The sequence below is a fragment of the Mitsuaria sp. BK041 genome (assembly GCF_014193085.1).
GTDB lineage: Bacteria > Pseudomonadota > Gammaproteobacteria > Burkholderiales > Burkholderiaceae_C > Roseateles.
The window spans coordinates 2,416,020-2,473,690 of sequence record NZ_JACHYT010000001.1; the positions used below are offsets into that span (position 1 = coordinate 2,416,020).

Here is a 57,671-nt window from a genome sequence, read left to right on the forward strand (position 1 = left end):
CGTCCTGGGCTATGCCCAGCTGCTGAGCATGGAAGGCGGGCTGAGCGCCCGGCAGGCGCGCGGCCTGGAGACGATCCAGCAGAGCGGGCTGCACCTGCTGGCGCTGATCAACGACATCCTGGACCTCGCCCGCATCGAGGCCGGTCGCACCGAGCTGGACCTGGCGCCGGTCAACCTGCCCGAGCTGCTGCGATCGGTCGTCAACCTGATGCGCATCAAGGCGGAGGAGAAGCAGCTGGCCTTCGTGTTCGACACCGCGAGCGCCCTGCCGGCGACGGTGCTGACCGACGGCCGCCGGCTGCGCCAGGTGCTGCTGAACCTGCTGGGCAACGCCATCAAGTTCACCGACGCCGGCACGATCACGCTGCGCGCGGGCGCCGAGCCGCTCGCGGCGGACCAGGTGCGGCTGCGCCTGGACATCGAGGACACCGGCATCGGCATGCGCCCCGAGGACCTGGACCGCATCTTCGAGCCCTTCGTGCAGGTCGGCGCCGCGCAGCGCCGCGCCGGCGGCACCGGGCTGGGCCTGGCGATCACCCGGGCCCTGGTGAACGACATGGGCGGCCAGGTGCGGGTGAGCAGCGAGTTCGGCGTCGGCACCCGGTTCCAGCTGGAGCTGCCGCTGTCGCCCACCGAGGCGGAGGCCGACGCCACGCCGAAGATCGCGCCCGGCGTGCCGCGTTACCTCGGCGCGCCCCGGCGCGTGCTGGTGGTCGACGACGTCGCGGCCAACCGCGCGCTGCTGTGCGACTTCCTGTCGGACGCCGGCTTCCAGGTGGCCCAGGCCAGCGACGGCGCTGAGCTGGCCGCGGCGGTGAGACGCTTCCGTCCGGACCTGATCCTGATGGACAGCATGATGCCGACGACCGACGGCGTGGAGGCCACGCGCCAGCTGCGCCGCCATCCCGACACGGCCACGGTGCCGGTGATCGCGATCTCGGCCACGGCCACGGCCGAGCACCGCGCCGCCTGCCTGCGGGCCGGCGTCAACGTGTTCCTGACCAAGCCGGTCTCGCTGGGGACCCTCCAGACGCACATCGGCGAGCAGCTCGGCCTGCAATGGCTCGAGCCGCCGGCCGCGTCGCGCTGAGGACCGCCCCGGGGCGACGGATCACCGACGGCCGCCGACCGTGATGGCGGCGTCGTCTTCGCCCGCGAAGGCCTGCGCGACCGGCTCCGCCGCGACCACGGCGACTTCTGGCGGCGCCGCTGTCGCCGTTCCCACCGGTTCCGCCGGCTGGGCCGGCGACGCCTCGTGGAAGGCCACCTGGTTGCGCCCGCCGCGCTTGGCCCGATAGAGCGCGCGATCCGCGGCTTCCAGCAACTGCTCGCCGTCGCCGGTGTCGACGCCCAGCATGGCCGCGCCGAACGAGCTGGTCACCACGCCGATCACGGTGGGCGCGCGGCTGACGTCGACCTGCATGCGGCGCAGGCGCTGTCTATCCTCCGGCTGCGAAAGGTCCAGCCCCGGCAGCACGAGGCAGAACTCCTCGCCGCCCAGCCGTCCCACCGCGTCGTAGGGCCGCACCGTCGCGGCGAGGCGGCCGGCGAAGTCCTTCAGCACCGCATCCCCGGCCGGATGGCCGTGGGTGTCGTTGACCCGCTTGAAGTGGTCGATGTCGACGATCGCGAGCGTCAGCGGCGTGCGCTCGCGGCGGGCCCGCACGACCTCGCGCTGGAGGATCTCCGTCAAGGCGCGCCGATTCCAGAGCCCGGTCAGCGCGTCGCGGCTGGCCAGTTCCTCGAGCTGCGCGCGGGAGGCCTCCAGCTCGCGCGTGCGCTCGCCCACCAACTGTTCGAGCCGAACCTGCTGGCTCCGCCATTGACGGCGCCGCCACAGGTGCCAGCCCTGCGACAGCCCCAGCAGCGCGACCAGCCCCAGCGCCGTCGCCCACGCCCGTCGCCACCAGGGCGGCTGCAGTGTGAAGCCGAAGCTCGTCGTCGCGGAATACCTACCGGTCTCCGGATCCGCGAGCCGCACCTCGACCTGGATCGCCCCGGGCTCGAGGCCCGCCAGGTCGATGTCGGGCGTCGCGGTCGCGGTCCAGCCCTCGTCGCGTCCGACCTGGCGGTACTCGACGCGCACCCGGGGGGCGCTGAACTGCAGGGGCGCGACCCGCAGATGGATCCGGTCCCGCGACCAGGCCAGCGTCTCGCGGTCATACATCGGCACTTGGCCGGCGCCGCGCGTCGCCGACATCAGCACCGGGCGAGGCAAGGTCGTCGCGAAGACCTGGGAGGGATCGATCAGGCGCGACAAGCCGCGGCTGGTGCCGATCCACATCGACCGGTCGCCGTCCTCGTACAGCGCGTGGCCCGAGGTGTCGTTCCAGGCCAGCCCCTGCGAGCGATCCAGCAGCTTCCAGTGCGTCCCGTCGTGCACCACCAGCCCGGCGTCGGTGCCGAGCCAGAGCCAGCCTCGGCTGTCGATCAGCAGGGACACGATCATCCGGCCCTTGAGGACGGGGGCGTCCAGGCTTTCCAGCGACGGCTTCGCCGCCCCTGGCGTCCGCACCCGCCAGGCCTGGCCGGCCTCGCTGGCCGCGACGACGGTGCCGTCCTGGCCACAGGCGACGTAGGTCGCCCCGTCCTCGATCGCGAGGGGCGGGAGCCATGCACCCGGCCGGCGTCGGGACAGCCCATGATCCCCGGCGAGCCACAACGTGCCGTCGGGCGTCTCGCAGGCGTCGTAGAAGTGCTCCTGCGCGTTGCCTGGAGGGCCGGGCACCGCCTGCGCCGGGCCTCGGCCCGCCTCGGGCCAGCGATGCAGCTTGCCGGCGGTGATGACCCAGAGCGCGCCGTCCTTCGAGGCCAGCGCCCAGAGGAAGCCGTCCTCGGTCCCGCCGGGCGTCGTGATCGGGCCCGGCAGCCCTCGTCCGTCGCGCACGTGGTGAAAGGTCGCTACATCGGTGGCGGCCCACAGGCCGCCCTGGCCATCGGGGACCAGCCCGAAGAGGTCGCCCGCGTGCGGCAGCGGCACCTGGCGGAACACGCCCTGCGCCGCGTCGAACGCCGCCAGGCCCCGTCCCGTGCCGACATGCAGCGCGCCACGCCCCTCCCCGTCGCGCTGCATCGTCCAGACCACGCTGCTGGGCAGGCCGTCCGCATCGGTCCAGCTCTCCCAGCGGCCGTAGCCGCGCCACTGCAGCAACCCCGTGCCGCGCAGCCCAAGCCAGAGCCCGCCTTCGCGATCGCTCAGCAGCGCGTGGACGCGACCGTCGCCGGGCAGGCCTTGCCGCTTGCCGAAGGACTGCCACTGCTGGCCCTGCCAGCGCAGCACGCCCAGCTGCGACGCGGTCAGGATGCGGTGCGCGGCATCCTCGACCAGCGGATAGCGATGCATCGGGTCGCCGCGGTCGCTGGGCGCGGTCCGGTCGACGAAGGACTCGGCGCCCGCGGGTAGCTGAAGCGTCGCCTGCGTGGAGCGCGCCCAGACGCTGCCGTCGCTGGCCTCGAGCAGCGCATGCCATTGCTGGGGCGCAACGCCGTTGCGCGCATCCCATCGCCTGAGCTCGCCGCGATGCCAGCGGCAGATGGCGTCGCCGCAACCCGCCCACAGCGCGCCGTCGCGCGCCAGCATGACGCTGGCCAGGCGGCCCATCTCCGGATGACGCGCCAGTTGCTCGGCCGTCATCACCGGGCTCGAGGACCAGCTGTCGGTCTGCCGGTCGACGACCACGTGCTGCAGCCCGCCCAAGGTGACGAACCAGGCCTCGTCGCCGCGCGCGGCGATCGCCATCGGCACGTCCTGCGGCAGCTTCGCCGTCCGGGGGAGCACGCGCTCCAGCCGGCCGTCGTGCCACCACCAGGTGCCGGTGTCGGAGAGGATCCACAGGTGTCCGCCGCCGCTGGCCAGCGCGGCCACCCGCCGCAGTTCCTGCGTGGCGACGCGCTCGATGCGCTGCCCGTCGTGGCGATACAGGCCGTTCTCGGTGCCGACCCACAGGAAACCCTGCGCATCCTGTTGCAGCGCGTTGAGCGCCAGGTTGCCCAGGCCGTCCGGCTGGCCGAACTCGCGCAGGTTCATCTGCTCGCAGAAGCCGGCCGACGATCCGAGGATCGACGCCAGCAGCCATGCGCCGCGCACCATCGCGCGGCTCCATGCGTTCCTCATGTCGTCTCCGGCTGTCGTCTTCGCTGGCGAGCTTACCGAGCCGACGTCCGAGCGCACGCCGGCGACATCACCGAGCCGCGCGGCCGAGTGAAGAAATGCCTCGAAGCGCGCAGCGCGCACGGGCCGGACGCGCGTCCTGCACTGCCCGCAGCCCCCGGTGGGACGCCAGTGACGGGTCAGTGAAGGCATGCCGGGGAGGGCTCGGGACAATCCGACCAACGCATCTTTTTCCTCGTCGCGCGACCCGATCGACGTCCGAGGCCCACGGACATGACCGCGCACCTTCACCCTCCGGATTCGACGACAGGAACGAGCGATGACCCGACCCGCGATCCGCGTCGTTGACCTGACGGCGCGCCTGGGCGACCGGGCCCTGGCGCAATGCGCCGGTACCTCGACCTCGCCGGGCAGCGACGGGCGCCGGATCGTCCGCCCCGGCGCCTCGCCGTCGGGGCCGGCCCTCGAGTGGGTCAAGCCGCCCCGGCACCTGGACGAGCTCTCGCCCGGCGCCGGACCGGACGCCCTCTTCCTGCTGGTGGGGCCGGGCTCGGTCCGGGCCGCCACCGAGGTCTTCCAGCGCGCCGTCGATGCCGGCGTGCCCCGCATCCATGCGCTGCTGGCGCCCAACGCCCTCGTCGAGGAATCGGCGCTGCGATCGATGGTGCCGCGAAGCGACGACGCCCGGCGTCTCTACCGCCTGCCCGACAGCAGCGCGGAAACCCTGTGGTTCGTCCTCATCGACGAACTCGACCGTTGGCCGACCCCGCAGGGCCCGGCCGCCTTCCCTCCCCCTGACCTCACGAAAGTACCCATGAGCAACAACCTGCAGCAGTCGATGTCGGCTGCGATGACGATCGACGGCGCGATGTCGGCCGCACTGGTGGACTACCGCAGCGGCATGTGCCTGGCCCAGGCGGGCTCCGGCCTCAACCTCGAACTGGCCGCGGCCGGCAACACGCAGGTGGTGCGCGCCAAGCTGCAGACCATGGAAGCGCTGGGCCTGCGCAAGGGCGGCATCGAGGACATCCTGATCACGCTCGCGGACCAGTACCACCTGATCCGGCTGGTGCCCAACAACGCCGGCCTGTTCCTCTACCTGGTGCTGGACCGGGCCAAGGGCAACCTGGCCCTGGCGCGCTACAAGCTGACCGAGATCGAGCGCGGCCTCAAGGTCTGAGCGACCCGGCGCCACCGGGCGGCATGGCGGTTCATCGGAAGAGCCGCTGCGAGAACTGGTACAGGTTGTCGCTCCAGCTCTCGCGGTCGTGCCCGCTGGCGTCGACGTTCCACTGGTGGGGCACGCCTTGCCGGAGCAGGTCCCGGTGCACCCGCTGCGAGACGCTGATCAGGCCATCCCGGTTGCCGCACGAGAGGTACAGCAGCGCCAGTTGCCGGCGCAGCGCGCCGGGATCGGGGATCAGCTCCGCCGTAGCCCGCGTGTTGGGCGCGGAGGAAAAACCGCCGATCCAGGCGAAGGTCTCGGGATGGCCCAGGCCGATGTTGAGCGCCTGCCCGCCGCCCATCGACAGCCCCGCGAGCGCGCGATGCCGCGCGTCCGCCCGGACCGGGTAGGCGGCCTCGACCGCGGGAATGAGGAAGTCCAGCAGGTCGCGCTCGAACTTCGCGAAGCCGGCCGCGTTGGCCTCGGTGAAGACGCGATCCGGCGGCGGCACGCTGTCGTCCGGCAACGCGCGGCCGTTGGGCATCACCACGATCATCGGCACCGCCTTGCCGTCGGCGATCAGGTTGTCCAGCACGGCGTTGGCCCGCACGTAGCCGGTCCATTCGTGCTGGTTGCCGCCGATGCCATGCAGCAGGTAGAGCACCGGATAACTGCGCTCGCGCGTGTAGCCGGCCGGCAGATAGACCAGCGCCTGGCGCCGGCCGCCGGTGACGCCCGACGCGTAGCTGAACGTCTCCACGCGACCCGGCGCCACGCCGGGCCGCGTTTCGTCGAAGCCTCGCGGCGGCGGTGGCGTCGAGCGGACATCGTCGGCCGCCAGCACGATCGGTCGGGCAAAGTTTGCGCGGGCCGCGTCCGGTGTCACCGGGCCGGCGTCCTGCGCTTGCGCGGTGGGCGCGAGGGCCAGCAGAAGCGCGCTCAGCAGCGCGCCCGACAACGCGCCAGGCAGGGGATCGAAGGAGCGGAAGGTCATGGGCTGCATCCCGGATGTGGACTGACCAGTATCGCAACATCTTCATTCGGTCTTACCGGCATAAACACGGAATCCTCGCCCCGCCCGCCCTACCCGGCCCCGCCCGCCGCGGGAAGGCGGATCGCCGCTCGACACACACTCCATCCGGTCGGACCAATTTGAAACGATACGAATCAAGGGTAGTTCCCGGGTGGGGATGACAACCCTGTCTGGCATAAACTGGTCAGACCTCTTGGCCGGATTTCGACCGTGAACCTGCCCCTTCCGCCCTCTTCCGCCGCTGGCGCCCTCGCTGGCAAGACCGTGCTGATCACCGCAGCCGCCCAAGGGATCGGCCGCGCGAGCGCACTGGCCTGCCTCGCGGCGGGCGCCGAGGTGATTGCCACCGACCTCGCGGCCCCTGGCCTGGACAGCCTGCGCGAAGACGCCGGAGATTCGTCCCGCTTGCGGACCGCGCCGCTCGACGTGCGCGACGACGCCGCCATCCAGTCCCTGGCGCGCGAGCTGCCGCCGCTGCACGGCCTCTTCAACTGCGCCGGCTTCGTCCATCACGGCTCGGTCCTGGACTGCGACGAGTCGGCCTGGGATTTCAGCATGGACCTCAACGTCAAGAGCATGTGGCGCATGCTGCGCGCCTTCCTGCCCGGCATGCTGGCCGAGGCGGCGCGCCCCGGTGGCAGCGCCTCGGTGCTGAACATGGCGTCGATGGCGTCCTCGGTGAAGGGCTTTCCCAACCGCTGCGTCTATGGCGTCAGCAAGGCGGCGGTGATCGGCCTGACCAAGTCGGTCGCGGCCGACTTCGTCAAGCAGGGCCTGCGCTGCAATGCGCTGTGCCCCGGCACGGTGGACACGCCCTCGCTGCGCGGACGCATCGCCGCGGCCGCCGATCCGGTGCAGGCCGAGCGCGACTTCATCGCGCGCCAGCCGATGGGACGCCTGGCCACGGTGGACGACATCGCGCCGCTGGTGGTGTTCCTGCTCAGCGACGCGTCCCGCTTCATCACCGGCCAGGCGGTCAGCGTCGACGGCGGCGTCACGATCTGAACCCCGTGGCCGTCGCCGTTTCCCGGTCGCCGGGCCGACAGGCCTTCGGGCCGTTCTGGCCTTCAAGCCGCCCCTCCGATTTCCTCTCGCCCCTCTCGCCCCTCTCGCCCCTCTCGCCTCTCTCGCCTCTCTCGCAAGGACTGCCATGAAACTGCTCCGCTACGGCCCGCCCGGCCAGGAACGCCCCGGCCTGCTGGACGCCGACGGCCAGGTGCGCGACCTCTCCGAACACATCGACGACCTCGCCGGCGAGGTGCTGACCCCCGCCGGCCTGTCGCTGCTGCGCCAGCTCGATCCCACCACCCTGCCCCGGGTCCCGGGCACGCCGCAGCGGGATCTGCGACTCGGTCCCTGCGTCGGCCAGGTCGGCAAGTTCATCTGCATCGGCCTGAACTACGCCGACCACGCCGCGGAGTCCGGCCTGCCGGTGCCGCAGGAGCCGGTGGTCTTCGCCAAATGGACCAGCGCGATCAGCGGTCCCGACGACCCGGTGCGCATCCCGCGGGGCTCGGTCAAAACGGACTGGGAGGTCGAGTTGGGCGTCGTCATCGGCGAGGGCGGCGCCTACATCGACGAGGCCGACGCGATGAAACACGTCGCCGGCTACTGCGTCGTCAACGACGTGTCCGAGCGCGAATGGCAGCTCGAGCGCGGCACGCAATGGGACAAGGGCAAGGGCTGCGACACCTTCGGGCCGCTCGGCCCCTGGCTGGTCACCGCGGACGAGATCCCGGACCCGCAGCAGCTGGACCTCTGGCTGGAGGTCGACGGGCACCGCTACCAGACCGGCAACACCCGCACGATGGTGTTCGGCGTGGCGCAGATCGTCAGCTACCTGAGCCGCTTCATGAGCCTGCAGCCGGGAGACGTCATCTCCACCGGCACGCCGCCCGGCGTCGGGCTGGGGCAGAAGCCGCCGGTCTACCTGCGGCCCGACCAGACGATGCGCCTGGGCATCGCCGGACTGGGCACGCAGACCCAGCGCACCGTCGCCGCCTGAAGCCCGCCGCACCTCACCCCGACCCCATGACCCGCATCACCAGTCTGCGCACCGTCGACGTGCGCTTCCCCACGTCGGCCCACCTGGACGGCTCCGACGCGATGAATCCCGATCCGGATTACTCGGCCGCTTACGTCATCCTCGAGACGGACCAGCCGGGCCTGGCGGGCCACGGCCTGACCTTCACCATCGGGCGCGGCAACGACCTGTGCTGCCGCGCCATCGAGGCAATGCGGCATCTCGTCGTCGGCCTGGATCTGGACTGGATCGCCGCCGACATGGGGCGCTTCTGGCGGCACGTGACCTCGGACAGCCAGCTGCGCTGGATCGGACCCGACAAGGGCGCGATCCACCTGGCCACCGGCGCCGTCGTCAACGCGGTCTGGGACCTGTGGGCCAAGGCCAAGGGCAAGCCGCTGTGGCGCCTGGTCGCCGACATGAGCCCCGAGGAGCTGGTGCGCTGCATCGACTTCCGCTACCTCACCGACTGCATCACGCCGGACGAGGCGCTCGCGCTGCTGACCCGCGCCGCCGAGGGCAAGGCCGAGCGCCTGGCCCAGCTCGAGCGCGAGGGCTATCCCTGCTACACGACCTCGGCCGGCTGGCTCGGCTACCCGGACGACAAGCTCCGGCGCCTGTGCCAGGAGGCGGTGGACGCCGGCTTCGGCCATGTGAAGCTCAAGGTCGGCCGCGACCGCGAGGACGACATCCGCCGCCTGCGCATCGCCCGCGAGGTGCTGGGGCCCGACCGCCGCCTGATGATCGACGCCAACCAGGTGTGGGACGTGCCGGTGGCCATCGACTGGCTGAAGGACCTGGCCTTCGCGCGGCCCTGGTTCATCGAAGAGCCCACCAGCCCCGACGACGTCGAGGGCCATCGCGCGATCCGCGAGGCCATCGCGCCGATGCGGGTCGCCACCGGCGAGATGTGCCAGAACCGCATCCTGTTCAAGCAGTTCATCATGCGCGGCGCGATCGACGTGGTGCAGATCGACAGCTGCCGCCTGGGCGGCGTCAACGAGATCCTGGCGGTGCTGCTGATGGCCGCCAAGCATGGCCTGCCGGTGTGCCCGCACGCGGGCGGCGTGGGCCTGTGCGAGTACGTGCAGCACCTGTCCGTCATCGACTTCCTGTGCGTCTCCGCCAGCCGCGAGGACCGGGTGATCGAGTATGTCGACCACCTGCATGAGCACTTCGTCGATCCCTGCGTCGTGCGTGGCGCCGCCTACCTGCTGCCGACCGCTCCGGGCTTCTCCATCACGATGAAACCCGAGTCGCTGGAGCGGTATCGCTTCCGCGGCTGAGCCGTCGGCTCGGTGTTTTCACCGGTAAGACCGAAAGTAGATTCTGAGAAACTGGTAAGACCACATCAACGGCCGTCAGAGCCTCGAAGGACCGCCGCCTTTCCGGCGCCGCGGTCCTCGTCATGGAGACAAGATGTTCAAGACGATGACGCGCCCTGCGTCACTGGTTCATGGGCTGTTGATCGCCTGCCTGGCGATCGCGGCGCTGCTGCCCGCTACCGCGCGCGCCGAGGAGCCGCGCGAGCGCCTGTCGCTGGACGCCGGCTGGCTGTTCCACCGCGGCGAAGTGCCGCCGCCGCCGGTCAAGGGACACGGCGCGAGCTACCACCAGGCCAAGACGGGCGGCGTCGTCGGCGCCGGTGGGGCGGAGTTCGACGACTCCGGCTGGCGCCGGCTGGACCTGCCGCACGACTGGGCGATCGAGAACGCCTTCGACCGTCAAGAGAACGCGTCGCAGGGCTACCGCGCCCGAGGCATCGGCTGGTACCGGCGTTATCTGCAGCTGCCGGAATCCGACCGGAGCCGCCACATCGAGCTGCAGTTCGACGGCATCGCGACGCACAGCACGGTGTGGGTCAACGGCATCGTGGTGAATCGCAACTGGTCCGGCTACAACGGCCGCGCCATCGACATCACGCCCTACCTGCGCTACGGCGACGAGGTGAACAGCATCGCGGTGCGCGTCGACGCGGACGCCCAGGAAGGCTGGTGGTACGAAGGCGCCGGCATCTACCGCCATGTCTGGCTGGTCAAGCGCGACCCGCTGCACATCGCCACCGACGGCCTCTACGCCAATCCGGTGCAGCGCGACGGCCACTGGACGCTGCCGGTCGAGGTGCAGGTCGACAACACCGGCGAGGCCGCGCGGGCCGCGGTCGTGTCGCTTGAGGTGACCGGCCCCGACGGCGCCGTGGTGGCCCGGAAGGAGACCCGCGTCAGCGTCGCCGCGCTGGACTCGGCCACCGCGCGCCTGACGCTGGACATCCGGCAACCCGCGCTCTGGTCGCCGCGATCGCCGCGGCTGTATCGCGTGCGGGCGGTGCTGCGCCAACCCGGCGCCGGGCCGCTGCGCGAGATCGACGCCACCGAGCTGCACACCGGTTTCCGCACGCTGCGCTTCGATGCCGAGCGGGGCTTCTTCCTCAACGGCGAAGCGCTCAAGCTGCAGGGCGTGTGCATCCACCAGGACCATGCCGGCGTCGGCGTCGCGGTGCCGACGGCGATCTGGGAATTCCGCCTGCGCCGCCTCCGGGAAATGGGCGTGAACGCGGTGCGCTTCGCCCACAACGCGGTGGCGCCGGAGGTCATGGACCTGGCGGACCGCCTGGGCCTGCTGGTGATGGACGAGAACCGCAACTTCAGTGCGAGCCCGGACGCGATGGCCCAGCTGACCTGGCTGGTGCGGCGCGACCGCAACCGGCCCAGCGTGATCCTCTGGTCCCTGTTCAACGAAGAGCCGCTGCAAGGCACCTGGCAAGGCCGCGAGATGGCGCGCCGCATGGCCGCCGAGATCAAGCGGCTGGACCCGAGCCGGCCGGTCACCGCGGGCATGCACGACGGCCTCTTCGCCGATCGCAACGCCTCGGAGGTGCTGGACGTGGTCGGCGTCAACTACCAGGTCCATGCCTACGACCGCTACCACCGCGAGCATCCGGGCCGGCCGATGGTCAGTTCCGAGGACACCTCCGCCTACATGACGCGCGGCGCCTGGCGCAGCGACCGGCAGGCGCAGGTGCTGGGCAGCCACGACGACGAGCCCTCGTCCTGGGGCCAGACCCATCGCGAGGCCTGGCGGCACATCGCGCAGCGGCCGTTCATGGCGGGCGGCTTCGTCTGGAGCGGCTTCGACTACCACGGCGAGCCCACGCCCTTCGAATGGCCGAGCGCCTCGACCTTCTTCGGCGCCCTGGACCTGTGCGGTTTCCCCAAGGCGGCCTTCTACATCCGGCAGGCGCAATGGGTGAAGGACCGCACCGTGGTCAAAATCCTGCCGCACTGGAACTGGGCCGGCAGCGAGGGCCAGCCGGTGAAGGTGATGGTCGCCACCAACGCGCCGCGCGTGCGCCTGCTGCTGAACGGCCAGACGGTCGCGGAGCAGGCGGCGGACCGCGACGGCATCGTCAGCGTCGACCTGCCCTACTCGCCGGGCCGGCTGGAGGCCGTCGCGCTGGAGGGCCCGCGTGAACTGGCCCGCGACCTGGTGGAGACCAGCGGCGCCCCGGCCCGCCTGGTGCTTGCCGCCGACCGCGCCACGCTGGCCGGCGACGGCCGCGATGCGGTGGCGGTGACCGTCAGCGCGGTCGATGCGCAGGGTCGCCCGGTACCGACCGCCAACCTGATGGTGCGCTTCGAGACCACCGGCGCCGGCCGCCTGATCGGCGTCGGCAATGGCGATCCCAATTCGCATGAAGCGTCCAAGGCGCCGGAGCGCTCGCTCTTCAACGGCCTGGCGCAGGCGATCCTCCAGACCGACCGTGACGGCCAGGGACCGCTGCGGCTGCGCGCGACGGCGGACGGGCTGGCGGCCGCCGAGCTGGTGCTGGACGTGCGCCCGGCGCGGGTCCCGTCGGCGCCGGCCGCGGAGGCGATCAGCCGCGTCGGCGGCTGGCGCATCTCGCCGCCCCAGGCCACGCGTCCCGATCCCAACCAGGTGCTGGCGGAGAACGACATGAACAGCTGGGGCTGGGGCGAACCGCCGCTCCGGCAGCCGGCCGAGGCCGCGCCGTGGCGGGCCTACCGCACCTCGCTGCGCCTGCGCGCCGACCGCAACGATGGCCAGGGACAGCTGCTGTTCCAGGAGATCGCAGGGCAGGCCGAAGTCTGGGTCGACGGCGTCAAGATCGGCGAGAAGACCTCGCCAGCGCCCGGCCCCTTGCGCCTGTCGCTGGCCCAGGGACCGGGCTGGCGCACCATGACCGTGCTGGTGCGCGCGCAGCCGGGCCAGCCCTCGGGCCTCATCGGGCGGGTTTCGCTCGAACGCGGCCAGGCGAAGGCCGCGCCATGAGATACGCCGCCCGGCCGCATGCGATGGGAGGCTTGCGCCGATGAACGCGCTGCCCGACACGTCCACCCTCCCCGCCCTCCCCGCGCTGCTGGGCATGCGCGGCGTGTGCAAGCGTTTCGACAACGTCGTCGCGCTCGCCGATGTCGCGCTGGAGGTTCATCGCGGCGAGGTCCATGCGATCTGCGGCGAGAACGGCGCCGGCAAATCCACGCTGATGAAGGTGCTCAGCGGCGTGCATGCGCCCGACGACGGCGAGCTGCGCATCGATGGCGAGCCGGTGCGCCTGGAGGGCCTCGCGCATGCGCAGCGCCTGGGCATCGTGATGATCCACCAGGAGCTGAACCTGGTGCCGCAGCTCACGGTGGCCGAGAACATCTGGCTGGGCCGCGAGCCGCGGCGCGGCTGGTTCGTCGACCGGCAGCGCCAGCGGGACGGCGCGCGCGCCTGCCTGGCCCGGCTGGGCGCCGACATCGATCCGGACGCCCTGGTCGCGACGCTGCCGATCGCGCAGCGGCAGCTGGTCGAGATCGCCAAGGCGCTGTCGCTCCAGGCGCGGCTGCTGATCATGGACGAGCCGACGTCCTCGCTGGGCGAGGCCGACGCGGCGCGGCTGCTGCAGGTCGTGCGCGAGCTGCGGCGCGAAGGCGTGGGGATCCTCTACATCTCGCACCGGCTCGATGAACTCGAGCGCATCGCCGACCGCGTCACCGTGCTGCGCGACGGCCGGTACATCGCCACCCGCCACTGGCACGAAACCTCGATCGACGAGATCGTCAGCCTGATGGTGGGCCGCGAGCTGCACCAGCAGTTCCCGCCGGCCACGCGGCAGCCGGTCGACGAGGTGCTGCTGCGCGTGCGCGGCCTGCGGCGCCACGGCGTCTTCGGGCCGCTGGACTTCGAGCTGCGGCGCGGCGAGATCCTGGGTTTCGCGGGCCTGGTCGGCGCTGGTCGCACCGAGACCGCCCGCGCGCTCTTCGGGGCCGACCCGCTGGACGGCGGCGAGATCGAGTTCGGCGGACAAGCGCTGGACATCCGCTGCCCGCGCGACGCGATCGAGGCCGGCATCGCCTATGTCTCCGAGGATCGCAAGGCCCACGGACTGGCGGTGGCCATGAGCGTCGCCCACAACATCACGATGGCCAACCTGGGCGCGCTGACCCGCGGGCCCGGCCTCATCGACGCGGCGCGCGAGCGGGAGACCGCCGAGCGCTTCATCCGGCAGCTGCAGATCCGCACGCCCTCGCCGGACCAGATCGCGCGGCTGCTCTCCGGCGGCAACCAGCAGAAGGTGGTCATCGCCAAGTGGCTGTTCCGCCAGGCGCGGGTGATCGTCTTCGACGAGCCCACGCGCGGCATCGACGTGGGCGCCAAGTACGCCATCTATGCGCTGATGGACCAGCTCGCGGCGCAAGGCGTCGGCGTTGTGCTCATCAGCTCCGACCTGCCCGAGATCTTCGGCCTGACCGACCGCATCGCAGTGTTCCGCCAGGGCCGCATCGCCGGCGTGCTGGACACGCGCGGCAGCAGCCAGCAGGACGTGATGCACCTGGCCTCGGTCGGCCCGGCTTCCCCATCCCCAGCGCCGGACGCGGCGCCCGAGACGACTGCCCCATGAACGAACGACAGAAAGACCTGCTCCAGAAGTTCGCCGCGCTGGCCGGCCTGCTGGCGCTCGTGCTGGTGTTCTCGCTGACCAGCAACGCCTTCTTCAGCGTGGGCAACGCGATGACGGTGTCGCTGCAGGTGAGCACCATCGTCTACCTCGGCCTGGGCGCCACGCTGGTCATCCTGACCGGCGGCATCGACCTGTCGGTGGGTTCGGTGCTGGCCCTGTCGGGCGTGACGGCCGGGCTGCTGGTCAAGCAGGGCTTGCCGGTGGCGCCCGCGATGGCCGCCGGCATCGTGGTGGGCGGGCTGTGCGGCGCCGTCAACGGGCTCTGCGTGACGCGGCTGCGCCTGCCGCCCTTCATCGCGACGCTGGGCATGATGCTGGTGGCGCGCGGCCTGGCGCTGCAGCTGACCGACGCGCGCGCCGTCTCCGGCCTGGGCGAGGCCTTCGGCGTGCTGGGCAACGGCGCGCTGTGGCGCATCGAGGAGATCGATGCGCAGGGCTTCCCCAACGTGATCTTTCCCGGCATCCCCTACCCGGTGCTGCTGATGGTGGCGCTGGCGGTGATCGTGGGGCTGCTGCTGCGCCGCACGCTGCTGGGCCGGCACCTGCATGCGGTGGGCTCCAACGCCGAGGCCGCACGCCTGTCGGGCGTCCACGTGGCGCGCGTGGCGATGTTCGCCTACACCTGCTCCGGCGCACTGGCTGGCCTGTGCGGCTGCGTGCTGATGTCGCGCCTGGTGACCGCGCAGCCCAACGAGGGCGTGATGTACGAGCTCGACGCCATCGCCGCCGCGGTCATCGGCGGCACCTCGCTGAGCGGCGGCGTGGGCAGCGTGTCCGGCACCGTCATCGGCGCCTTCGTCATCGGCGTGCTGCGCAACGGCCTGAACATGAACGGCGTGTCGGCGTTCTCGCAGCAGATCATCATCGGCCTGGTCATCCTCCTCACCGTGTGGATCGACCAGCTCCGCAACCGGCGCTGAAGACCGGCGCAGAACACCGGCGCAAGACCGGCACATCCCACCAGGAGACCCGCATGCCCCGCATCCCTTCGTCCCTCGCTCCCTTTGCGATCCGCGGCCTGCGGCGCGCGCTGCTCGGTGCCGGCCTCGCGCTGCTGGGCGCGAGCGCCCAGGCCGGCGAGATCGCCGTCATCGTCAAGACCACCAACTCCAGCTTCTGGCAGAACGTCAACAAGGGCGCCGACGCGGCGATCAAGGAGACCACCGGCCACACGCTGACCTTCTCCGGCCCGGCGTCGGAATCGGCGGTCGCCGACCAGGTCAACCTGGTGGAGAACGCGGTCAACCGCCGCGTCGCGGGCATCGTGCTCGCGCCGTCCGACCCCGATGCGCTGGTGCCGGCCATCAAGCGCGCGTGGGAGGCCCGCATCCCCGTGGTGCTGATCGACTCCCGGGTGTCCGACGCCGGCAAGACCTACTACCAGTCCTTCCTGTCCACGGACAACATCGCGGCGGGCGAGCTCTGCGCCAAGGCGCTGATCGCGCGCGTCGGCACCACCGGCAAGGTCGCGCTCATGTCCTACGTGGCCGGCGCGGGCTCGGAGGCGGACCGTGTCGGCGGCTTCAAGCGCTACCTGCAGGCCCACTCGAAGCTGGAGATCGTCGGCCCGTACTACTCGCAGTCGCAGATGGCCACCGCGATGAACCAGACCACCGACGTGCTGGCGGCCCATCGCGACCTCAAGGCCCTGTTCGGCGCGAACGAGCCGACTGCGGTCGGCATGGGCCGCGCGCTGGTGCAGAGCGGTCGCGCCGGCCAGGTGGTGGCCATCGGTTTCGACGGCAACCAGGACCTGCAGAAGTTCGTCCAGGACGGCACGCTGGAGGGCATCGCGGTGCAGAGCTCGTTCCGCATGGGCTACCTGGGCGTCAAGACGGTGGACGAGCTGCTGCAGCGCAAGCCGGTGCCCAAGTTCCGCGACACCGGCGTGGTCTGGGTCAACAAGACCAACCTGCAATCGCCCGAGGCCCGGGCGGTCCTCTACTGATGAGCGTCGTGCCTTCGTCCCTGGCGCCCCCGCCCCTCGCCGACCGCGCGGCCGCCGTCATGCCCGCACCGGACCGTCCCTTGCGCCAGGCCCTGCGCGCGTGTCCGCTGGGCCTGGGCGCCGCCGCGCTGGCGGGGCTCTACGACGCGCTCGACGAGGCCACGGCCGCCGCGACGCTGCAGGCCGCCTGGGACGCCGGCCTGCGCTGCATCGACACCGCGCCGTTCTACGGCTACACGCGCAGCGAGCACCGCGTCGGCGCCTTCCTGGCCGGACGGCCGCGCGACGGGCTGGTGCTCTCGACCAAGGTGGGGCGCCTGCTCCGGCCCGACGCGAGCGTGCAGCCCGGCAGCGACGGCTGGGCCGACCCGCTGCCCTTCCGCCCCGTCTTCGACTACAGCTACGACGGCGTGATGCGCTCGTTCGAGGACAGCCTGGCGCGCCTGGGCGGCGCGCGCATCGACCTGCTGCTGGTGCATGACATCGGCCGCGCCACCCACGGCCAGCAGCACGGGCGCCACTGGCGCGCGCTCACCCAGGGCCGGGGCTTTCGCGCGCTCGAGTCGCTGCGCGACCAGGGCGCGGTGCAGGCCATCGGGCTGGGGGTGAATGAATGGGAGGTGGCCTGGGACGCGCTGTCGGCCGCGCCGATCGACTGCGTGCTGCTGGCCGGCCGCTACACGCTGCTGGAACAGGGGGCGCTCGGTTTCATGGACCGCTGCGCGGCGGACGGTGTGGACGTCCTCATTGGCGGGCCGTTCAACTCCGGGCTGCTGGCGGGCCAGGCCAAGTACGACTACGGCGCCGTGCCGGCGGCGGTGCGCGAGCGCGCCGAGGCGCTGGCCGCCGTCTGCGCCGAATTCGAGGTGCCCCTGCCGGCGGCCGCGCTGCAGTTCCCGCTGGCCCATCCGGCGGTGGCGAACGTGCTGTCGGGCATGCGTTCGCCGGACCAGGTGCGGCGCAATGTCGACTGGATGCGGCAGCCGATTCCCGGCGCGCTTTGGCACGCCTTGCGCGATCGCGGCCTGATCCACGCCGGCGTGCCGCTGCCGGACGAACCGGGGGCGGGCTGACATGCGGGTCGATGCCCACCAGCATTTCTGGCGCCTCGCCGACCGCGAGGGGCAGTGGCCGCCGCCCACGCTGGCGGCCATCCACCGGGACTTCGGCCCGCAGGACCTCGAGCCGCAACTGCGCGCCTGCGGCATCGACGCGACGGTGCTGGTGCAGTCGCTGCCCAGCGTCGAGGACACGCGCTGGATGCTGTCCGTCGCGGCGCGGACGCCCTGGGTGCGCGGCGTGGTCGGCTGGGTCGACTTCAAGGCGACCGACGCCGCGGCGCAGATCGACGAGCTGGCGCGCGACCCCGCGCTCAAGGGCCTGCGACCGATGCTGCAGGACCTGCCGCGGGACGACTGGATCGACGATCCGGCCTGCGCGCCCGCGGCCGCCGCGATGCAGCGGCACGACCTGGTCTTCGACGCGCTGGTGCTGCCGCGCCAGCTTCCCGCGCTGGGCCGCTTCGCCCGGCGCCATCCCGGCCTGCGCCTGGTCGTCGACCATGCCGCCAAGCCCTTCATCGCGCGCGGCGAGCTCGAGCCCTGGCGCACCGACCTCGCCGCGCTGGCCGCCCTGCCCCAGGTCCACTGCAAGGTCTCCGGCCTGCTGACCGAGGCGGGAGACCGCCTCGACGACGCGGCGCTGCGGCCCTACGTGCAGGCGCTGTGGGAGCTCTTCGGTCCGCGCCGGCTGCTGTGGGGCAGCGACTGGCCCGTGCTGCGCCTGGCCGCGGACTACGCGCCCTGGTGGCACCAGGCGCAGCGCCTGGCCAGCCAGCTCCACCCCGCACCGGCCGCCGCCGACCTGGATGCCCTGTTTGGCGGCAATGCCGCCGCCCTCTACCGCCTCACGCCATGCTGACCGTCCTCTGCGAATCCCCGGGCACCCTTGCCGTCCACCATCGTCCCAAGCCGCAACGCCAAACCGGCGAGGTGCTGCTGCGCGTCCGCCGCGTGGGCGTGTGCGGGACCGACCTCCACATCTTCACCGGCCACCAGCCCTACCTCGCCTACCCGCGGGTCATGGGGCATGAACTGTCCGGCGTGGTCGAGGAGGCGGATCCCGACAGCGGCCTGCAGCCCGGCGACACCGTGTATGCGATGCCCTACCTGTCCTGCGGCCGCTGCCGGGCCTGCCGCCAGGGCAAGTCCAACTGCTGCGTGCAGATGCAGGTGCTGGGCGTGCATCGCGACGGCGCCTTCACCGAGTACCTCTGCCTGCCCCGCCGCTTCGTCGGCAAGGCGGACGGCCTCACGCTGGACCAGGCCGCGATGGTGGAGTTCCTGGCCGTCGGGGCGCACGCGGTGCGTCGCGGCGAGGTCGGCGCCGGACAGCGCGTGCTGGTGGTGGGGGCCGGTCCGATCGGGCTGGGCGCGATGCTGTTTGCCGCCCTGCGCGGCGCCACCGTGGTGGCGCTGGACAGCCGGCGGGACCGGCTCGAGGTCGCGCGCGCCCACGCCGGCATCGCGGCCGCGGTGCCGCTGGGCGACGGCGACGAGGCCGAACTCGCGCGGCTGACCGACGGCGAGTTCTTCGACGTGGTGTTCGACGCCACCGGCAATCCGCAGGCGATGGAGCGCGGCTTCCGTTTCATCGCGCATGGCGGCCGCTACGTGCTGCTGTCCATCGTGCAGGGCGACATCCGCTTCTCCGATCCGGAGTTCCACAAGCGCGAGGCCACGCTGCTCAGCAGCCGCAACGCCACGATGGAGGACTTCGACACCGTGATCGCCGCGATGCGCGCGGGCCAGGTGCCGCATGCCGCGCTCGCGACGCATCGCCTGGCGCTGGGCGACCTGCCGGCGCGCTTCCCCGACCTGCTCGATCCCGGGCAAGGCGTGATCAAGGCGCTGGTCGAATGCTGAGCCCTGGCCTGGACGGCGCGCCGCCGATCCTTCAATTCGGCACCGGGCGCTTCCTGCAGGCCCATGTGGACCTGCTCGTCAGCGAGGCGGCGGAGACCGGCGACGCGCTGGGCGGTATCACCGTGGTGCAGAGCACCGACCATCCGGACAGCACCCGCCGCGCGCGGGAACTGGCCCGCGCGCAGGGGTTTCCCGTCGTGCTGCGCGGTCTGGTCGGCGGCGTGCCGGTGGAGATGCAGCGCACCTGCCGCTCGGTGCGCGAGGTCCTGCATGCCGCCGCCGACTGGCCCGCGGTGCGCGAGCGCGTGCGCGGACCGGTGCGAGTGATCGTGTCCAACACCGGCGACGAGGGCTGGGCGCTGTCGCTGCGCGACGGCCCGGCGCTGCTGGCCGACGCGGCGCCCGCGCCCGAGGCCTTCCCGGCCCGGCTGCTGGTGCTGCTGCACGACCGCTGGCAGGCGGCCCCGGACGCCGGGCTGACGCTGCTGCCCTGCGAGCTGGTCTCGCGCAACGGCGCCGTCCTGGGCGACCTGGTGGTGGCCCTGGCGCGGTCCTGGCACTGCCCGCCGGCCTTCATCGACTGGCTGCTCGGCCACGTCGTCTGGGCCAGCTCGCTGGTCGACCGCATCGTGGCCCAGGCGCTGGAGCCGGTCGGCGCGGTGGCCGAGCCCTATGCGCTGTGGGCCGTGCAGGCCCAGCCGGGCCTGCAGCTGCCGTGCCGGCACCCGGCGCTCATCGTGACCGAGGACCTCGCGCGCCATGAACGGCTCAAGCTCTTCCTGCTGAACCTGGGCCACACGATGCTGGCGGAGCTCTGGCGCGTCCTCGACCGGGCGCCGGACATGACGGTGCGGCAGGCCATGGAAGACCCCGCGCTGCGCCAGCCGCTCGAGGACACCTGGCAGGAGGAGGTGCTGCCGGTGCTGGCGGCGCTCGGGCAAGGCGAGGAGGCGCTCGTCTACCTGGACGGCCTGCGCGACCGCTTGCTCAACCCCTTCCTCGAGCACCGGCTCGCCGACATCGCGCAGCACCACGCGAGCAAGAAGGCCCGCCGCCTGCTGCCGGTGGTCGAGCTGGCGCGGCGGCATGTGCCGGCGCTGTCCCAGTCGCGGCTGCGGACCGCCCTCAGGACCTCGTGATCAAGGAGCAGGACATGGAACGCATGGGCATGGTGATCGGCATCGCGCCGGAGCACATCGCCGAATACAAGCGCCTGCACGCGGCCGTCTGGCCGGCGGTGCTGGCCCGGCTGGCGGCGTCGAACGTGCGCAACTACAGCATCTTCCTGCGCGAGCCGGAGCACCTGCTGTTCAGCTACTGGGAGTACCACGGCAGCGACTATGCGGCCGACATGGCCGCCATCGCTGCGGACCCCGAGACCCAGCGCTGGTGGACCTTCTGCGGCCCCTGCCAGCGCCCGCTGGACAGCCGGGCCGAGGGCGAGCACTGGGCCGCGATGGAGCAGGTGTTCCATGTCGACTGAATCGCCGGGCGAAGGCGCCGCCGCGGATCCAGGGCCCCTGCCGGCCTCGGCGCTGATCGTCCTGCATCCGGACGACAACATCGCGGTCGCGCGGTTCGCGCTGCCCGCCGGCGCACGCATCGCCCGCCCCCACGGGCCCACGCTGCCAGTGCTGGCGCCGATCGAGGCCGGGCACAAGGTCGCGCTGCGCGCGATCGGGCGCGGCGAGCTGGTGCTCAAGTACGGCCAGCCCATCGGCCTGGCCAGCGCGCCGATCGAGCCCGGCGCCCACGTGCATGGGCACAACCTCGAGATGGCCGAGGTGATGCCGCCGCGAGCGGCGGCGCAGGCCGCGGACGCCGCGGCTGCCGTGATGCCCGTCGACTCGGCGGCGACCTTCGAGGGCTACCGGCGCGCGGATGGCCGCGTCGGCACCCGCAACTACATCGGCGTCATCGCGTCGGTGAACTGCTCCGCGACCGTCTGCAAGGCGATCGCGCAGGTCTTCCAGGGGCCGGGCCTGCCGGCGGGCGTGGACGGCGTGGTGGCCATCACCCACGGCAGCGGCTGCGGCATGAGCGCGGAGGGCGACGGCCTGGTGCTGCTGCAGCGGACGCTGCGCGGTTATGCGGCGCATCCCAACTTCGCCGCCGTGCTGCTGGTCGGCCTGGGCTGCGAGGTCAACCAGATCGAGCCGCTCGTCCAGGCGCTGCCGGCGGCCACCCGCGAGCGCCTGCGCCTGCTGACCATCCAGGAGGCCGGCGGCACCCGGGAAGCCGTCGAGCAAGGCCAGGCGCTGGTGCGCGAGCTCGCCGAGCAGGCGGGGCTGGCGCGCCGCAGCACGGTGCCGATGTCGGCGCTGGTGGTGGGGCTGCAGTGCGGCGGGTCGGACGGCTACTCGGGCATCAGCGCCAATCCCGCGCTGGGCGCCGCGGTCGACCTGCTGGTGCGCCATGGCGGCACCGCCCTGCTGTCGGAGACGCCGGAGATCCATGGCGCCGAACACCTGCTGACCGCGCGGGCCGCGTCGCCCGAGGTCGCCCGGCGACTGCTGGACCGCCTGCAGTGGTGGGAGCAGTACGCGGCGCGCCATGGCGCGCGGCTGGACAACAACCCCTCGCCCGGCAACAAGGCGGGCGGCATCACCACCATCCTGGAGAAGTCGCTGGGCGCGGTCGCAAAGGGCGGCGGCAGCCCGCTGAACGACGTGATCGAGTACGCCGAGCCGGTCCGCGCGCGCGGGCTGGTCTTCATGGACACGCCGGGCTACGACCCGGTGTCGGCGACGGGACAGGTCGCGGGCGGCGCCACGCTGATCTGCTTCACCACCGGCCGCGGCTCGACCTACGGCTGCAAGCCGACGCCCTCGCTGAAGCTGGCCACGACCACCGCGCTGTTCGAGCGCATGCGCCTGGACATGGACTTCAATGCCGGCGGCATCGTCGACGGCACGCAGACCGTGGCCGAGGCCGGCGCGGCGCTCTTCGAGCTGATGCGCGAGACCGCCTCGGGCCGCCGCACGCTCAGCGAGGAACACGGCCTGGGCGACAACGAGTTCGTGCCCTGGCAGCTCGGGGCGGTGATGTGAGCGCCGCGGCTCAGAGCATCAGGGCGCCGCGCGACGGGATCTCCGCGGCATCGCCGGTCCAGCGCGCATGCGAGGCGATCAGGTGACGGCAGATCGCCGCCGACGCGGCCTGCGGGTCGCGGGCCTCCAGCGCCTGGTAGATGGCCTCGTGCTCGGCCAGCGCGTCCTTCCAGGTGTCGTTCGACTCGATCTGGCCGCTCATGTGCAACGACAGCGGGCTGTGGCGGCCATCGAAGAGCGATCCGACCATGTCGACGAGGACCGAATTGCCGCTCATCTCCGCGATGCTCAGGTGGAAGCGGCGGTCGGCCTCCACCGGCTTGAGCCCACTGGCCAGTTCGGCGCGCATCGCGTCCAGGGCTTCCTGCACGCGTTGCAGTCCCGCCTTGGTGACGCGGGCGGCGGCCAGCGTGATCACGGCGCTCTCCAGCACCAGCCGCGCATGCATCAGTTCCGCCGGGCTGTCGCCCAGGGACGGCGTCCCGTTGTCCTCCAGCGGGTGGACGCTGGTCACATAGACGCCGGAGCCGCCGCGGATCTCGATCCGGCCTTCGATCTCCAGCGCGATCAGCGCCTCGCGCAGCGAGGGTCGCGACACCCCCAGCTGCAGCGCCAGTTCCCGCTCCGCCGGCAGGCGCGCCCCGGCGGAAAAGCCGCCGGTCTCGATGAGGGACCGGATGCGGTCGGCAACCAACTGGTATTGCCGGCGGGTCTCGCCGCCGCGGTGTGGCATGGCCATGCTCTTCCCAACGCTCTCAAGTGGACTGACCAATGGTAGCGCTCTCAAGCGGCCTCCCGATTCGACGGATCCCCAAGAACCCAGGCGTCAAGCGCCATGAGAAGAGACAGATGACGCAGTTGCTTTCCCTCGCGGCGCTGAGCTGCACCCTCCTGACCACGGCGGCCCCGGCCCAGACCGCCCCGACCGCGCCGGCGCAGGCGCGCCTCGATCTCGGCCAGGACGCCGCCGGCCCGGCGATCGACCCCGCCGTCTACGGCCATTTCGTCGAGCACATGGGCACCGGCGTCTATGGCGGCCTCTGGGTCGGCCCGGAGTCCCCCATTCCCAACACCCGGGGCTGGCGCAATGACGTCGTGCAGGCGCTGAGACAGGTCGGCATCCCGGTGATGCGCTGGCCGGGCGGCTGCTTCGCCGACGACTACGACTGGCGCGACGGCATCGGCGATCCGGCGAAACGGCCGGTCCGGGTCAACCGCTGGTGGGGCGGCACGGAAAGCAACCGCGTCGGCACCCACGAGTTCATGGACCTGGCCGAGCAGCTCGGCAGCGAGGCCTACCTCGCCGGCAACATGGGCTCGATGCCGCCGCGCGCGCTGAGCCAGTGGCTGGAGTACATGACCGCCGACGGCGCCTCCACGCTGGCCGAGGAGCGCCGCCGCAACGGCCGCGAGCAGCCGTGGAAGGTCAAGTACGTCGGCGTCGGCAACGAGAGCTGGGGCTGCGGCGGCAACATGCGCGGCGAGTACCAGTCCGACCTGCACAACCGCTACGCCACCTTCCTGAACCAGGTGGTGCGCGTGGCCTCCGGCGATGGGGAAGGCAACGACCAGCTGGTCGAGGTGCTGATGGCGCGTTCGGGCAAGCACATGGACGCGTTCACGCTGCATTACTACACGATGCCCGGAGACTGGTCCGCCAAGGGCGCGGCGACCGGATTCGACGCCACCGCCTGGGCGCGCACGCTGAAGTCGGCCATGGGCATCGAGGGCCGCATCGCCGCCGTCTCCCGCATCATGGACAAGCATGACCCGACGCGTCGCATCGGCCTGTATGTCGACGAATGGGGCAGCTGGTACGACACGCCGCCCGGCGCGCCGGCGCTGCACCAGCAGAACTCGCTGCGCGACGCGCTGATCGCGGCGCTCAGCTTCAATGTCTTCCATCGCCACACCGACCGGGTCCGGATGGCCAACATCGCGCAGATGGTCAACGTGCTGCAGGCCATGGTGCTGACCGACGGCCCGTCCATGGTGCTCACGCCGACCTATCACGCCTTCGACCTGTACCGGCCGTTCCGCGGCGCGACGCCGCTGCGCGCCACGCTGACGACGCCCCGCTTCCGCATCGCCGATGTCGAGCTGCCGTCGCTCGACGTCAGCGCGGCCCGCACGCCGGACGGCCAGGTCGTCCTGGCCCTCGTCAACCTGGATCCGAAGCAGCCGGCGCAGCTCGCCACCGGCCTGAAGCGCGCGGCGCACGGCCGGCTGCTGACCGCCACCGCGATCGATGCCCACAACACCGTGGCGCAGCCCCGCGCGGTGGTGCCGGTCCCGTTCGATGCGCAGCCCGGCAAGGACGGCCTGACGCTGATGCTGCCGCCGGCTTCGATCGCCGTCGTCACGCTGTCGGCTGCGCCCTGACCGCCACCGGAGGCCGGACCCGCCCGCCGGTCCTGACGCGCGGGCCGGTCGTCGCCGCGCCGCCAGGCGCTTCAGTCGGACACGCCGACCCAGCGGTCATGGGCCGCGAACAGGTGACGGCACATCGCCGCCGAGGCCGCCTGCGGATCGCGCGACTCGAGCGCGCGCAGGATGGCCTCGTGCTCGTCCAGCGCGTCCCGCCACGGCGGGGTCACCGACTCGATGCGGCCGCTCATGCGGGTGGAGATCGCGCCGTGGCGCCCATCGAACAGGGTCCCCACCACGCCGGCCAGCACCAGGTTGCCGCTCATCTCGGCGATGCTCACGTGAAAGCGACGATCCGCCTCGACCGGCTTGCGCCCCGCGGCGACATCGGCCCGCATCGCCTCGAGCGCGTCGCGGACGCGATCCAGCGAGGCCTTGTCGACCCGCGCCGCCGCCAGCGTGGCCACCGCGCTTTCCACCACCACCCGCGCGTGCATCAGCTCCGCGGGGCTTTCCCCGAGCGTCGGCGTCGCGCCGAGCTCCTCCGGCGCGGCGCAGACATAGACGCCGGAGCCGCCCCGGATCTCGATCCGGCCCTCGATCTCGAGCGCGATCAGCGCCTCGCGCAACGAAGGTCGCGACACGCCGAGCTGCTGGGCGAGCTCGCGTTCCCCCGGCAGCCTCGCGCCGGCGAGGTAGGCCCCATCGCGGATCAGCACGCGGACCCGGTCGGCCACGACCTGGTATTGCCGGCGGACCTCGCCGCCGTACGGATGTTGTGCCATGGCTCCCTGCGCGCGAAAACGCGACTCCTGTCCTTGTGGGCCTTTTATAGGGGGAGCCCTCGCCCCCGAGGAACAGGGTATCTACCGGTCTGACCAACAAAACATCATGGCAAAGTGGTAATACCAGAAAATTGGGCGAGGCCATCGTGGCGTTGGCATCGCGCGCGCAAGGCTGCGCGCGTGCGTCGGCGCCGGCTTGCGAAAGAGGAGAAGCAGATGGTCCAACGCATCGTGATCGTGGGCGGCGGCGCCGCCGGCTGGATGACCGCCGCCGCGCTGGCGTCGAATCGGCAGGGGCGCTGGTCGGTGACGCTGGTCGAGTCCGAGGAGATCGGCATCATCGGCGTCGGCGAGGCGACCTTCCCCTCGATCCGCGCCTTCAACGAGCGCATCGGCATCGACGAGGCGGAGTTCCTGCACGCCACCCACGGCAGCTACAAGCTGGGCATCGAGTTCCGCGACTGGCACAGCATCGGCGATCGCTATTTCCACACCTTCGGCAACTTCGGCAGCCTGCTCGGCCCCTACATGCTGTGGGGCCAGTACCGGCGCGCGGCCGATGCCTCGCTGGGCGAGCTCGGCGAGCAATGCCTGCCCACGGCGATGGCGATGCAGGGCCGCTTCGTGGTGCCCGACGAGGACGGCGGCGCGCCCTACAAGTACGCCTACCACTTCGACGCGATGCTGTATGCGGCCTTCCTGCGCGAGTGGTCGATGCGCCGGGGCGCACGGCGCATCGAGGGCCGCATCGTCGAGGTGCTCCGGCGCGAGGACGGCGACGTCGAGCGGCTGCGCCTGGCCGACGGCCGCGAGGTCGAGGGCGACCTGTTCATCGACTGCTCGGGCTTCGCCTCGCTGCTGCTGGGGCGCGCGCTGAAGGAGCCCTTCGTCGATTTCAGCCACTGGCTGCCGGTCGACGGCGCCTGGGCCTGCCCCTGCGAGCGCGTCGGCGAGGCGCTGACGCCCTACACCCGCGCCACCGCGCTGGAGGGCGGCTGGGCCTGGCGCATCCCGCTGCAGAGCCGCACCGGCCATGGCCACGTCTTCAGCAGCCGATACATCGACCCGGACGCCGCGCGCGCGCAGCTGATGGCGCAGCTCGACGGCAAGCCGCTGGCGGAGCCGCGCCTGCTGCGCTTCAGCACCGGTCACCGCGCGCGCTTCTGGGTCCGCAATGTCGTGGCGCTCGGGCTCTCCTCGGGTTTCCTGGAGCCGCTGGAGTCCACCAGCATCTTCCTCATCCAGACCAACCTGGCCCACCTGATGACGCTGCTCGAAGCGAAGGCGCCGATCGACGAGGCGGCGATCGACGCGTTCAACGCGCGCGGCACGCGCGAGTTCCGCCGCATCCGCGACTTCATCCTCCTGCACTACTGCCTCACCGCGCGCCGCGACAGCGCGCTCTGGCGCGACATGGCGACGATGGACCTGCCCGAGACCCTGGCCTACAAGATCGAGCTCTGGCGCCATCACGGCGTGCTGCATCAGCAGCAGGACGAGGGCTTCGACGAGACCAGCTGGCTCGCGATCCACGCCGGCATGCGGCATTGGCCGCAGCGGACCGACCCGGTCCTGGAGGAACTGCCGCTGGACCACGCCCGCGACATCCTGCGGCAGCGTCGCGAGGCCATCGCCCGCGCCGTCGCGCCGCTGCCTCCGCATCACGCCTACCTCGCCAGACTCATGAACCTGGCGCAAGGCGCCGGAAGATCCACTCGATGACCACGCCGATCCCCTGTTTCCGCCCCATGACCACCCTGCCCGTCCTGGTCATCGCGCTGTGCGCCGCCCTGCTCGCGCCGCTGGCGCGCGCGGCGACCGCCGCCGTCCCCGCGACGACCACGGCCGCGGCGAGCGAGCGCACCAGCGAGCTCATCAACCGCGACTGGACCTTCACGCTCGGCGACCCGGCCGATGGCCAGGCCATCGACCGCGACACCGCGGACTGGCGCCGCGTGGATCTGCCGCATTCGTTCTCCGAGCCCTACTTCCTGGGCACCGGCTTCTATGTCGGCCATGGCTGGTACCGCAAGCAGCTGACGCTGCCCGCGTCCGTCGCCGGCCGGCGGGTCTCGCTGGAGTTCGACGGCGTCTTCCAGGACGCCGAGGTCTTCGTCAACGGCCGGCGCGCCGGCCGGCACGTCGGCGGCTACACCGGCTTCAGCATCGACATCACGCCGTTCGCGAAACCCGGGCCCAACCTGGTCGCCGTGCGGGTGAACAACGAGTGGAACGCGCGGGTCGCGCCTCGCGCCGGCGAGCATGTGTTCTCCGGCGGCATCTATCGCAACGTGCGGCTGGTCATCACCGACACCATCCATGTCGCGTGGTACGGCACCTTCGTCACCACGCCGCAGGTGTCGGACGAACACGCCACCGTGCGCGTGCAGACCGAGGTGCGCAACGACCGCCCCCGCGCCGCGGCCCGGGTCGCGCTGGTGTCCGAGGTGCTCGACGCGACCGGCCGGCGCGTGGCCTCGCGGCGCAGCGAGCGCAGCGTGCCCGCCGCCACCACCGTCACCTACGACCAGACGATGCCCGCGATCCCGACCCCGCGGCTGTGGTCCCCCGACCATCCGCATCTCTACCGCATGATCAGCCGCCTGTACGTCGACGGTCGGCCGGTCGATCGCTTCGAGACGCCCTTCGGCATCCGCAGCCTCAGGTTCACCGCCGACCGCGGCTTTTTCCTCAATGGCAAGCACCTCTACCTGGTTGGCGCCAACGTGCATCAGGACCAGGCCGGCTGGGGCGACGGCGTGACCGACGGCGCCGCGCGCCGCGACGTCCGGATGATCAAGGACGCCGGCTTCAACTTCATCCGCGGCTCGCATTACCCGCATTCGCCGGCCTTCACGCAGGCGACCGACGAACTGGGCCTGCTGTTCTGGTCGGAGGCGCCCTTCTGGGGCATCGGCGGCTTCGGCGCCGATGGCAACTGGCTGTCCAGCGCCTATCCGCCGGATCCGGCCGATCGCCCCGCCTTCGAGGCCAGCGTGCTGCAGCAGGTCCAGGAGATGGTGCGCATCCACCGCAACCGGCCGTCGGTCTTCCTCTGGAGCGCCAGCAACGAGCCCTTCTTCACCAAGGGCGAGGCGATGCCGGCGATGCGCGATTTCCTGCGGCGCGAGGTGGCCTTCTTCCACCGCATCGATCCGACGCGCCCCGTGGCCATCGGCGGCGCCCAGCGCGGCGAGATCGACAAGCTCGGCGACGTGGCCGGCTACAACGGCGACGGCGCCACGCTCTTCCTCGATCCGGGCGTGCCGTCCATCGTGTCGGAGTACGGGTCCACGATGGTCGACCGCCCGGGGGAGTACGAGCCCGGTTTCGGCCTGATGCCCGAGACGCCGGACCAGAAGGCCAAGGCCGGCGCCGCGCCGAGCGCCCCGGGCTCGCCCACCTACGCCTGGCGCTACCCGTGGCGCTCGGGCGAGGCGCTGTGGGCCGGTTTCGACCATGGCTCCATCGCCTCCATCGAGTTCGGCTCGATGGGCTTCATCGACTACTTCCGCCTGCCCAAGCGGCAGTACCACTGGTATCGCAACGCCTACGCCGGCGTGCCGCCGCCGGTCTGGCCGGTCGACGGCAAGCCTGCGCAACTGCACCTGGCGGCCAGCCAGACCGTCATTCACGGCACCCAAGGTCTGGACGATGCGCAGCTGGTGGTGTCGGTGCAGGACGAGGCGGGCCGCGCGCTGAGCAATTCACCGGACGTGACGTTGACCATCGTGAGCGGTCCGGGCAAGTTCCCGACGGGCCGCAGCATCCGCTTCAGCCACCAGTCCCTGGTCGCCATCCGCGACGGCCAGGCCGCGATCAGCTTCCGGTCCTACTTCGCCGGGCGCAGCGTCATCGAAGCGAGCTCGCCCGGCCTGAAGCCGGCGCGCATCGAGATCACGACCACCGGACCCGATCCCTTCATCCCGGGGCAATCGCCGCTGGCGCCGGACCAGCCGGTCATCGCCTATCCGCCGGTCACCCGCAAGGCCTTCGAGGGCGACCCGATCAACGTGACCATCAGCCGGCCGACCTCCACCAGCGGCTCCGCGCCCGGCCACGAGGCGCCGCTGGCCAACGACGACCAGCTGCAGACCGCCTGGCGCGCGGCCGCGAAGGACGGTCCGGCGTTCTGGGCCGTGGACCTGGAGAACCTGTACACGCTGCACTGGCTGTCGGTGATCCTGCCCGATGACCGGGCGCCCGACTTCGTCGTCGAGATCAGCAACAACGCCAGCGACTGGCGCCAGGTCGGCGAGGCCAAGGCCGGTCGCAAGAGCTATGAGTTCGCGCTGTTCGAGCCGGTGGTCGCCGCGCGCTTCCTGCGCATCCGCTTCCCCGCCGTCACGCCCGACCATCCCGCCGCGCTCAGCGAAGTGCGAGTGATCGGCAAGCCGGCCAACTGATGATCGAGCCCTCGCGAGGCCAACCGGCCTCGCGAGGTCCCACCACCGGACGGCGCGATCGACAGCGCCTCCCGAGTCCCTCTTCCTCATGAGACCCTCACTGCTCACCTCCTGGCTGCTCGCGCTGGCGATGTTCGTGATCGCCGGCCCCGCCGCGGCCGACGATGTCCGGCAACGCGTGCGCATCGATGACGGCTGGCGCTTCGCGCTGGGCCATGCCTGGGACCCGGCCCAGGACTTCGACCATGGCACGCGTGCCTTCTTCTTCGCCAAGGCCGGCTTCGGCGACGGGCCCGCCGCGGCGGACTTCGACGACCGGCCGTGGCGCCGCGTCGACCTGCCGCACGACTGGGCGGTGGAACTGCCGTTCAGCGAGCGCGGCAGCTCGCCCCATGGCTCGAAGGCGATCGGCCGCGCGTTCCCCGAGAACAGCATCGGCTGGTACCGGCGCGAGCTGGCCATCCCGGCGTCGGCGCAGGGTCGGCGCATCGCGCTGGAGTTCGACGGCGTCTTCCGCGACAGCGTCGTCTGGATCAACGGGCACTACCTGCGGCGCGAGGCCAGCGGCTACTCGAGCTTCCGGGTGGACCTCACCGACTACCTGAACTACGGCGGCCGCAATGTCGTCGCCGTGCGGGTGGACGCCACCACGCAGGAGGGCTGGTGGTACGAGGGCGCCGGCCTCTATCGCCATGTCTGGCTCACCCAGACCGACCCGCTGCATGTGGACCACTGGGGCACCTTCGTGCGCTCGACCGTCGCGGGACAGCGGGCCGAAGTCGCCGTCGACACCACGGTGCGCAACGACGGCAAGGGCGCGGCCTCGTTCACGCTGGAACATGAACTGCGCGACCCGGACGGCCGCGTCGTCGCGTGCACCGCCGTGCCGGCGCGCCAGGTGGCCGCCGATACCGCCGTCACGAGCGGCGCGACGCTGCGGGTGGCCATGCCGCGGCTATGGTCGCTGGAGACGCCGCAGCGCTACACCTTGACGACGCGGGTGCGCCGCGACGGCCGGGTCGTCGATCGCTACGACACGCCCTTCGGCATCCGCTCGATCCGCTTCGACGCCGACCAGGGCTTCTTCCTCAACGGCCGCCCCGTCAAGCTGCACGGCGCCAACAACCACCAGGACCATGCCGGCATCGGCATCGCGCTGCCGGACGCCATGCACGACGCGCGGCTGCGGATGCTCAAGGCCATGGGCGTCAACGCCATCCGCTCGGCCCACCATCCGGCCACGCCGGAGCTGCTGGACGCCTGCGACCGCCTGGGCGTGCTCGTCATCGACGAGCACCGCATGATGGGCACCGCGCCGCAGATCCGCGACGAGCTCGAGCGCATGGTGCGGCGCGACCGCAACCATCCGTCCATCATCCTGTGGTCGGTGGGCAACGAGGAATGGGCGATCGAGAACACCGAGATCGGCACGCGCCTGGCGCGGGAGATGCAGGCCATCGTGGCGCGCCTGGATCCCACCCGTCCGGCGACGCTGGCGGCGTCCAGCTCGGGCCAGGCGGAGGGCACCTCGGTCGGCTCGCAGGTGATCGGATTCAACTACAAGGGCCAGCACGACATCGACGCGATGCACCGCCGCTTCCCCCAGCGGCCGATGGTCGTGACCGAGGAGGGCCTGACCTACGCCACCCGCGGCGTCTACGCCGACGACCCGTCGCGCGTGCAGGTCGCCGCCTATGACCGGCGCTCGGGCGGCGCGTCGACCTCGACCATCGAGGAGGCCTGGCGCTTCAATGCCGAGCGGCCCTTCCTGGCCGGCATGTTCGTCTGGACCGGCTTCGACTACCGCGGCGAGACCACGCCCTTCGGCTGGCCGGCCGTGTCGTCCCAGTTCGGGATGATGGACACGACCGGCGCGCTGAAGGACAGCGGCTATTACCTGAAGGCCGCCTGGACCACCGATCCAATGGTCCACCTGCTGCCGCACTGGAACTGGCCGGGCCGCGAAGGCCAGCCGATCGACGTACGCGTCTACGGCAACACCGAGGACGTGGAGCTGCTGCTCAACGGTCGCTCGCTGGGCCGCAAGACGCTGCAGCGCTACGGGCACCTGCAGTGGAGCGTGCCCTACGAGCCGGGCACGCTGGTGGCGCGTGCCTACAGGCGCGGCGAATGGGTCGCCTCCGACACCGTGGCCACCACCGGCGATGGCGCGGCGGTGCGCTTGACGGTCGACCGCGCGAAGATCCGGGCCGATGGCACCGACGTGGCGCTGGTCACGGTCAACGTGGTCGACCGCGAGGGCCGGGTCGTGCCCACGGCCGGGCAGCGGATCGACTTCGAAGTCGAAGGCGCCGCGCGGCTGATCGGCATGGGCAACGGCGATCCGGGGTCGCACGAGGCCGACAAGCCGGCCGAGCGCCACCGCTTCGTGCCGCTCACCGAATGGCGGCATCGCGGCATCGAGCGGCCGGAGGACGCCATCGCGCTGATCGCGGACACCGGCGCGACGGGCTGGCGCGAGCCCTTCGGATGGGTGCCGCCCGAGCAGCAGCCTGCCGACAGCGCCTGGAACCTCGTGCGCGCCAGTTTCCCGCGCCCGAGCACGGCGGCCGGCGAGCGGTCGACGCTGTTCATCGGCGACCTGGGCGCCGGCCAGTTGGTCTACGTGAACGGCCAGGCCGTGACGCCGAGGCTCGAGCAGGGCCTCGGCGTGGTGCACCTGGATCCTGCGCAGCTGCGCGACCGCAACACGCTTGCCCTGGTCTTCCCCACGCCGGCCGGCGGCCTGCGCGCGATGACCGACAACGCGCAAGGCGGCAAGCGCTGGGTCACCTTGCGGGCCACGACGCCGGCCGCGCCGTGGCAGCGCCGCGTCTTCAACGGGCAGGCGCAGGTGATCCTGCAATCCACCGGCGCCAGCGGCCCGGCGACGCTGCGCGCGCGCGGCGAGGGCCTGCCCACCGCGACCTTGACCCTCGACGCCTTCTGACGCGACATGCCTGCTGAAACACCCTTGCCTGCAGCCTCGGCGGATTGGCGTCGGCGCGCGATGTCGGTCCCGGCCTCTCCCCTGACCACGGTGCTGGCGACGTCGTTGGCCATGTCGTTGGCCATGTCGCTGGCGTGCGCGTCGACCACCGGCGCCGCGGCCGCCCCCGCCGCATCCACGACCGGGAACGCACCGCCGCCCGCCACGACCGGTGCGCCGCCGAGCCCCTCGATGCAACGGGCGCAGGCGCTGGTGGCGCGGATGACGCTGGCCGAGAAGGCGAGCCAGCTGCAGCACGAGTCGCCGGGCATTCCGAGGCTCGGCATCCCGGCCTACAACTGGTGGAGCGAAGGCCTGCACGGCGTCGCGCGCGCCGACGTGGCGACGGTGTTCCCCCAGGCCATCGGCCTGGCGGCGACCTGGGACACGCCGCTCGTGCAGCGCGTGGGCGAAGTCATCGGCATCGAGTTCCGCGCCAAGTTCCGGGGCACCGTCGGTGCCGACGGCTCCTCCGGCCTGTACCGCGGCCTGACGGTGTGGTCGCCCAACGTCAACATCTTCCGGGACCCCCGCTGGGGCCGCGGCCAGGAGACCTATGGCGAGGACCCGGCGCTGACCGCGCGCATGGGCGTGGCCTTCATCCAGGGGCTGCAGGGACCGGACCCGCGGCATCCGCGCGTGTCCGCGGCGGTGAAACACTTCGCGGTGCACAGCGGCCCCGAGGCCGACCGCCACAAGGAGGACGTGCGGGTCTCGCCGCGCGACCTGGTGGACACCTACCTGCCGGCCTTCCATGCGGCGGTCACCGAAGGCCGCGCGGAATCGGTGATGTGCGCCTACAACGCGGTCGACGGCGTGCCCGCGTGCGCCAGCGAGCCGCTGCTGCGGCAGCGGCTGCGCGAGGAATGGAAGTTCCAGGGGCATGTGGTGTCGGACTGCGGCGCGGTGGCCGACATCCACCAGGACAGCGCCCACCACCATGTGAAGACGCCCGAGGCCGCCGTGGCCCTGGCGGTGCGCGCCGGCACCGACCTGATCTGCGACTTCGGCGGCAACAGCACCGCCTCGCCCACCACTACCGTGGCGGCCGTGCGGCAGGGACTGCTGGCCGAGGCCGACCTCGACCGGGCGCTGCATCGGCTGTTCGACGTTCGCCTGCGCCTGGGCCTGCTCGACCCGCCCGGGCAAGGGCCCTTCGCCGGGATCACGGCGGACGAGTTCGACACACCCGCGCATCGCGCGCTCAACCTGGAGACGGCCCGTCGCTCGCTGGTCCTGCTGAAGAACGATGGGCTGCTGCCATTGAAGACACCGCCCCGGCGCATCGCCGTGATCGGTCCCAACGCCGACAGCGTCGACGCGCTGGTGGGCAACTACAACGGGACACCGTCCCGGCCGGTCACCCTGCTGGCCGGCCTGAAGGCCCGCTATCCGGATGCCCGGATCGACTTCGTCGAAGGCACGGGCTGGGTGGCGCCGCCGCTGGAAGACCTGCCGGCCGAGCGGCTGTGTGCCGACGCCGCCTGCACCCGCCCCGGGCTGAGCTTCGAGCGCTTCGCCAATCTCCAGCTCGAGGGCCCGCCGATCTCGTCGACGGTCGAGGCGCAAGCCCGCTTCCGATGGGGCTGGCCGGATGCGCATGACCGCCAGGAATCGGCGCGCTGGAGCGGCTTCGTGCGCGCCGCCGAGAGTGGCGAGCATCTGTTCCGGCTGAAGGGGAACCGGGGCTACCGCGTCTGGATCGACGGCGAACGGGTGGTGGACCTGTGGGACATCGCCTGGCCCACCAGCACCCGCGGCGTGCAGCTCGAGGCGGGGCGGACCTACGCCCTGCGCGTGGAGGCGCTGCAGACCGGCTGGGAAGGCGAGCAGCGCCTGCAGTGGAGCCGGCCCGGCGCCAGTGACGAGGCCGCCCTGGCTGCCGCGCGCGAGGCCGACCTGGTGGTCTTCGCCAGCGGCTTGACCTGGGAGTTCGAAGGCGAGGAGATGACGGTGCTGGCGCCCGGTTTCGCGGGCGGGGACCGCACCCGGATCGATCTGCCGGCACCGCAGCAGAAGCTGCTGGAGCGCCTGGCCGGCCTGGGCCGCCCGCTGGTGCTGGTGAACTTCAGCGGCAGCGCCATGGCCTTCGGCGCCGCGACATCGCAGGCCGCGGCCATCGTGCAGGCCTGGTATCCGGGCGGCGAAGGCGGCCAGGCGGTGGCGGAACTGCTGGCCGGCGACTTCAGTCCGTCCGGCCGGCTGCCGGTCACCTTCTACCGGTCGGCCGAGCAACTGCCGCCCTTCAAGGCGTACGGCATGCAGGGGCGCACCTACCGCTGGTTCAAGGGCGAGCCGCTGTTCCCCTTCGGCCATGGGCTGGGCTACGCGCGCTTCAGCTATGCACAGGCCCGGCTCGCGAGCCCCCGGGTCCGGGCCGGACAAGGCGCGCGGCTGTCGGTGCTGTTGAAGAACGAGAGCGGACGCGAGGCGGCCGAGGTCGTCCAGGTCTATGCCCGGCGCCCCGGTGCCCTCGCGCCGGAACGCACGCTGGTGGCCTTCCGGCGGGTCGTGCTGCGCGGCGGCGAATCGCGCCGGCTCAGCGTCGATCTGGACGCCAAGGCGATGAGCGTCGTGCAGGCCGATGGGCAGCGCGTCGTGGAGGCCGGGCCGGTGTGGCTGTGGATCGGCGGAGGACAACCGGTGCCGGCGATCACCGGCGTGCGCGCGCCGGGTCAGGCTTTGACCCTGCAGGTCACCGGCCGCGCGCGACTGCCGGCGTTCTGAGCGGGCGTCGCACCGGTCCACGGCGTTACGCTGTCCGGCCGCCATCGCCCGGGCGCGGCCCGGGCAGGCTCGAACGAAGGAAGGACACATCGGCATGGCATCGAATCAGGGTTCGCGCGCGGATCGGTCGCGTCGCCGCATGGCGTTGGCCGTGGTCATCGGCGCATTGCTGCTGGCGGCCGGCGGGTGGCTGTCGAGCCGGCCCAGCGATGCCGCTGGCCCCGCCAAGGCAACGGCGGCGAGCTCGCCCACGAATGAACCCGGCTCGCCGCTTCCCGCGGCGAAGACGGAGGCGGCATCGGCCGTGATGACGGTCGCCTCGTCGGCGCCCGGCTCGACGAGCGCCCCGCCTCCTGCGCCCGGCTGGCCAGAGGACGCGCTGCGTCGGGTCCAGCTGGCGCTGGACGGCCATGGGACGCCGAAGGACATGCTGGAGGCGGCCATGATGCTCTCCGCCTGCCAGGGCGCGGACGCGATGGTGGACCACCAGTACCGGGAGCGCGATCAACCGTCCGCGACGGGTCGGCAGCTTCAGCGGATCACGGGTCTGTCCAGCCAGGAATGGATCCGCCGCTCGCAGGATTTCCAGCGTCACTGCCAGGTCTTCGATGCCGCCACGCTCGCGCGCCAGGGCGAGCTGCTCAAGCGTGCCCACGACGGCGGCGCCAAGGACGCCGCGCTGCCCTACCTGCAATGGCTGGGAGCGAACCGGCAGGCGATCGATCCGGCGCTGCGCGGGCAGCTGCAGCGCGAGGCGCGTCAGACGGCCGAGGACGGCGATTTCATGGCGCTGGTGACCTTCAGCTTCGCCTTCAATCCGGGCGCGATGGGCATCACCGAGGTCCAGCGGCAGGCCTACAAGGAAGCGCAATTTCGCATCCAGGGTTTGATGTCGGGCGCGGAGATGGAAAAGGCCAGCCGCGATGCGATGGCGGACACGGAAAAGATGATGGCCCAGTGGGGTGCGGTGCCGCCGCCATTGACGGCCGAGCAGCAGCGCGAGGCTGACGCGCTGGCCGCGCGGGTGATCGAGGCCTGGCGCAAGCGTCAAGGCAAGCCGGGGTGAATCGCACAAGCCCTCGCTGTCGATGGGCAAGTGCTGGCCCGCGAATTGCACTCCTTCGCGCGCACGACGCGCGAGGCACCTAAAGCGGCTCCGTCCGAGCCGCGTCTGACATTCCTTGGCCGCGTTGGATGACAACGCTGACAAATTTCGTCAGTGCGATGCCAACAACTTGCAACGGACCTGTCACCGCCGCGCGCGCATGACGCTTCACATCATTCGAAAGGAACCCATGTCGTCCATCCCGAACGCCACGCCCGCGGTCCAGCGGCTCGCGCTCGCCCTCCTGACGGCAGGCCTCGCCGCCTGCGGTGGCGGCGGATCGGCCTCATCGCCAGCGACCGACGCGCCGGCACCGCCGCTTGGTGCCGCACCGGCACCTTCGCCCTCGCCCTCGCCCTCGCCCTCGCCCTCGCCTTCGCCCTCGCCTTCGCCCTCGCCTTCGCCTTCGCCTTCGCCCGCTCCAGCGCCGGCCCCGGCCCCGGCCCCGGCACCTTCCCCCGCGCCGGCACCAGCACCCACGCCGGCGCCCGCACCTTCGCCGGCGCCCGCACCTTCGCCCGCGCCTTCGCCTGCACCCGCTCCGGCGCCTGCTCCAGCGCCCGCACCTTCGCCTGCGGTCTCGATCACCACGGCCCTGGGGACGGCCAACCGGCTGCTGGGCGGCCTGGGCGCCGGCAACCCGATCGCGGAGATGACGACGCAGCAGATCCGTCCCGACATCATCGACACCTACCTGGTCGGTGTCGGTAGTGGCGCGTGGCCCACCTGGAACAGCCCGGACGGGGCCTATGTGACTTACACGGCCGCGAACGTGTCGGCCGTCGGCGCGGTGCCGATGTTCACGCTCTACCAGATGGCGAGCCGGGGCGAGGGCAACCTCGCCGCGATCAACGACGCGAGCTTCATGACCCCCTACTGGGCCCAGGTCAAGCTCATGTACCAGAAGATCGGCGCGACCAACCTGCCCACGCTGGTCAACCTGGAGCCGGACTTCTGGGGCTTCGTGCTGACCGGCGCCCCGGGCGGCGACCCGACGAAGGTGCCGGCGCGCGTGAGCCAGGTGGCCGAATGCGCGAACCAGCCGGACAACGCCGTCGGCATGGCGGGCTGCCTGCTGGCGCTGGGGCGGACCTACGCGCCCAAGGCCCGGATCGGTTTCCCGCCGTCCTTCTGGGGCCGCGACGCCACCACCGTCGGCAACTTCATGCTGAAGCTGGGCGCCGACAAGGCCGACTTCATGGTGGCCCAGACCAGCGACCGCGATGCCGGCTGCTTCGAGGTCTCGCCGCCTCCGTCCGAGTGCGCCGGTCGTGGCAACGGGCCGTTCTACTGGGACGAGAACAACGTGGCGACGCCCAACTTCCATCAGGACCTCGCCCAATGGGTCGCCGTGCAGGGCAAGCTCGGCAACCTGCCCATCCTGTTCTGGCAGACGCCGATGGGCGTGCCCTCGTCCACGCCCGGCGGCACCTGGGGGCACTACCGCGACAACCACGTCCAGTACATGCTGACCCACCCGACCGAGTACACCGCCCGCGGCGTGTTCGCGATCGTGTTCAGCGGCGGCGGCGCGGGTTCGGTCAACATCACGACGGACGGCGGCCAGTTCGCCCGCCTGTTCAAGGCCTACCTGGCGAATCCGGCCCCGCTGCGCTGAGCGGCAGGCAGCATCGGACGCGTGGCGGCCGCGGGTCGCCGCGGCGCCCGGTCGTCCATCGGCCAGCTTCTGCGACGAGAATGCGCGCGGGGCGCGGCCCATCCCTCGGGATGCGGACCGCCCCACGATCGCCTGCCCCGGCGACAGCCACCGAGGTTCGATACCGATGGCCGGCCTGCGCGGGGTGGTCCTCAACCGCCAGACCCGCGCACCCGGCCGCTCGTGTGCCGGCCGAGTCCCCGCATGCTGTCCCGTCTCGATCTGCCGACCGTCCTGTTGTTCTACAACACGTCCCTGCTCGCCGGCGCGTTCGCCATCGTCCACGTCCGTCGCAATTCATGCCGCCCCGAGGGCCTCATGGGGCTGGCGATCGCCTACCTCATGCTGGCCGCCGGAGCCGCCCTGGCCTGGAAGGGCGAGGAAGCCGCCCTGCCCGCGGCGGTCTGGACGCACGGCAGCCTGCTGCTCGGCACGGCCGGCTATGCGGTGTTCCTCGCCGGCATCCTCGCGATGAGCGGCCGCCGCCGCGTCCGCTGGGGGCTCCTGCTGACGCCGGTGCTGCTGTGTTTTCTGGTGGGGCTGGTCACCGGATTCCCCCGCGACAACCTGAGCCGCGCCGGCGTGTTCCATGCGGCCGCCGTGCTGTCGCTCGCGTGCAGCGCCCACGAGATGCTGCGCAATCATCGCCTCGAGGCCTTGCCATCGAGCCGGCTGCTTGCGGCGCTCCTGGCGCTCAGCGGCGGCGTCTACACGCTCAGGCTGGTGTTCATCCTGAATGGCACCGCGGGCAGCGCCGGCTTCTCGCTGGCGTTCTTCGTGCAGATGTTCTGCCATTTCGGCATCGCCCTGATGGTGGCCACCATCTCCAAGGAGCGCGCGGAAGTGCGCCTCGCCCAGTTGGCGGACACGGACCCGTTGACCGGCGTGGGCAACCGCCGCTGGCTCGGCACGCGCCTGCCCAAGCAGCTGCGAGGCCACAGTGCGGTCCTCCAGCTGGACCTGGACCGGTTCAAGCGCATCAACGACCAGTACGGACACGCCGCCGGCGATGCGGTCCTGGTGGCCTTCGCCAGCTGCCTGAAGGCGCAGCTGCGCGAGTCCGATCTGCTGGCCCGCACCGGCGGCGAGGAGTTCCTGGTGTACACGCCCAACGTCACCGAGGCGGTGGCGCGCTCCATCGCCGAGCGACTCCGGGCCAGCGTCGAGCAGTTGCGGATCGTCGAGGACGGCACGCCCCTGCCGGTGTCCACCAGCATCGGCGTGGCCTGGGTGGCGGACGGCAGCGCGCCCGCGGAGGCCTGCCTCGCCCGGGCCGACGAGATGCTCTACGAGGCCAAGCGCGACGGCAGGAACCGCGTGGCCTTCGCCACGATGGCAGTGCAGGCGCCCGACCGCGCCGCATGACGCGTGGCGGCGGCCCGGCGGGCCATCGCCGTCGCCGTCGCCGTCGCCGGATGATCCTCGTCGCGCGAACGCGCGCCGCTCGCGGCCTTCATCGCGGACAACGGCCCTACTCCTCGCGCCACTGCAGGTGCACCACGCGCAGGCCCTGGGCCTTGATCGTGCGCAGCAGCAGCGGCAGCGCCGCGGCAGTGCGGTCCTGCGCATCGTGCAGCAGCACGATGCCGCCACCCGAGGCGCCCAGGCGCTGCGCGAGCTTGTCGGCCATCTGCTGGGCGCTCTGGGGCTCCCAGTCCTCGACGCCCAGGTCCACCGACATCACGGTGTAGCGCGAGGCCGCGAGCGCCTCGCGCAGGACCGGTGTTTCCTCGAGGAAGGGAAAGCGGTAGGCCGCCGCCCGGCCGCCGAAGACCTCGCGGTACGCGGCCTCGGCCGCCCGCAGGTCGCCGAGCTGCTCCGATGCGGGCAGTGACGCGAAGTGGGGATGGCGGAAGCCGTGCAGGCCGACGCTGTGCCCCTGCGCCTTCACCTCCCTGGCGAGCGCCGCATCGGCCAGCATCGGCTCGCCGTTCATGAAGAAGGTCGCCCGCACGCACTCGGCCTTCAGCGCCTGGAGCACGAGCGGGGTGGAGGCCGGCCGCGGCCCGTCGTCGAAGGTGATCACCACCTCGCCCGGCTGCAGCGGCAGTGGCCCGTGCTGCGAGCGACCGTAGGCCGCGGCTTCACGTGGCAGCGTCAGCACGCGCGAGGTGCCCAGCGCGGCCGGGCCGCAATCGGCCGCCGCGCCCAGCGCCTGGCCCAGCGCGAGCACCGCCAACGCCGCACGCGCCGTGCGCAGCCGCGGCCGGCGCGCCGTCCGGGCCGAGGCCCGCGCCTCGTCGGCCTCGGGGACGTCGCCCCATGCATTCCTCATGTCGTCTCCTGCGGTCATGGTCGCCGGCGAGCTTATCGAACGGGCGTGCCACCCGCAGCGGTGCATCCACCGATACCGCCTGTTTCCACGCCGGTGACGCGACGGTGCGAACTCGGTGATGTTTGCGTGGCGACTCCTCCGTAAGCTGCGGCCCCCGATCAATGCTTCGCGCCCGCCTCGGCCCCACCGCAGCTGGCGCACCGACTTCAAGGATCCCATGTCCCTGTCCTGCTCGATCCGCCACCTCGCGGCCGTCACCGCGCTTGGCGCGGCCGCCCTGCCGGCGGCGCACGCCGCCTCGTTCAATCCGACGTTGCCGGCCGAACCGCGCCTGCCCACCGCCACCGAGGTGTGCAAGACCCTGACCGCCTCGCTGACGCAGACCGGCGGCCTGCTGCCGAGCTCGGTCGACGCGGATCCCACGCACTCGCAACCGGACACCGCCCAGATCCAGGACGCCATCAATCACTGCCCCGCCGGCCAGGCGGTGCGCCTGGTCGCCAGCGGCAACGCCAACGCCTTCCTGTCGGGACCGCTGGTGCTGAACAGCGGCGTCACGCTGTGGGTCGACAGCAACGTGACGCTCTTCGCGTCCCGCAGCCCCAAGGACTTCGACAACGGCGGCGGCCGCTGCGGCACCGCCGGCGGTGACGGCAAGTCGTGCAATGCGCTGATCCGCCTGAAGAATGCCGCGAACAGCCGCATCGTCGGCGACGGCCGCATCGACGGCCGCGGCGGCGCGGTGCTCACCTCCGGCCCCAACGCCGGGAAGATGACCTGGTGGGACGTCGCCAACCTGCTGGAGGCGACCGGCAAGAAGCAGAACAATCCGCGCCTGGTCAACCTGATCGGCGGCAGCAACTTCACGCTCTATCGCATCTCGCTGCTCAACTCGCCGAACGCGCACGTCGTCGTCAGCGGGCTGACCGGCTTCGTGGCCTGGGGTACCAAGGTGCTGGCGCCGTCGCTGGCCTACGCCAAGCCCAACTACGCCTGCGCCGCCGGCACGACGCCCAACCCCGACGTCGCCGCCACCCAGCCCAGCACCTGCTTCACCCCGGCCACGGCCGCCAACACCGACGGCATCGACGTGGTCGAGAGCTCCAAGGTCAGGATCGCGCACTCGTCGATCAGCACCGGCGACGACCACATCGCGATCAAGGCCGCCGACGCGCCGGCCTCCGACATCTACATCGCCCACAACGACCTGTACCACGGCCATGGCATGTCGATCGGCAGCGAGACCACGCAAGGCGTGAACCAGGTGCGGGTCGACGACCTCAGCATCGACGGTTTCGACGACGCGCAGGTCAACGGCCTGCGCATCAAGACCTACGACAGCGTCGGCGGAACGGTCAGCAACGTGATCTTCGCCAACGTCTGCATGCGCAACGTCAAGCAGCCGCTGATCTTCACGCCCTACTACAGCTCGGGCAACCACAGCACCGCGCCCAACATCAACGACATCCTGCTGCAGAACATCCATGTGCTGAGCAGCGCGAAGTTCGGCGCCGGCAAGCTGGTCTTCCGCGGCTATCGCAACGGCAGCGTCGTCAACCCGCTGAAGATGACCCTGGACAACGTCGTCTTCGACTCGACGAGCTTCCTCACCGCCGACGGCAAGAAGGGCGGACCCACTCAACCGGAGGATGCGACCTTGACGCTGGGCCCCGGGCCGGTGACGATCCCCTTCGCGGCGTCGTCGACCTTCAAGCTGATCGACCAGCGCGGCGGCGCCCAGGCACCGCGGGCCTGCGACAGCGCCTTCCCGCCCTTCCCCCTGGCCGAAGCGCCGATCTGAACGGGGGCCACCGCGCTGGCGCGGTGGCCTGCCGATGCGCTACAACCCGTCCATTCGACGAGGGAGATCATCGTGACCGCATTCGCCAACCTGAAGATCGGTGCCCGCCTGACCGGCGGCTTCGCGGCGGTGATCGCGCTGCTGATCGTGCTGGCGGTGATCGGTGTCACCAAGATCAGCGCGGTGGACGCCGACACCGAGGTCATCCTGCATGACCGCTTCGTCAAGGTGCAGCTGGCCCAGACCGTCGAGAACGAGGTCAACAAGCAGCTGCGCGCGATGCGCACCGCGCTGATCGTGTCCGACCGCGCGATCGTCGAGGGCGAGCTGGCCAAGATCGAAACCTCGCTGCCGGTGGTCGGTCGCGCGATCGACCAGCTCGGCGCGACGGTGCACAGCGAACGCGGCAAGGCGGCGCTGCAGGCGCTGATCGACGGCCGGGCGAAGTTCAAGGACAAGGAGCGGCAGCTGGTCGACCTGATCAAGGCCGGCAAGGTCGACGAGGGCCGCACGCTCCTGGTGACGGACATCCTGCCGCTGCAGACCGTCTACCTGGGGGCCGTCGAGCGCTTCGTGGAGACCCAGGCGGAGAGCATGGAGGAGTTCGGCGCGCAGGCCTCGGCGCTGGCCCGCGGCGCCCGCACGCTGATGATCGTGCTGTCGGTGATCGCGGTGCTGCTGGCGGTGGGCATCGCCGTGCTGCTGACGCGCTCGATCACCCGGCCCATCGCCCAGGCGGTGCGGGTGGCCGAGACGGTCGCGGCCGGCGACCTCACCTGCACCATCGCGGTCGGCGCCCGCGATGAGACCGGGCAACTGCTGGCCGCGCTGCGCTCGATGAACGACAGCCTGGTGCGCATCGTCGGGGAGGTGCGGCTGAGCAGCGAGTCCATCGCCGCCGGCTCGACCCAGATCGCCACCGGCAGCATGGACCTGTCGCACCGGACCGAGGAGCAGGCCTCCAGCCTCGAGCAGACGGCCGCGGCGATGGAGGAAGTCGCCTCCACTGTGCAGCGCAGCGCCGACTCGGCGCGCAACGCCACGGCGCTCGCGGCCACCGCCAGCGAGGTCGCCACCCGCGGCGGCTCGGCCGTGGCCGAGATCGTCGCGACGATGCGCGACATCAGCGCCAGCTCGACCCGGATCGCCGACATCACCGGCGTCATCGACGGCATCGCGTTCCAGACCAACATCCTGGCGCTCAACGCGGCCGTGGAGGCGGCGCGCGCCGGCGAGCAGGGCCGCGGCTTCGCGGTGGTGGCCGGCGAGGTGCGCACGCTGGCCCAGCGCGCGGCCACCGCCGCCAAGGAGATCCGTGCGCTGATCGGCGAGAACGTCAGCCGCGTCGAGACCGGGTCGCGCCTGGTCGAGGGCGCCGGCACCACGATGGACGAGATCGTGCGGCAGATCCGGCAGGTGGCCGAGCTGATCACCGAGATCGGCACCGCCACCGGCCAGCAGAGCCTGGGCATCGGCGAGGTCAGCAAGGCGGTGCACGTGCTCGACCAGGTGACGCAGCAGAACGCCGCGCTGGTCGAGGAATCCGCCGCCGCCGCGGACAGCCTGAGCCAGCAGGCGCGCCGGTTGACCGAGCTCGTCGGCGCTTTCAAGCTGCACCTCGGGCGCTGAGCGGCAGTGCGGCAGTGCGGCAGTGCGGCTGGCGGTCTTCCGGGCAAATTTCCGCGCCAGTGAACGCGGCGTCAGCGCTCGGTGATGTCTGCGGCGCGGTCCCTCCGTAAGCTGCGGCCACCCCTTCCAACCAGCAGTCTTGCCATGCGCATGTTCTCCACACTGGGTGTCTTTTTCTCCACCATGGCGGTGGCCGGCGCCGCCGCCGCGGCCGATCCTGCGGTCACCGGGACCATCCTGCTCGGCCAGGTCGCGCCGTTCAGCGGCCCGTCGGTCAAGCTGGCCGAGGAATACAACCTGGGCGCACGGACCTACTTCCAGGCGCTCAACGAGCGCGGAGGCGTCAACGGCCATCGCGTCGAGCTGCGCACCCGCGACGATCGCTACGACCCCGCCGAGACCGCCCGCCAGGCCAAGGCGCTGATCGAGCAGGACGACGTGTTCGCGCTGTTCGGCACCGTCGGCACCGGCACGACGCTGGCGGCCGTGCCGGTCGCCACCGCGGCGGGCGTGCCGCTGTTCGCGCCGTCCACCGGCGCCGAGGCGCTGCGCACGCCGCTGAACCGGCAGATCTTCCATGTGCGCGCCGGCTATAACCAGGAGGCCGATTACATCGTCGAGCAGCTCTCGACCAGCGGCCTGCGCAGCGTCGCGGTGCTCCATCAGGACGACGCCTTCGGCAAGGCGGCGCTGGAGTCGGTGACACGCGCGCTGACGCAGCGCGGCGTGAAGAACGTGGGCATGGCCGCCGTCGAGCGCGACGCCACCGAGGTGGCCGACGTCGCCCGCAAGCTGGCCGCCGGTCATCCGCAGGCGGTGATCCTGATCGCCTCCTACACCTCGAGCGCCGCCCTCATCAAGACGATGAAGAAGCAGGGCTACGCCGGCCAGTTCGTCGCGACCTCCTACGTCGGCGGCAAGTCGCTGGCCGATGAGCTCGGCGGCGAGGGCAGCGGCGTGTGGATCTCCGAGGTCGTGCCCTTCCCCTGGGGTGAAGGCACCGCGCTGCAGCGCGAGTACAACCAGGCGCTGCAGCGCGCTGGCGTGCCGCACCGCAGCTTCGGGTCGATGGAGGGCTTCCTGGCCGCCAAGGTCTTCACCGAAGGACTGCGCCGCGCCGGCAAGGAACCGAACCGCGCCCGGCTCATCGCCGCCCTCGAGTCGATGCAGGGCTGGGACGCGGGCGGCTACCGGATCTCCTACTCGCCCACCGACCACGCCGGCACCCATCGGGTTGAGATGACAATGATCGGCCCCGGAGGCAAGTTCGTGCATTGACGATGACACCCAGCATATCCAGCGACCGCCCCTGCCCGCGCCCTGCGCGGGCGGCTCTTTTCCCGCGATCCGCCTCGCATCCCCGCGGACCCGCCGCGCGCGACCGGGGGGCTTGGCGGTGAGCCCCGCCGCCAAGACCCGCGTGGTGATCGCGGACGATCATGCGCTGGTGCGCGAGGGTCTGCGCAAGGTTCTGGAGCTCGATGACAGCATCGAGCTGGCCGGCGAGGCCGCCAACGCCGACGAGGTGATGGCCCGCCTGGCGCAGGGCGGCGTCGACCTGCTGCTGCTGGACCTGCTGATGCCGGGCTGCACCGATGTCGAGCTGATCCAGCGCATCCACGCCGCCCATGCCGGGCTGCCGGTGCTGGTGCTGACCATGCATGCCGATCCGCACATCGCGCGCCGCGCGCTGGAGGCCGGCGCGGGCGGCTACCTGACCAAGGACATCTCCACCGAGCTGCTGATCGACGCCATGCACCACGTGGCCGCCGGCCGCAGCTACGTCGACCCTTCGCTCAGCGCCGCGCTGATCCGCCAGGAACCGAAAGCGCCGGAGCCGCTGGAATCGCTGTCCCCGCGCGAGCGCCAGGTGCTGGTCGCGCTGGTGCGCGGCCAGTCGCTGGTGGACATCGCCGCCGCGCTCCAGGTCGCGCCGAACACGGTGAGCACCTACAAGACACGCCTCATGGACAAGCTGGACCAGGCCTCCCTGAGCGACCTGGTGCGATACGCCGTGCGCCATGGCATCGTCGACTGAGCACGCGACCGGGCTCGCCCCGGTCGTGTCGCCGGCGCGGCGCCTGCTCGACCTGCTCCCCTCAAGCGGCCCACCCGCCGCCTCGCGCAGCCTGCCGGCTCGCTCACGCCGGGCGCGTCTTCCGCTCCTCGCTGTCGTCGCCGCCCTCGCCCTGGCGCTGCTGGCGGTGCTTTTGCCCCTGCCCGCGCGCGCCGAGCGCATCGTGCTGGCCTCCTACCAGGAGCGCGAGGGCCTGCAGAACCTCACCCCCACCTGCCTCACGCAGGACCGGCGCGCGGTGCTGTGGATCTGCACCGAGAACGGCCTGTTCCGTTTCGACGGCTTCCGGGTCCATCGCGAGCCGCTGCCGGTCGCGGTCGGCAACGGCATCTGGGGCGGCCGTGTCGACGGGCTCGGCCGGCTCTGGCTGACCACCGACCAGGGGCTGTTCCTGCGGCGCCCGTCGAGCGACGCGGCACGCCCGGAGGGCGGCGAGGCCGCGGACTGGGTGGAGATCCGGCGCGCCGACGGCCAGCCGCTGGACGTGGCCTTCGACGGCCAGTTCGACGTCGACGAGCGCGGCGTGCTGGTGGCGGTCGATCGCGACCATCGGTTCTGGACGGCCACGGTCAGCGATGCCGGACCGTCCACGGTCCGCGCCGAGCCCCTCCCCGTGGCTGCCCTCGACCGCCCGCCGGCGGCCGGCTACGTCGAGACGATCCCGCTGCGGCGGCTCGGCGACCGCCTCTGGTTCGGCTGCGGCGACGGCCTGTGCGCCTGGGACCGACGCCAGGCGGCGGTGACGCTGTGGTCCGCCGCGCAGGGCCTGCCGCCGGAAACCTGGGCGACGCTGCTGGTCGGCCGGGACGGTAGCCTGTGGGCGCGCGGTCGCAGCCACCTGGCCCGCCTGGCGCCCGGCGCCCAGCGCTTCGAGACCGTCGAGGCGCCGATGGTGAACCAGGAATGGGAGGCCAGCAGTCCCCTCATCGAGGATCCCCGCGGCGGCATCCTGATGGCCACGGCGACCGGGATCGCCCGCTGGGACGGCCAGGCCTGGCAAACCTGGTCCCGCGATGACGGCCTGCCCGACTCGGCCGTGCGCAGCCTGCTGGTGGACGGCGACGGCGCGCTGTGGCTGGGCGCGTCCGGCCAGGGTTTCCATCGCTGGATCGGCTACGGCGACGTGGACCATTGGAGCCGCGCCTCGGGCCTGCCGTCCGACGTCGTCTTCCGCCTGCTGCAGGACCGCAGCGGCCGCCACTGGGCCATCACCCGCGAGGGCCTGGCCTGGTTCGACGCCGCGGCCCGCCGCTTCCAGCCGCTGCCCCCTTCCGCCGCCACGGCGCCCCGCGTCGCCGGCATCGTGGCGGGGGCGGCCATCGATGCCGCGGGCGACCTCTGGTGGCTGGACCGCGGCCAGCTCAACACCATCAAGGCGGGCGGCACGACGGCCCGCCGCGTGCTCACCGAGCCTGCGCTGCTGGGCCTGCTGACCGGCCATGGCGGACAGCTCTACCTCACGAGTCGCTCGCGGATCGAGCGGCTGATTCCCCAGCCTCACGGCGGCGGCGTGAAGCGCGAGCCGGTCGCCACGGACCTGCCCGGCGGCGAGCCGGCCGTCGCCGTCTTCAGCGACGGCACGACGGACTGGTTCATCAACGTCCGGTGGCAGGTCTTCCGCGCGCAAGGCGACGCCTGGGTGCCGCTGCGCGACGACCAGGGCCGGGTGCTCACGGCCTACACCGCGACGGTCGCGGAGGGCGCGCTGTGGGCGTCGGACGACCGGGGCGTGGCGACCTACACCTTGTCCGGCGACCGCGCGCAGCTGCGGCGGCGGATCCCCAAGGCGTCCTTCGGCGGGGCCGATCCGATGTGGGTGGTCCGCGGCCCGGGGAACGAGATCTGGCTGGGCACCGGACGAGGCGTCTTCCGCCTCGGCCCGCAGGGCGAGTGGCTGGGCCTGCTGGACCGCGACAGCGGCCTGGTGTGGAACGACGTCAATGACGACAGCTTCCTGCTGGACGCCGCCGGCGACGCCTGGATCGGCACCAGCGGCGGCGCGACGCGGGTGCGCCGGCGGCCGCCGCCGCCGGGCGCGCCCGCCGTGTTGCGGGTGGACCGGCTGGAATTCGGCACCCACCAGTTCAGCGGGCCGCCGACCGCGCCGGTGCCCTGGACCGACCGCCAGCTGCGCATCACGCTGGGCACGCCGACACTCTCGCTGCCGCGCGACCGCCGCATCGAATACCGGCTGTCGCCGCAGGCGCCGTGGCGCACGGTCGAGGGCGCGTCCATCGACGTCGGCGCCATGGACGAGGGCCGGCACCTGCTGACGCTGCGGGCCGCCGGCCGCGTGCCGCTGGAGCCACCGGGGCCGGAGCTGGTGCTGCCCTTCACCATCGCGCCCCCGTGGTGGAACTCGCCCGGCATGCGGCTGACCTACCTCGCGCTGCTCGGCGCGCTCTGGTGGGCGCTGACGCTGTGGACGCAGCGCCGCGCGCGGGCGCGCCGGCGCACGCTCGAACGGGCCATCGACGAGCGCACGGCCGAGCTGCAGGCCTCGCGCGAGGCGCTGCACCGGCTGAGCGAGCACAACGCGCTGGCGCTCGAGCAGGAGCGCACCCGGGTGTCCCGCGAGCTGCACGACGAGCTGGGCCAGCAGCTGGCGGCGCTGCGCCTGGAGATCGCCGTCATGCGCGCGCGCGCCGCACGGGCCACCGCCTCGATCGACGCCGGCCAGTTGGACCTGCTGCATGAGCGGGTCGACCGGCTCGTCGCCGCCGTGCGCGCGGTGGTCTCGCAACTGCGTCCGCCGGCGCTCGATGGCGGCCTGGAAGCGGCCTTCCGCTGGCTCGGCACCGAGTTCAGCCGCGACACCGGCCTGCCCTGCGACGTGTCCGTCGCGGCGGGCGCCGGCCAGCTGGGCTCCGAGGCCGCCACACAGCTGTTCCGCGTCGCGCAGGAATCGCTCAACAACGTGCGCCGTCATGCCGACGCGACCCGGGCGGCCCTGTCGCTGTCCTTCGACGACGGCCTGTGGATCCTCACGGTGCGCGACGACGGTCGCGGCTTCGACCCCAGTGGCCGGCCCGCCGGCTACGGCGTGATGGGCATGCATGAGCGGGCCCGCCTGCTGGGCGGGACGCTGTCGATCCACAGCGCACCCGGTCAGGGCACGGTGGTCGAACTGCGCGTCGTGCCCGGCACGCCCGCAGCGCCACCGTCCCCCTACGGTACGTAGTTGTTCGACTACACGAAGTGGCAAAAGTGCGGATTCCTGCACAGGTTTTTCATTGCATCGTCCTGTAGAGTTTCACCTACACGCTCGCAGTAGCTCTTCAGGATCCCACGATGTTCATTGCCGTGCCACCGCGTCATGCGGCTTTCCTCCCGACGGGCCTTGATGCGGACAGCCGCGCGGAACCCCCTCTTCGACCCTCGGTGCCCTTCTCCGACGCCAGCTGGCGTTTCGGTGAATGCATGGTTCGGCCGGCCTGTCGTGACATCGTTGTCAGCGGCCAGTCGCGTCACCTGCAACCGCGCCCCTTCGACCTGCTGGTCCACCTGATCGAGCACCGCGACCGCGTGGTCAGCGCCGACGAGCTGCTGGACGTGGTCTGGGGCGAGCAGGATGTGCAGCCCGGCGCGCTGGCGATGGCGATCGCGCGGATCCGCGCGGTGCTGCAGGGGGCGCTGCCGCCCTCGGTCGAGATCATCCGCACCTACCACCGCGTCGGTTACCGCTTCGTCGCCGCACTGGAGTGAGCAGACCCGGCGCGAACCTCCCATGAGTTCCTTCCGTGTGGGCACGGACGCGCCCCGCCCCGCCGTCACGGCCCTGATCGAGGCCTTCCGACGCGACGGCCACCGCCATGCGCTGCTCGACCCGCTGGCGACGAGCTCGCGGGTGCGGCCGCCCCGCCCTGCCGACTTCGGCCTGGCGCCGGGCGATGCGCTGACCGGCGACGGCGGTTCGGTGATGGGCGCGACCGATGTCGAAGCGCTGTTCGCCCGGCTGCGGGCGATCTACTGCGACACCTTGACGCTGGACGCCTCGGCCGTGCGCAGCGCCGAGCGACGCGACTGGCTGCAGCGCCGGATGGAGTCGGACCGGCCGGTGCTGACCGGTCCGGAGGCGGCCACGCTGCTGCGCCGCCTGGCCAATGCGCAGGCCTGGGAACGGCATGTCGCGCGCCTGCATCCGCAGGCCAAGCGCTTCTCGCTCGAAGGCTGCGAGGCGCTGCTGCCGCTGCTCGAGCAGGTGCTGGAGACGGCGGCCGCGCAGGGCGTGGACCAGGTCTTCATGGGCATGCCGCATCGCGGGCGCGTCAACCTGCTCGCCACCCTGCTGGGGCATCCGGTCGCCGAGCTGCTGGACCACTTCGCGACCGAGCCGGTCCATCCGGAACGCCAGCGCGAGCTGGTCCACCAGCTGGGCGGCGACTATTGGCTGCACACCCCGCGAGGCGAATTGCGGGTCGCGCTCGCGAGCAACGCGTCCCACCTGCAGAGCGTCTATCCGGTGGTGCTCGGCCGGACCCGCGCGGCGCGCAGCGCCGACGGCCCGGGGCGTGAGCGCAGCATCGCCGTCGTGCTGCATGGCGACGCCGCCTTCGCGGGCCAGGGCGTGGTGATGGAGACGCTGGCGCTCGGCCTGCGGCCGGGTTACGAGGTCGGCGGCGTGCTGCACATCGTCATCAACAACCAGCTGGGCTTCACCGAACCCAACCGGATGGACCCGATGGCCGGGCGCTTCTGCACCGATCCGGTCCGGATGATCGATGCGCCGGTGCTGCGCGTCGGCGCCGACGATCCCGAGGCGGTGCTGCAGGCCGCGCGCCTGGCGGTGGACTATCGCGCCCGCTTCGCCGCCGACGTGGTGCTGGACCTGGTGGGTTATCGGCGCCACGGCAATTCCGAGCACGACGTGCCCGCGCTGACCAGCCCCGCCCTGTATCGACGCCTGGCGCGTCGCGCCAGCGTGACCGCGCTCTACGCCGACCGGCTGGTGGCCGATGGCCGCTTGTCGGTCGCCGAGGGACGCGCCTTGGCGGCCGCCGGCGACCGCTTCGATCCCGACGCGGCGCCGGGCCGGCCGGTTCGCGACCTTCCCGCCGCGATGGCCCGGCCGCTCGGCCACGACGCGACCGCGCACGCCGTGCGGGAAACCGATCGGACCGGGAGCGTCGCCGCGCCCTCGCCCGCGCATGGCGAGCCCACGGCCGCGCTGACGACGGCCGCCGTGCGCTTCGCCCTGACGCTGCTGACGACGCCGCCGCCGCGCTTCGAGCCGCATCCGATGCTGGCCGCGCTGCTGGTGCGTCGACGCGCCCTCGCGGCGGACGAGCACCTGGGCGTCGACTGGTGCACGGCCGAGGCGCTCGCGTGTGCGACGGCCTTGCGCGCCGGCGTGTCGCTGCGCCTGTCCGGGCTGGACGTGCAACGGGGCACCTTCATGCATCGGCACGCGGTCTGGCACAACCAGGCCGACACCGCGCCGTCGAGCTGGACACCGCTCGCACCCGCGGCGCGACGCGGCGCGCGGCTGGAGATCCACAACTCCCTGCTGTCCGAGGAGGCGGTGCTCGGCTTCGAGTACGGCCACAGCGTGCAGGCCCGCGACACGCTGACCGTGTGGGAAGCGCAGTTCGGCGACTTCGTCAACGGGGCGCAGATCTTCCTGGACCACTACATCAGCTGCGGCGAGGAGAAATGGGGCCTGCCCAGCGGCCTCACGCTGCTGCTGCCGCATGGGCACGAGGGCGCGGGGCCGGAGCAGTCCAACGCCTTCCTGGGCCGCATGCTGCAGCTGTGCGGCGCGGACAACCTGCGCGTCGCCTGCCCGTCGACCTCGGCCCAGTACGCGCACCTGCTGCTGGACCAGGCGATGACGCCGCGGCGCAAGCCGCTGATCGTGCTCACGCCCAAGACCCGTTTGATGAGCGACGCGCGCAGCCAGACGCCGGTCCGGATGCTCGCCGACGGTCGCTTCGAGCCCGTGCTGGACGAGGTCGCGGCCGATCCGGCCGTCGTGCGGCGCGTCGTGCTGTGCAGCGGCAAGCTGCATTACGAGTTGCGCGACGGACGGGACGCGATGTCGGTGTACGCCCCCGAGCGGGCGGCCGAGATCGCGCTGGTGCGCGTCGAGCGGCTCTACCCGTTCCCGAGCGATGAACTGGGCGCCGTGCTGCGGCGTTATCCGGGCCTGGAGACCGCGGTCTGGGCGCAGGAGGAAACCCGGCACCAAGGCGCGTGGCATTTCGTGCGCGACGAGTTGTCGGCGCTGCTGCCGGCCGGCGTGACGCTGCGCGAGGTCTCGCGGGCGCCCTCCGCGGCGGGGGCGACCGCGTCGGCCGTGTTGCACCGCGAGCAGCAGGCGGACCTGGTGCGGCAGGCCCTCGATGGCTGATTCCGCCGCACTTGCGTAAGAATGCGACGTCACGTCTGCAGGCCCGCCCATGAACAAGCACGTTCCGCGCGTTCCGCATCGAAGTGCCCCGCCGGCTCCGCTGCCAGCCCCGTTGCCGGTGGCCTGCGCCGCGGCGATCCTGCTGGCGGGCGCGGCCCTGGCGCCGTCCGCGGCGGCCGCGCCGGGCGGCGGCCAGGTGACCGCGGGCAACGGCCGCATCGTCCAGGGCAACGGCACCACCACCATCACGCAGCAATCGCCCCGGCTGGCGATCGACTGGACCAGCTTCGGCATCGCCGCCGGCGAATCGGTCCGCTTCATCCAGCCCGGCCCCGGCGCGATCGCGCTGAACCGCGTCACCGGTCGTGAACCCAGCAGCATCCTGGGCGAGCTCAGCGCCAACGGCACCGTGTTCCTGCTCAATCCGAACGGCGTGCTCTTCGGCCGCGGCGCGCGGGTCGACGTCGGCAGCCTGGTCGCCAGCACGCTGCAGCTGAGCAATGCGGACTTCGAGGCCGGGCGGCATGCGTTCTCCGGCGACAGCGCCGCGAGCGTCGTCAACCGCGGCACGATCCAGGCGGGCGCCGGCGGCAAGCTGGCGCTGATCGCCGCCAAGGTCGAGAACGCGGGCACGCTGAACGCGGACGGCGGCAGCGTGCTGCTCGCGGGCGCGTCCGCGGTCTCGCTGACGCTGGCCGATGGCCGGCCGCTGGGCTACACCATCAGCCGCGGCGCGGCCCAGGCGCTGGCCGCCAACGGCGGGCTGATCGTCGCCGATGGGGGCCATGTCGTGCTCACCGCCAAGGGGCTGGACGGGCTGGCCGAGTCCGTCGTCAACGCGTCGGGCGTCGTGCAGGCCAGGACGGTGCGCCAGGACCGCGGCGTGATCGAGTTGATCGCCGACCCGGCCACCGGCGTCGCGCGGGTCGAGGGGCGACTCGACGCCAGCGCGCCGGAGGCCGGCGGGGTCGGCGGCACGATCCGCGTGCTGGGCGACAAGGTCGGCGTCTTCGACGGCGCGCGGCTGGACGCCCGCGGCGCCGGCGGTGGCGGCCAGGTGCTGGTCGGCGGCAACTTCCAGGGCGCGGGACCGTCGCCGAATGCGACCGCCGCCTATGTCGCGCCCACGGCCGCCATCGACGCGAGCGCCACCACGCGGGGCGACGGCGGCGAGATCGTCGTCTGGGGCACCGAGGTCGCGAACGTCTTCGGCCGACTGAAGTCCGTCGGCGGACCGCAAGGCGGCGCCGGCGGTCGCATCGAGACCTCCGGCCATGTGCTGGACACCACCGGCATCGATGTCGAGGTCTCCAGCGGCGGCCTGTGGCTGCTGGACCCGTACAACGTCACCATCTCCACCGGCACGCAGACCGGGGGCGGCTTCTCCGGCGGCATCTGGACGCCGAGCGCGAGCGGCTCGCTGGTCAGCGTCAACAGCATCCAGACGCTGCTCAACAGCGGCAGCAACGTCACGATCCGCACCGTCGGCGCGGGCGCGCAGGAAGGCAACATCGCGATCAACGGCAACATCGCCAAGACTGCGGGCGGCGCCGCCACGCTCAGCCTGGAGGCCGACGGCCGGATCACCACCAATGCCAGCGCGGGCACGCATCGCACGATCACCAGCACCAGCGGCGCGCTGAACGTGTCGATGAGCGCGGCGGCGACCACCACCGCCTCGGGCAACAGCCCGATCAGCCTGCGCTTCCTGGACATCAACGCCAACGGCGGCAACATCACGGTCACTGCCAACCGCGCCTCGGCGGCCACGGCCGCGGCGGTGGACCTGAGCACCAACGTCTGGACCACCGCCGGCGCGGGCAGCATCGCGATCACCGGGACGCAGGCCGGCAGTGGCAACGGGATCGGCGTGTGGTTGCGCTCGAACAGCTTCAGCACCGCCGGCGGGTCGATCTCGGTGAACGGCACCAGCGGCGGCATCGCGACGGTCACCGGCACGAACGCCAATGGCGCGCCGCTGTTCTCGACCGGCAACATCGGCGTCTACCTCAACGGGGGCAACACCCTGAGCAGCAGTGGCGGCGGCGCGATCACCCTGGCCGGGACCGCGACCGGCAACACGGCCACCTGGTCCGGCAGCGCGGTCACGCTCGGCGCGCTGGACGCGCTGTCGACCGCCGGGGCGCTGACGATCACCGGCACCGCCTCCAATCCGTCGGCGAGCACCTACCGGAACCAGCAATCCACGGTGGCGCTGATCGGCAGCAGTTCGAACGCGGTCACGCTGACGGGCGGGTCGGTGACGATCAACGGCACGAACACGACGGTCGGCGGCGCCGCCAGCACCAGCAATGGGAACGCGGCGGTGAAGCTCGACGGCAAGGTCGACATCACCGCGTCGACCGGCGCGCTGCACATCGCGGGCAGCAACGCGGGGGGCGACGGCGTCTGGGGATCCGGCACCGCCGCCGTCCGGCTCAGCGCGCCGGCGGCGATCCCGATCCAGATCTCCGCGCAGGCGCTGGACACGGTCAGCGGCTACACCGGCTTCTACATCGGCGGCCCGGCGACGCTGTCGGTGCTGACGCTGGCGCCCTTGCAGATCAGCGCCGAGAGCCAGGTCGCCACGCGGCGCGCGCTGTGGAACAAGGGCGGGCTGATCGTGCCCGGCGCGCTGAGCATCACCACGGCCGCCGGCATGGTGGCCGACGACACCACCTTCGGCGGCTACTTCCACATCGGTGGCGCGACCTCGATGACCGCGGCCGGCGCGGGCAACACGGTGAGCCTGGTCAACGCCGGCAATGCCTTCTCGGGCGCGGTCGCGGTGACGGCGGCGGACACGACCTTGCGCAACAGCGCGGCGCTGACCTTCGGGGCGTCCAGCATCAGCGGCGCACTGACGGTCACGGCGCCCGGGATCTCGCAGAGCGGCGCGGTCTCGGTCTCCGGCGCGAGCACGCTGAACAGCGGCAGCTCGGCCATCACGCTGGCCAATGGCGCCAACGCGTTCGGCGGCGCGATGAGTCTCACCGCCGGCAATGCGACGGTGGCCGCGAATGCGCCGTTGACCTTCGGAGCATCCACGCTGACCGGCTCGTTGACTGCGAGCGCGCCCGGGCTGCTGCAGACGGGTGCGCTCTCGGTCGCAGGCACGACCGCGTTCAACAGCGGCGCGTCGGCGATCACGCTGGCCAACAGCGGCAACGTGTTCACCGGCGCTGTGAGCCTCGCCAGCGGCGACGCAACGATCAACTCCAGCACGGCGCTGCTCCTCGCGGCCTCGACCTTGAGCGGTGGCCTCACTGCCACCGCACCGGGCATCTCGCAGAGCGGCGTCCTCTCCATCGCCGGCCCGAGCGCGCTCAACAGCGGCAGCTCGGCCATCACGCTCGCCAACGCCGCCAACGTGTTTGGCGGCGCGATGAGTCTTACCGCTGGCAATGCGACGGTGGCGGCGAATGCGCCCCTGACGTTTGGAGCGACGACGCTGACCGGCTCGTTGACTGCGAGCGCGCCCGGGCTGTTGCAGACAGGCGCGCTTTCGGTCGCAGGCACGAGCGCGCTCAACAGCGGCACGTCTGCGATCACGCTGGCCAACAGCGCCAACGCGTTTGGCGGCGCGATGAGTCTCAACGCTGGCGATGCGACGGTGGCCGCGAATGCGCCGCTGACCTTTGGAGCGTCGACGTTGACCGGCTCGTTGAACGCGAGTGCGCCGGGGCTGTTGCAGACGGGGGCACTCTCGATCACGGGCACGACCGCGCTCAACAGCGGAACGTCGACGACCACGCTCGCCAACAGCGGCAACGTGTTCACCGGCGCTGTGAGCCTCACCAGCGGCGACGCAACGATCAACTCCAGCACGCCGCTGCTGCTCGCGGCCTCGACATTGAGCGGTGGCCTCAGCGCCACCGCGCCGGGCATCTCTCAGAGCGGCGTCCTCTCCATCGCCGGCCCGAGCGCGCTCAACAGCGACAGCTCGGCCATCATGCTGGTCAACGGCGGCAATGCGTTTGGCGGCGCGATGAGTCTTACCGCTGGCAATGCGACGTTGGCGGCGAATGCGCCCCTGACGTTTGGAGCGACGACGCTGACCGGCTCACTGAACGCGAGCGCGCCCGGGCTGCTGCAGACGGGCGCGCTCTCGGTCGCAGGCACGACGACGCTCAACAGCGGCACGTCGACCATCACGCTGGCCAACACCGGCAACGTGTTCACCGGCGCCGTGAGCCTCATCGGCGGCGATGCGACGATCAGTTCAAGCACGCCGCTGCTGCTCGCGGCCTCGACATTGAGCGGTGGCCTCAACGCCACCGCGTCGGGCATCTCGCAGAGCGGCGTCCTCTCCATCGCCGGCCCGAGCGCGCTCAACAGCGGCAGCTCGGCCATCACGCTGGTCAACGGCGGCAACGCGTTTGGCGGCGCGATGAGTCTCACGGCTGGCAGTGCGACGGTGGCCGCCAATGCGCCGCTGACCTTTGGAGCATCGACGCTGACCGGCTCGTTGACTGCGAGTGCGCCCGGGCTGCTGCAGACGGGCGCACTCTCAGTCGCAGGCACGACCGCGCTCAACAGCGGCAGCTCGGCTATCACGCTCGTCAACGGCGCCAACGTGTTTGGTGGCGCGATGAGTCTCACGGGCGGCGATGCGACGTTGGCCGCCAACGCGCCTCTCACGTTTGGAGCGTCGACGCTGACCGGCTCGCTGATCGCGAGCGCGCCGGGTCTGCTTCAAACGGGTGCCTTGTCGGTCGCGGGTCCGTCCACGCTCGACAGCGGCACTTCGGCCGTCACGCTCGCCAACGTCGGCAACACCTTCGGCGGCGCGCTGAGCCTCACCGGCGGCGACGCGACGATCGTGGCCCACACGCCGCTGACCTTCGCCGCATCGACGCTCAGCGGCTCGCTGACGGCCAGCGCGCCCGGGCTGCAGCAGACGGGAGCGCTGTCGGTCGCCGGGACTTCGACGCTGAGCAGCGGCACCTCGGCGATCACGCTGGCCGACGCCGGCAACGTGTTCACCGGCGCCGTGAGCCTCACCAGCGGCGACGTGCTGCTCAACACCAGCGTCCCGCTGGTCTTCGCGCCCTCGTCCGCGGGCGGCGCGCTGCGCGTGAGCGCCCCTGGCATCCAGCAGGTCGGCGCCGTCTCGGTGACCGGTCCCGCCACGCTGGACGCCGGTGGCGCCGACATCGCCCTGCCCCGCCCGGACAACCACTTCGGCGGCACGCTGAGTCTGACCGCCGCCGACGCCAGCGTTGCCGCCGCCGGACCCCTGGTCCTCGGCGCTTCAGCTGTGAGCGGCAACCTGGACCTGACCG

Annotated in this window: 38 protein-coding genes (2 of these 38 cut by a window edge); 31 read left to right on the forward strand and 7 right to left on the reverse strand. The window is 72.0% G+C overall.

All coding sequences use genetic code 11. From position 1 onward, the window contains the following. Window positions 1-1,090, forward strand: partial view of a response regulator gene (locus FHT38_RS10270; protein ID WP_183491684.1) — the 3' portion only. 725 nt of this gene lie to the left of the window's left edge; only the last 1,090 of its 1,815 coding nucleotides appear in the window; the start codon falls outside the window, past its left edge; the stop codon is at window positions 1,088-1,090. A gap of 21 nt (window positions 1,091-1,111) precedes the next feature. Here FHT38_RS10270 and FHT38_RS10275 read toward each other — a convergent pair whose 3' ends face one another. Then, on the reverse strand, window positions 1,112-4,114 hold the full coding sequence (locus tag FHT38_RS10275) for a diguanylate cyclase (RefSeq protein WP_183491685.1): 3,003 nt from the start codon (window positions 4,112-4,114) through the stop codon (window positions 1,112-1,114). An 811-nt stretch (window positions 4,115-4,925) separates the two neighbouring features. Between FHT38_RS10275 and FHT38_RS10280 the strand changes: the two genes are divergently transcribed. Next, entirely contained in the window at window positions 4,926-5,291 is a 366-nt protein-coding gene (locus FHT38_RS10280) for a hypothetical protein (protein ID WP_404932597.1), read from the forward strand. Window positions 5,292-5,322: 31 nt separating this feature from the next. Here the strand turns inward: FHT38_RS10280 and FHT38_RS10285 are convergent, their stop codons facing one another. Then, a complete protein-coding gene (locus FHT38_RS10285; RefSeq protein ID WP_183491686.1) occupies window positions 5,323-6,270 on the reverse strand; it encodes an esterase family protein in 948 nt (315 codons plus the stop codon). A 249-nt stretch (window positions 6,271-6,519) separates the two neighbouring features. Here FHT38_RS10285 and FHT38_RS10290 point away from each other — a divergent pair, with 249 nt between their 5' ends. The 13 genes from FHT38_RS10290 (at window position 6,520) to FHT38_RS10350 (ending at window position 22,219) form a co-directional block, all read left to right on the forward strand. Continuing rightward, a complete protein-coding gene (locus FHT38_RS10290; RefSeq protein ID WP_310737367.1) occupies window positions 6,520-7,314 on the forward strand; it encodes an SDR family oxidoreductase in 795 nt (264 codons plus the stop codon). Between the two features lie 145 nt (window positions 7,315-7,459). Further along, entirely contained in the window at window positions 7,460-8,314 is an 855-nt protein-coding gene (locus tag FHT38_RS10295) for an ureidoglycolate lyase (RefSeq protein ID WP_183491687.1), read from the forward strand. A gap of 26 nt (window positions 8,315-8,340) precedes the next feature. Beyond that, window positions 8,341-9,618: an L-fuconate dehydratase gene (locus tag FHT38_RS10300; protein ID WP_183491688.1), complete on the forward strand. Its 1,278-nt coding sequence runs from the start codon at window positions 8,341-8,343 to the stop codon at window positions 9,616-9,618. Window positions 9,619-9,751: 133 nt separating this feature from the next. Further along, window positions 9,752-12,622 (forward strand): beta-galactosidase GalA, encoded by a 2,871-nt coding sequence (gene galA, locus FHT38_RS10305; RefSeq protein ID WP_255488653.1) that lies wholly within the window; start codon window positions 9,752-9,754, stop codon window positions 12,620-12,622. 40 nt (window positions 12,623-12,662) lie between these two features. After that, window positions 12,663-14,237 (forward strand): sugar ABC transporter ATP-binding protein, encoded by a 1,575-nt coding sequence (locus tag FHT38_RS10310; RefSeq protein WP_183491689.1) that lies wholly within the window; start codon window positions 12,663-12,665, stop codon window positions 14,235-14,237. Next, window positions 14,234-15,217 (forward strand): ABC transporter permease, encoded by a 984-nt coding sequence (locus FHT38_RS10315; RefSeq protein WP_091724662.1) that lies wholly within the window; start codon window positions 14,234-14,236, stop codon window positions 15,215-15,217. The genes FHT38_RS10310 and FHT38_RS10315 overlap by 4 nt, the downstream gene beginning before the upstream one ends. Window positions 15,218-15,270: 53 nt before the next feature. Continuing rightward, on the forward strand, window positions 15,271-16,245 hold the full coding sequence (locus FHT38_RS10320; RefSeq protein ID WP_183491690.1) for an ABC transporter substrate-binding protein: 975 nt from the start codon (window positions 15,271-15,273) through the stop codon (window positions 16,243-16,245). 59 nt (window positions 16,246-16,304) lie between these two features. Further along, a complete protein-coding gene (locus FHT38_RS10325) occupies window positions 16,305-17,318 on the forward strand; it encodes an aldo/keto reductase (protein WP_183492453.1) in 1,014 nt (337 codons plus the stop codon). 1 nt (window position 17,319) lies between these two features. Continuing rightward, window positions 17,320-18,165, forward strand: a complete 846-nt coding sequence (locus FHT38_RS10330) for an amidohydrolase (RefSeq protein WP_183491691.1) — start codon at window positions 17,320-17,322, stop codon at window positions 18,163-18,165. Beyond that, complete coding sequence (locus tag FHT38_RS10335; protein WP_183479624.1) at window positions 18,159-19,169, forward strand: zinc-binding alcohol dehydrogenase family protein; 1,011 nt, start codon at window positions 18,159-18,161, stop codon at window positions 19,167-19,169. Before FHT38_RS10330 ends, FHT38_RS10335 begins: the two co-directional genes overlap by 7 nt. Further along, window positions 19,163-20,308: a mannitol dehydrogenase family protein gene (locus FHT38_RS10340; RefSeq protein ID WP_183491692.1), complete on the forward strand. Its 1,146-nt coding sequence runs from the start codon at window positions 19,163-19,165 to the stop codon at window positions 20,306-20,308. Before FHT38_RS10335 ends, FHT38_RS10340 begins: the two co-directional genes overlap by 7 nt. Before the next feature lie 14 nt (window positions 20,309-20,322). After that, window positions 20,323-20,652: an L-rhamnose mutarotase gene (locus FHT38_RS10345; RefSeq protein WP_183479628.1), complete on the forward strand. Its 330-nt coding sequence runs from the start codon at window positions 20,323-20,325 to the stop codon at window positions 20,650-20,652. After that, the gene (locus FHT38_RS10350; RefSeq protein WP_183491693.1) at window positions 20,642-22,219 is read left to right on the forward strand and encodes a UxaA family hydrolase; all 1,578 of its coding nucleotides are present in this window, start codon (window positions 20,642-20,644) and stop codon (window positions 22,217-22,219) included. Before FHT38_RS10345 ends, FHT38_RS10350 begins: the two co-directional genes overlap by 11 nt. 10 nt (window positions 22,220-22,229) lie before the next feature. Here the strand turns inward: FHT38_RS10350 and FHT38_RS10355 are convergent, their stop codons facing one another. Then, entirely contained in the window at window positions 22,230-22,952 is a 723-nt protein-coding gene (locus FHT38_RS10355) for a FadR/GntR family transcriptional regulator (protein ID WP_254783331.1), read from the reverse strand. 116 nt (window positions 22,953-23,068) lie between these two features. Between FHT38_RS10355 and FHT38_RS10360 the strand changes: the two genes are divergently transcribed. Continuing rightward, window positions 23,069-24,601 (forward strand): alpha-N-arabinofuranosidase, encoded by a 1,533-nt coding sequence (locus FHT38_RS10360; RefSeq protein WP_183491694.1) that lies wholly within the window; start codon window positions 23,069-23,071, stop codon window positions 24,599-24,601. A 71-nt stretch (window positions 24,602-24,672) separates the two neighbouring features. Here FHT38_RS10360 and FHT38_RS10365 read toward each other — a convergent pair whose 3' ends face one another. Next, a complete protein-coding gene (locus FHT38_RS10365; RefSeq protein ID WP_183491695.1) occupies window positions 24,673-25,371 on the reverse strand; it encodes a FadR/GntR family transcriptional regulator in 699 nt (232 codons plus the stop codon). A 216-nt stretch (window positions 25,372-25,587) separates the two neighbouring features. Between FHT38_RS10365 and FHT38_RS10370 the strand changes: the two genes are divergently transcribed. The 4 genes from FHT38_RS10370 to FHT38_RS10385 all read left to right on the forward strand — a co-directional run bounded on the left by FHT38_RS10370 (window position 25,588) and on the right by FHT38_RS10385 (window position 35,493). Further along, the gene (locus FHT38_RS10370; RefSeq protein WP_183491696.1) at window positions 25,588-27,093 is read left to right on the forward strand and encodes a tryptophan halogenase family protein; all 1,506 of its coding nucleotides are present in this window, start codon (window positions 25,588-25,590) and stop codon (window positions 27,091-27,093) included. Between the two features lie 26 nt (window positions 27,094-27,119). Beyond that, a complete protein-coding gene (locus tag FHT38_RS10375; protein ID WP_183491697.1) occupies window positions 27,120-29,777 on the forward strand; it encodes a glycoside hydrolase family 2 TIM barrel-domain containing protein in 2,658 nt (885 codons plus the stop codon). Window positions 29,778-29,865: 88 nt separating this feature from the next. Beyond that, window positions 29,866-32,727, forward strand: coding sequence for a beta-galactosidase GalA (gene galA, locus FHT38_RS10380; protein ID WP_183491698.1), 2,862 nt, complete (start codon window positions 29,866-29,868; stop codon window positions 32,725-32,727). 231 nt (window positions 32,728-32,958) lie between these two features. Then, window positions 32,959-35,493 (forward strand): glycoside hydrolase family 3 C-terminal domain-containing protein, encoded by a 2,535-nt coding sequence (locus FHT38_RS10385; protein ID WP_221213757.1) that lies wholly within the window; start codon window positions 32,959-32,961, stop codon window positions 35,491-35,493. A 105-nt stretch (window positions 35,494-35,598) separates the two neighbouring features. Here the strand turns inward: FHT38_RS10385 and FHT38_RS10390 are convergent, their stop codons facing one another. Beyond that, window positions 35,599-35,937 (reverse strand): hypothetical protein, encoded by a 339-nt coding sequence (locus tag FHT38_RS10390; RefSeq protein ID WP_183491699.1) that lies wholly within the window; start codon window positions 35,935-35,937, stop codon window positions 35,599-35,601. Here FHT38_RS10390 and FHT38_RS10395 point away from each other — a divergent pair. Then, complete coding sequence (locus FHT38_RS10395) at window positions 35,936-36,559, forward strand: hypothetical protein (RefSeq protein ID WP_183491700.1); 624 nt, start codon at window positions 35,936-35,938, stop codon at window positions 36,557-36,559. The two genes, FHT38_RS10390 and FHT38_RS10395, sit on opposite strands and share 2 nt — an antisense overlap. Window positions 36,560-36,766: 207 nt before the next feature. Here FHT38_RS10395 and FHT38_RS10400 read toward each other — a convergent pair whose 3' ends face one another. Then, window positions 36,767-37,186: a hypothetical protein gene (locus tag FHT38_RS10400; protein WP_221213989.1), complete on the reverse strand. Its 420-nt coding sequence runs from the start codon at window positions 37,184-37,186 to the stop codon at window positions 36,767-36,769. 64 nt (window positions 37,187-37,250) lie between these two features. On the opposite strand from FHT38_RS10400, the gene FHT38_RS10405 reads away from it, so the two are divergent. Continuing rightward, a complete protein-coding gene (locus FHT38_RS10405; protein ID WP_183491702.1) occupies window positions 37,251-38,216 on the forward strand; it encodes a hypothetical protein in 966 nt (321 codons plus the stop codon). 243 nt (window positions 38,217-38,459) lie between these two features. After that, the gene (locus tag FHT38_RS10410; protein WP_183491703.1) at window positions 38,460-39,620 is read left to right on the forward strand and encodes a GGDEF domain-containing protein; all 1,161 of its coding nucleotides are present in this window, start codon (window positions 38,460-38,462) and stop codon (window positions 39,618-39,620) included. A 106-nt stretch (window positions 39,621-39,726) separates the two neighbouring features. Here the strand turns inward: FHT38_RS10410 and FHT38_RS10415 are convergent, their stop codons facing one another. After that, window positions 39,727-40,530: a polysaccharide deacetylase family protein gene (locus tag FHT38_RS10415; RefSeq protein WP_183479650.1), complete on the reverse strand. Its 804-nt coding sequence runs from the start codon at window positions 40,528-40,530 to the stop codon at window positions 39,727-39,729. A 217-nt stretch (window positions 40,531-40,747) separates the two neighbouring features. On the opposite strand from FHT38_RS10415, the gene FHT38_RS10420 reads away from it, so the two are divergent. From FHT38_RS10420 to FHT38_RS10455, 8 genes are all read left to right on the forward strand, one after another. Beyond that, window positions 40,748-42,331, forward strand: a complete 1,584-nt coding sequence (locus tag FHT38_RS10420) for a glycoside hydrolase family 28 protein (protein ID WP_183491704.1) — start codon at window positions 40,748-40,750, stop codon at window positions 42,329-42,331. 72 nt (window positions 42,332-42,403) lie between these two features. Beyond that, the gene (locus FHT38_RS10425) at window positions 42,404-43,960 is read left to right on the forward strand and encodes a methyl-accepting chemotaxis protein (protein ID WP_183491705.1); all 1,557 of its coding nucleotides are present in this window, start codon (window positions 42,404-42,406) and stop codon (window positions 43,958-43,960) included. A gap of 144 nt (window positions 43,961-44,104) precedes the next feature. Further along, the gene (locus FHT38_RS10430) at window positions 44,105-45,238 is read left to right on the forward strand and encodes an ABC transporter substrate-binding protein (protein WP_091724681.1); all 1,134 of its coding nucleotides are present in this window, start codon (window positions 44,105-44,107) and stop codon (window positions 45,236-45,238) included. A gap of 118 nt (window positions 45,239-45,356) precedes the next feature. Next, entirely contained in the window at window positions 45,357-45,998 is a 642-nt protein-coding gene (locus tag FHT38_RS10435) for a response regulator transcription factor (protein ID WP_221213990.1), read from the forward strand. Next, entirely contained in the window at window positions 45,982-49,218 is a 3,237-nt protein-coding gene (locus tag FHT38_RS10440) for a histidine kinase (protein WP_183491707.1), read from the forward strand. Before FHT38_RS10435 ends, FHT38_RS10440 begins: the two co-directional genes overlap by 17 nt. 239 nt (window positions 49,219-49,457) lie before the next feature. Further along, window positions 49,458-49,742 carry a helix-turn-helix domain-containing protein gene (locus tag FHT38_RS10445; RefSeq protein WP_183491708.1) on the forward strand — a complete coding sequence of 95 codons (285 nt, stop codon included), beginning with the start codon at window positions 49,458-49,460 and terminating at the stop codon, window positions 49,740-49,742. Between the two features lie 22 nt (window positions 49,743-49,764). Then, window positions 49,765-52,386 (forward strand): 2-oxoglutarate dehydrogenase E1 component, encoded by a 2,622-nt coding sequence (locus FHT38_RS10450; RefSeq protein ID WP_183491709.1) that lies wholly within the window; start codon window positions 49,765-49,767, stop codon window positions 52,384-52,386. A 49-nt stretch (window positions 52,387-52,435) separates the two neighbouring features. Continuing rightward, window positions 52,436-57,671, forward strand: the 5' portion of a protein-coding gene (locus FHT38_RS10455; RefSeq protein WP_183491710.1) for an MBG domain-containing protein. 1,220 nt of this gene lie beyond the right edge of the window; 5,236 of the gene's 6,456 nt are visible here — the first part of the coding sequence; its start codon is at window positions 52,436-52,438; its stop codon lies beyond the right edge, outside the window.

Coding starts and splice junctions, on each gene's coding strand:
- FHT38_RS10275 (WP_183491685.1), bottom strand. CDS start 4,114: ATGAGGAACGCATGGAGCCGCGCGATGGTGCGCGGCGCATGGCTGCTG.
- FHT38_RS10280 (WP_404932597.1), top strand. CDS start 4,926: ATGAGCAACAACCTGCAGCAGTCGATGTCGGCTGCGATGACGATCGAC.
- FHT38_RS10285 (WP_183491686.1), bottom strand. CDS start 6,270: ATGACCTTCCGCTCCTTCGATCCCCTGCCTGGCGCGTTGTCGGGCGCG.
- FHT38_RS10295 (WP_183491687.1), top strand. CDS start 7,460: ATGAAACTGCTCCGCTACGGCCCGCCCGGCCAGGAACGCCCCGGCCTG.
- FHT38_RS10300 (WP_183491688.1), top strand. CDS start 8,341: ATGACCCGCATCACCAGTCTGCGCACCGTCGACGTGCGCTTCCCCACG.
- galA (WP_255488653.1), top strand. CDS start 9,752: ATGTTCAAGACGATGACGCGCCCTGCGTCACTGGTTCATGGGCTGTTG.
- FHT38_RS10310 (WP_183491689.1), top strand. CDS start 12,663: ATGAACGCGCTGCCCGACACGTCCACCCTCCCCGCCCTCCCCGCGCTG.
- FHT38_RS10315 (WP_091724662.1), top strand. CDS start 14,234: ATGAACGAACGACAGAAAGACCTGCTCCAGAAGTTCGCCGCGCTGGCC.
- FHT38_RS10320 (WP_183491690.1), top strand. CDS start 15,271: ATGCCCCGCATCCCTTCGTCCCTCGCTCCCTTTGCGATCCGCGGCCTG.
- FHT38_RS10325 (WP_183492453.1), top strand. CDS start 16,305: ATGCCCGCACCGGACCGTCCCTTGCGCCAGGCCCTGCGCGCGTGTCCG.
- FHT38_RS10330 (WP_183491691.1), top strand. CDS start 17,320: ATGCGGGTCGATGCCCACCAGCATTTCTGGCGCCTCGCCGACCGCGAG.
- FHT38_RS10335 (WP_183479624.1), top strand. CDS start 18,159: ATGCTGACCGTCCTCTGCGAATCCCCGGGCACCCTTGCCGTCCACCAT.
- FHT38_RS10340 (WP_183491692.1), top strand. CDS start 19,163: ATGCTGAGCCCTGGCCTGGACGGCGCGCCGCCGATCCTTCAATTCGGC.
- FHT38_RS10345 (WP_183479628.1), top strand. CDS start 20,323: ATGGAACGCATGGGCATGGTGATCGGCATCGCGCCGGAGCACATCGCC.
- FHT38_RS10350 (WP_183491693.1), top strand. CDS start 20,642: ATGTCGACTGAATCGCCGGGCGAAGGCGCCGCCGCGGATCCAGGGCCC.
- FHT38_RS10355 (WP_254783331.1), bottom strand. CDS start 22,952: ATGCCACACCGCGGCGGCGAGACCCGCCGGCAATACCAGTTGGTTGCC.
- FHT38_RS10360 (WP_183491694.1), top strand. CDS start 23,069: ATGACGCAGTTGCTTTCCCTCGCGGCGCTGAGCTGCACCCTCCTGACC.
- FHT38_RS10365 (WP_183491695.1), bottom strand. CDS start 25,371: ATGGCACAACATCCGTACGGCGGCGAGGTCCGCCGGCAATACCAGGTC.
- FHT38_RS10370 (WP_183491696.1), top strand. CDS start 25,588: ATGGTCCAACGCATCGTGATCGTGGGCGGCGGCGCCGCCGGCTGGATG.
- FHT38_RS10375 (WP_183491697.1), top strand. CDS start 27,120: ATGACCACCCTGCCCGTCCTGGTCATCGCGCTGTGCGCCGCCCTGCTC.
- galA (WP_183491698.1), top strand. CDS start 29,866: ATGAGACCCTCACTGCTCACCTCCTGGCTGCTCGCGCTGGCGATGTTC.
- FHT38_RS10385 (WP_221213757.1), top strand. CDS start 32,959: ATGCAACGGGCGCAGGCGCTGGTGGCGCGGATGACGCTGGCCGAGAAG.
- FHT38_RS10395 (WP_183491700.1), top strand. CDS start 35,936: ATGATGCTCTCCGCCTGCCAGGGCGCGGACGCGATGGTGGACCACCAG.
- FHT38_RS10390 (WP_183491699.1), bottom strand. CDS start 35,937: ATGGCCGCCTCCAGCATGTCCTTCGGCGTCCCATGGCCGTCCAGCGCC.
- FHT38_RS10405 (WP_183491702.1), top strand. CDS start 37,251: ATGACGACGCAGCAGATCCGTCCCGACATCATCGACACCTACCTGGTC.
- FHT38_RS10410 (WP_183491703.1), top strand. CDS start 38,460: ATGCTGTCCCGTCTCGATCTGCCGACCGTCCTGTTGTTCTACAACACG.
- FHT38_RS10415 (WP_183479650.1), bottom strand. CDS start 40,530: ATGAGGAATGCATGGGGCGACGTCCCCGAGGCCGACGAGGCGCGGGCC.
- FHT38_RS10420 (WP_183491704.1), top strand. CDS start 40,748: ATGTCCCTGTCCTGCTCGATCCGCCACCTCGCGGCCGTCACCGCGCTT.
- FHT38_RS10430 (WP_091724681.1), top strand. CDS start 44,105: ATGCGCATGTTCTCCACACTGGGTGTCTTTTTCTCCACCATGGCGGTG.
- FHT38_RS10440 (WP_183491707.1), top strand. CDS start 45,982: ATGGCATCGTCGACTGAGCACGCGACCGGGCTCGCCCCGGTCGTGTCG.
- FHT38_RS10445 (WP_183491708.1), top strand. CDS start 49,458: ATGGTTCGGCCGGCCTGTCGTGACATCGTTGTCAGCGGCCAGTCGCGT.
- FHT38_RS10450 (WP_183491709.1), top strand. CDS start 49,765: ATGAGTTCCTTCCGTGTGGGCACGGACGCGCCCCGCCCCGCCGTCACG.